This is a genomic window from Martinezella sp. CNPSo 3964 (assembly GCF_057784375.1).
This window is the reverse complement of the sequence record NZ_JBXSOW010000015.1, coordinates 1-56,476: the sequence shown is the minus strand read 5'-3', so window position 1 is coordinate 56,476 and position 56,476 is coordinate 1. Positions and strand designations below refer to the sequence as shown.

The following is a 56,476-nucleotide window of genomic DNA, read 5'->3' as shown; positions in this document are numbered from 1 at the left end:
CGATGCCTGGAAAATCTGTTTCAGCATCTTCCTGGTTTTCGTGGTCCGCGGCTTTGCCGGATATTTCCAGTCGGTCATCCTGTCGAAGATCGGCAACAACATTATCGCCCGCTACCAGCGTCGGCTCTATTCGCATCTGATGACGCTGTCGGTCGGCTTCTTCAGCGAAGCCCGTTCAGCCCAGCTCGCCGCCCGCATCAGCCAGAACGTCTCTGGTATCCGCGACGTCATGAACCTGACGATCACGTCCACAGCGCGCGACCTTCTGACCTTCGTCGCCCTGCTCTGCGTCATGGTCTTCCAGGATCCGGTGCTCAGCATCGCATTCGTCATCATCGCACCGCCGCTCTTCTTTGCGCTGCGCTATATTTCCAAGCGGCTGCGCGCGGCGACCCGCGATGCCATCGTCCTGAACAGCCATGTGCTGGGTGCGATGCAGGAAACCATCCAGGGCGTTTCCATCGTCAAGGCCTTCACGATGGAGGAGGAGCTCGAGCGCAAGATCAACAAGCTGATCACTGCTGCCGAGCACCGGCAGAACCGCATCGCCCGCCTTTCGGAGCGCAACGGCCCGCTGATCGAAACCGTCGCCGGTTTTGCGATCGCCAGCCTCTTTGCCTATGCCGCCTATCGCTCGATCTACGACAATGTCTCGCCGGGCGTGTTCTTCTCCTTCGCAACCTCTCTGCTGCTCGCCTACGATCCGGCTCGACGCCTCGCCAAGCTGCAGGTGCAGCTGGAACGCGCCGTCGTCAATGCGCGGATGATCTACGAGCTGCTCGACATGGAGCCGCGCCAGCGCGATCTGCCGGATGCCAAGCCGCTCAAGGTGACCGAGGCCCGTATCGAGTTCCGCGACGTGCATTTCGCCTATGGCGACGAGGCAGTTCTGTCTGGCGTCAGCTTCTCTGCCGAGGGTGGGCAGACGACGGCGCTCGTCGGCCCTTCCGGCGCCGGCAAGTCCACGGTCATCAATCTCATTCCGCGCTTCTACGACCCCAAGGCCGGGAGCATCTTCATCGACGGGCAGGATATCGCCCATGTGACGAAACAGTCGCTGCGGGAACAGCTCGCCTATGTTTCGCAGCAACCCTATCTCTTCGAAGGCACGATCCGCGACAATATCCGCTACGGACGGCCGGACGCGACCAACGCCGAGATCGAGGAAGCGGCGCGCCTTGCCTATGCACATGATTTCATCGAGGCGCAGCCGATGGGCTACGATACGCCGGTCGGCGAAAACGGCGTGACGCTTTCCGGCGGCCAGCGCCAGCGCCTGTCGATCGCCCGCGCGCTGGTGCGCAACGCGCCGATCCTGCTTCTGGACGAGGCGACCTCGGCGCTCGACACGGAATCCGAAGCAGCAGTGCAGAAGGCGCTGGAAGAGGCGATGAGCGGCCGCACGGTCGTCGTCATCGCCCACCGCCTGTCGACGGTTGTCCGGGCCGAGAAGATCGTGGTCATGCAGAACGGCCGGGTTGTCGAAGAGGGCAACCACGAGACGCTTGCGACGGCCGACAATGGCCTCTACGCTCGGCTCAACAACCTGCAGCTACCGGCCATATCAAGCAATTCCCGCAAATAGACGATAGAGACGACATGAGCGACGATGCGATGAAGCTGGTGGTGGTTGGCGCGGCAGGCCGCATGGGACAGGCTCTCATCCGCCTCATTCATGCAGCCGACGGCGTGACCCTGCACGCGGCCGTCGCTCGTCCCGGCTCCGCCTTCATCGGCAAGGATGCCGGCGAGATCGCCGGGCTTGGGCCGATCGGCGTTGCCATCACCGACGATCCGCTCGCCGCTTTCCTGCATGCCGAAGGCGTCATCGATTTCACGACGCCGGCAACCAGCGTCACCTTCGCCGACTTGGCCGCACAGGCACGCATCGTCCACATCATCGGCACCACCGGATGCTCGGACGAGGATGAAGCCAAATTCAAGGCGGCCGCACGCCATGCCCGTATCGTCAAATCAGGCAATATGGGCCTCGGCATCAATCTCCTGAGCGTGCTTGTCGAGCAGGCCGCACGCGCACTCCCCTCGAACGACTGGGACATCGAAGTGCTGGAGATGCATCATCGTCACAAGGTCGATGCGCCCTCCGGCACGGCACTCCTGCTCGGCCAGGCGGCGGCGAAGGGCAGAGGCATCGATCTCAACGACAGCTCCGTGCGCGTGCGCGATGGCCATACCGGCCCGCGCCCGGCGGGCACGATCGGCTTTGCGACCCTGCGCGGCGGCGGCGTGGTTGGCGATCACTCGGTGATCTTCGCCAGCGAAAGCGAGCGGCTGACGCTGTCGCACAATGCCGGCGACCGTTCGCTGTTTGCCCGCGGCGCACTGCAGGCAGCGCTCTGGGCGCGCGACAAGAAACCCGGCTTTTATTCCATGCTCGATGTTCTCGGGCTTTCCACACGTTGATGCGATCCCGGAGCGGATCGGCTGGGAACTGCCGCTCCGCTCCGGCCTTTTATTGTCCTCGCAATTCCTGACGGAAAACCGCTGCGCGCCTTTCCTGGAATTGCTTTATCAAGGAGAAATTTTATGAGCGGCACTCTCGTTCTCGTTCGCCACGGGCAGAGCGACTGGAATTTGAAGAATCTCTTTACCGGCTGGAAGGACCCCGATCTGACCGCGCTCGGCATCGAAGAGGCCAAGACGGGCGGCAAGGCACTGGCCGATTACGGCATCAAGTACGATATCGCCTTCACCTCGGCGCTGACGCGCGCTCAGCACACGCTGAAAATCATTCTCGACGAAATCGGCCAGCAGGGCCTTGAAACCATCAAGGATCAGGCGCTGAACGAGCGCGATTACGGCGACCTCTCCGGCCTCAACAAGGACGACGCCCGCGCCAAGTGGGGCGAAGAGCAGGTTCACATCTGGCGCCGCTCCTACGACGTTCCCCCGCCCGGCGGCGAAAGCCTGCGCGACACCGGCGCCCGCGTCTGGCCCTACTACCTGACGGAAATCCTGCCGCGCGTTCTCGCCGGTCAGAACGTGCTGGTCGCTGCCCACGGCAATTCGCTGCGCTCGCTCGTCATGGTTCTTGATCGCCTGAGCAAGGCGCAGATCCTCGAGCTCAACCTCGCGACCGGCGTGCCGATGGTCTACAAGCTCAAGGCCGATTCTACCGTCGCCTCGAAGGAAGTCCTCGGCGACATGTCCGGCGCGCATTGAGTGCGTCTAACTAATTATCTCTGAAATAGTCCCTCACCCTAACCCTCTCCCCGTTTTACGGGGAGAGGGAACGACCTTTTCTGTGGTAAATTCTCGATACCAACGAGGTTGAGAGGCAACAGATGGTGCCTCTTTTCCCTTCTCCCCGCACGCGGGGAGAAGGTGGGCGCCCTTCGATGAACTCAGGAGGCCGGATGAGGGGCCAGCCCCTAGCATCAATTCTCGACGGTGAAGCGCACCCTGTCGGCAGCGAAGCGGGAAATCGAATATTGTACCGGGACATTGTCGAGATCGGCGTTCAGCGCCTGGGCGACCAGAACGATGGCGCCGGGGGACAGCTGCAGATCGGTGAGATCGCCTTCGTCGGCATGCGTCGCGGTGATTTCGGTGACGACGCGGACATAATCCGGTACGCCAAGCTCCTTGAATGCCTTCGTAATTGACCCGGTCGTCCGATAGATCTCGGCGATATCGCCGAAACGATCGGCCGGGAACCAGCTGGTGGCGCGCGATACCGGGCGATGATCCGCCTGACCGAGCGTTTCGAGCCGCACGAGGGGAGCACCGGTTTTGATCTTGAGCTGCCGGGCCAATTCCGTGGTCGCCGCCTCTTCGCCCGCGGCAAGCAACACACTGCGGGTTTCGCGCACCTGATCGCCGATCCCTTGCGAAAATCGCGTGCGCCTCGAAATTGGGAAGCTCAGTCGCTCCTTGCGCTCGATCAGCGTGCCGCGCCCCTGCACGGCCCTGACGATCCCTTCCTGGGCGAGTGCCGCAAGAGCGCTTCGGATCGTGTGCCGGTTGACGCCGAACTGCAGCGCCAGCGTCGTTTCCGGCGGCACCATGCCCGTTTCGTCGAAATCCCCGTGATTGATGGAGGTGCGAATCCGGTCGGCGATCTGCCGCCAGAGCGCCACGCCCGTTTGCCTCTGTATCTTCTGTCCTGCCATCTTGCCCACTCGCCCTGTCACACGCCTGTCACGACTCACTAATAAATATAAAACTATCTTGTATGGTTGTCTATATCAATAGACATTTAGAGGAAGGCGCGATGAATTCAGCACAAAGGCAGGAAGCGGCCGCACAGGAGCGTCGGGAACGCAAGCGCGTCGCCGATCTTCTGGCGCAGGCAGAACGCGACGAGCTAGAGGCGGCCTGGGAAGCATTGCCGAGCAAGCCGACGGTACAGCCGGTGCGCGGCCCCGAGACCGGGCTTGTCATGGTGCGCGGTCGCATCGGCGGCGGCGGCTCCCCCTTCAACCTCGGCGAAGTCACGGTGACGCGCGCCACCATTCGACTGGCATCCAACACCATCGGCCACGCACACGCGCTTGGCACGGATCGGGAAAAGGTCCGGCTTTCGGCCATCTTCGATGCACTCTGGCAACAGCCGGCCACGAAAGACTTCGTCGAAAAGGCGCTTCTGCAGCCGGTCACCGAACGCATCGCAGACTATGATCGCAAGCGCGCCGAAGAGACGGCCGCCACCCGCGTCGATTTCTTCACCATGGTTCGCGGAGAAGATTGATGAGCCTTTCCAGCACCCCGACCTTTGGCAACGAGGCCTTGACCGGCGGCTTCACCGATCCGGTTTTCGATGCGCAGAGCGTCTTCAAGATGACGATGGATGCCATGGCGCGTCCGGGCACCCTGCAGACTGTCACGGCTGATATCGCGCCGCCGGCGCCGCTCGGCATTGCAGCCGGCGCCATCGGCCTTACCCTTTGCGATCATGACACGCCGGTCTGGCTTTCCACCAGCCTGGCAAGATCGAGCCTGCCGGAATGGCTGGCCTTCCACACCGGCGCGCCGATCATATCCGAGCGGCTGGAGGCGCATTTTGCCTTTATCGAAGCCGGCATGGCGCTTTCCTCTTTCAGCCAGTTCGGCATCGGCACCCAGGAATATCCCGATCGGTCGACGACGGTGGTTCTGGAAATCGAAAGCCTGGAAGGCGGCAAGGAACTGGCGCTTTCCGGCCCCGGCATCAAGGACATCAACATGATCGCCCCGATCGGGTTGCCCGATGCGCTGCTGCGTATCTGGAACGACAATCGCGCCCTCTTCCCGCGCGGCGTCGATCTCATCCTGACGGCGGGCCGGCAATTCCTCGGCCTGCCGCGCACCGCCAAGATCATCGTGACGGAGATGTGACATATGTATGTTGCCGTAAAGGGTGGCGAAGCCGCCATCGCCAATGCTCACAGGCTGCTGGCCGACCGTCGCCGCGGCGACCGCTCGCTTCCGGCTGTCGGCATCGACCAGATCGTGGCGCAGCTGGCGCTCGCCGTCGACCGTGTCATGGCCGAGGCCTCGCTTTATGACCGCACGCTGGCGGCGCTTGCCGTCCGTCAGGCGCGCGGCGACATGATCGAGGCCATCTTCCTGCTCAGAGCCTATCGCACGACACTGCCGCGCTTCGGCTATTCCCAGCCGCTCGACACTTCAGCGATGAAGATCGAACGCCGCATCTCGGCGACCTACAAGGACCTGCCGGGCGGCCAGCTTCTCGGCCCGACCTTCGACTACACGCACCGCCTGCTCGACCCGAGCCTCCTGACCGACGAGCCAGTGGACGAACCGATGCAGCGGCCGGCCGAGCAGGGCCGCGTCATGCGCGTCTCGGAAATCCTCGGCCAGGAAGGCCTGATCGAAGGCGACGGCACTATGCCTGTCGATCACGAGATCGGCGACCTTACGCGCGAGCCGATGGAATTCCCGATGACCCGCGACCTTCGCCTGCAGGCGCTTGCCCGCGGCGACGAAGGCTTCCTGCTGGCGCTCGGCTATTCGACCCAGCGCGGCTACGGCCGCAACCATCCCTTCACCGGCGAAATCCGCATTGGTGAAGTGGAAGTCGAATTCGATGTGCCGGAACTCGGCTTCGCCGTCTCGCTCGGCCGCATCCAGGTGACCGAATGCCAGATGGTCAATCAGTTCAAGGGTTCGGCCAAGGCACCACCGCAGTTCACCCGCGGCTATGGCCTGGTCTTCGGCCAGAGCGAGCGCAAGGCCATGGCCATGTCGCTGGTCGACCGCGCGCTTCGCGCCGAGGAGCTCGGTGAAGACATCGTTGCACCGGCTCAGGACGAGGAATTCGTCATCTCCCATTCCGACAACGTGCAGGCAACCGGCTTCGTCGAACATCTGAAGCTGCCGCATTATGTCGACTTCCAGGCCGAGCTCGACCTGGTGCGGCGCATGCGCCGCGATTTCGAGGCCGCTCGCGAACGCGGCATGGAACCCATGACGGAGGCAGCCGAATGACCGCACTCGCCACCTACAACTTCGCCTATCTCGACGAGCAGACCAAACGGATGATCCGTCGCGCCATTCTGAAGGCGATTTCCATTCCCGGCTATCAGGTGCCTTTCGCCTCTCGCGAAATGCCGATGCCATATGGCTGGGGCACCGGCGGCGTGCAGCTGACCGCATCGATCATCGGTCCCGATGATGTGCTGAAGGTCATCGACCAGGGCGCCGACGACACGACCAATGCCGTCTCCATCCGCGCCTTCTTCCAGAAGGTCGCCAACGTTGCCGTCACCACCCGCACGGAGGAGGCGACGATTATCCAGACGCGCCACCGCATTCCGGAGGCCAAGCTGGGCTCCAATCAGGTGCTGGTCTACCAAGTGCCGATCCCGGAACCTTTACGCTTCCTGGAGCCGCGCGAGACCGAAACGCGCAAAATGCATGCGCTCGAGGAATATGGCCTCATGCATGTGAAGCTCTACGAGGACATCGCCCGCAACGGTCGCATCGCCACGACCTATGATTATCCGGTCAAGGTTGCCGGCCGCTACATCATGGATCCGTCACCGACGCCGAAGTTCGACAATCCGAAAATGCATCTCTCCGACGCGCTGCAATTGTTCGGCGCCGGCCGCGAGAAGCGCATCTATGCCGTACCGCCCTACACGGAAGTCGTCAGTCTCGACTTCGAGGATCATCCCTTCGAAGTGCAGCGCTTCGACAAGCCCTGCGCGCTTTGCGGGGCCGAACAGGTCTATCTCGACGAGGTGATCCTCGACGACAAGGGCGGGCGCATGTTCGTCTGCTCCGATACCGATTTCTGCGAGGACCGTCGCGCCCACGGCCATGCCGGCCCCATGCTGGCGTCAAATGGGCTCGCATCCGATGGATTGCCTGGTGGCAAGGAGGCTGCCGAATGAGTGACTCACCTCTCCTGAAGGTCAAGGACATCTCGAAATTCTATGGCAGCCGCATCGGCTGCCGCGACGTATCCTTCGAGCTCTGGCCCGGCGAAGTCCTCGCCATCGTCGGCGAATCCGGTTCCGGCAAGACGACGCTGCTCAACTGCATCTCGACGCGGCTGCTGCCGACGACGGGCAGCGTCGAATATCACATGCGCGACGAGACCTATCGCGACCTTTTCCGCATGAACGAAGCGGAACGCCGATTCCTGATGCGCACCGACTGGGGCTTCGTGCATCAGAACCCGGCAGACGGCCTGCGTATGACTGTTTCGGCCGGTGCCAATGTCGGCGAGCGGCTGATGGCGATCGGCAACCGCCACTACGGCAATATCCGCAACACGGCCATCGACTGGCTGGAGCGGGTGGAAATCGACGCCGACCGTATCGACGACCAGCCGCGCGCCTTCTCGGGCGGCATGCGCCAGCGCCTGCAGATCGCCCGCAACCTGGTGACCGGCCCCCGCCTCGTCTTCATGGACGAACCGACCGGCGGTCTCGACGTATCCGTGCAGGCGCGCCTGCTCGATCTGGTGCGCGGCCTCGTCAACGATCTCGGCCTTTCGGCCATCATCGTCACGCACGACCTCGCCGTTGCCCGCCTTCTGTCGCATCGCATGATGGTGATGAAGGATGGACAGGTGATCGAGCACGGTCTCACCGACCGCGTGCTCGACGACCCGCGCGAACCCTATACGCAACTGCTGGTCTCTTCGATCCTGCAGGTCTGAGGAAGAAACATGGCAACCCCACTCGTCGTTTCCGAAGTCTTCAAGAGCTTCACCATGCATCTGCGCGACGGCATTCGCCTGCCTGTCGTCGCCGATGTCTCCTTCTCCGTCGCCTCGGGCGAATGCGTCGTGCTTGGCGGTCCGTCGGGCATCGGCAAGAGCTCGCTGCTGAAAATGATCTACGGCAACTACGCCGTCGACAGCGGCCAGATCCTCGTCATGCACAAGAGCAAGATCGTCGATCTTGCGACTGCCGATCCGCGTACCGTGCTCGACGTCCGTCGGCAGACCATGGGCTATGTCAGCCAGTTCCTGCGCACCGTGCCGCGCGTCGCCGCCATCGATGTCGTCGCCGAGCCGCTGCTGGCCCGTGGCGTGACGGTCAATGATGCCCGCGACCGGGCGGCGGAACTGCTCGCGCAGCTGAACCTGCCGGAAGAGCTCTGGCAACTGCCACCCGCCACCTTCTCCGGCGGTGAACAGCAGCGTGTCAACATCGCCCGCGGTTTCATCACCGACCACGCCATCCTGCTGCTCGACGAACCCACGGCATCGCTCGATGCCCGCAACCGGGCCGTCGTCGTCGACATGATCGAGCAGAAGAAGGAGGCAGGGGTCGCGCTTCTCGGCATCTTCCATGACGAAGAGGTGCGCGAGGCCGTCGGCAGCCGCATTCTCGACGTCTCGCAATTCTCGCCGCGAAAGGCTGCCGCATGAGCCGCAAGCTGGGCGAGACGCCCTTCATCAGCCCTTCGGCGAGCGTCAACAATTCGACGCTCGGCCGCTACACCGAAGTCTCAGATCGCTGCCGCATCGATGAGGTTGAGATCGGCGACTATTCCTACATCATGCAGGATGGCGCTGTGTGGTGCGCGACGATCGGCAAGTTCGTCAACATCGCCGCCGCGGTGCGCATCAACGCCACCAACCATCCGACATGGCGCGCGACGCTGCATCACTTCACCTATCGCGCCGCCGACTATTGGCCGGATGCCGATATGGAGACCGATTTCTTCACCTGGCGACGCGACAATCGCGTCGTGATCGGCCATGACGTCTGGATCGGTCACGGCGCGACCGTGCTGCCCGGCGTCACGGTCGGCAACGGCGCCGTCATCGGTGCGGGTGCGGTCGTCTCCAAGGATGTCGCGCCCTACACGATCGTCGGCGGCGTGCCGGCGAAGCTGATCCGCGAACGCTTCACGCCCGAGGTTGGTGCGCGCATGGACAAGCTCTCATGGTGGGATTGGGATCACGACCGCCTGCGCACGGCGCTCGCAGACTTCCGCGCCCTTTCGGCGGAGGAATTTCTGGACCGCTACGACGCCTAGCGCAATTCCAGGAAAAGTGTGCGGCGGTTTTCCGGCCGGAATTGCGCTGAAATGGAAAGCTGGGCCGTTTTCCGCCCAAACCAGGCTTGCAAGGCGTTGACCAGCGATCCAGCTTTCAGACGATCCTTGCAAGGACGGGATCGGGAGGAGTTTCCATGGCAAAGCAGTTTTCCAGCATCGACGACCGGCTGCGCGATTTCATCGCGCGGCAGCACATCTTCTTCACGGCATCGGCAACAGCGGATTCCCGTGTCAATGTTTCGCCACGCGAGACGCTGTGCCTGCGCATCATTTCCCCGAATGCCGCCATCTACCTCGATCGCACCGGCAGCGGCAATGAGACCTCCGCGCACATGAAAGCCGACGGGCGGCTGACCATCATGTTCTGTGCGGTCGAGGGACCGCCGATGATCCTGCGGCTCTACGGTCGCGGCCGGATCATCCATCGCTCAGCGCCCGAATATCGCGAGTTGTTGCATGACCATTACGCGGGCGAAGAGCCGCTCGGGGCGCGGCAGATCGTGCGGCTGGACTTCGATCTCGTGCAGACGTCCTGCGGCTTCGGCGTGCCGCTCTTCAGCTATGAAGGCGAGAGACCAAGCCTCGATCAGTGGGCCAAAGCCAAGGGTCCTGACGGCATTGAGGAATATTGGCACGAGAAGAACAGCGTCAGCATGGACGGCCTGCCGACCGGCATGTTTGACGGCTAAACTTAAGGAAAACCCTCAGCCGGCTAATCTTGCAAAATCGGCGAGAATTGTAACAGCAGTTACATAAAACTGACATTGGAGCTTCATGAAGCGGGACTAATCGGTTGCCTTGTGGTTGGCGCCAGCCCCCTCGAAACTCCCTTCGAGGCAGGGGCATGCGCCCATTCTTAGCACCGGTAACGCTGAAATTTTTGCAGCCCGGCAGCCGCGAAAGGGAAGCATTATGTTCGAACTCAGGAATGTCTCGCGCCGGTTTGGAAACAAGCTCGCTGTCGATTCCGTGACTTTGGACATACCGCAGGGACAGATGGTCGGCGTCATCGGCCGTTCCGGCGCCGGCAAGTCCACCTTGCTGCGCATGATCAATCGTCTGGCTGACCCGAGCTCCGGCTCGATCCATTTCTCCGGCACCGAAGTCTCCAAGCTCACCGGCCGCGCACTGCGCAGCTGGCAGCGCGACTGCGCCATGATCTTCCAGCAGTTCAATCTGGTTCCGCGCCTCGACGTGCTGACCAATGTCATGCTCGGCCGCCTCAATCATCGCTCGACGGTCATGAGCCTGCTGTCGGTCTTCACCCGCGAGGAGCGCATTCAGGCGATTGCCGCACTGGAGCGCCTCGGCATCGAGCAGACGGCCCTGCAGATGGCCGGCACGCTTTCCGGCGGCCAGCAGCAGCGCGTCGCCATCTGCCGTGCCCTGATGCAGCAGCCGAAGATGATGCTGGCCGACGAGCCGATCGCCTCGCTCGATCCGCTGAACGCCAAGATCGTCATGGACGCGCTGCGAGATATCAACGAGCGTGAAGGCATCACAGTCATCACCAACCTGCACACGCTGGATACGGCCCGCAACTATTGCGAACGCATCATCGGCATGGCCGCCGGCAAGGTCGTTTTCGACGGCAAGCCGACGGATCTGACGGCCGCCGCCGTCAAGGAAATCTACGGCACCGACAAGGACGGCGCCGGCATCGACGAGACCATGACGTCCACGTCGATCAATATTGCCGATCCGGCCGCGCAGACCGCGGCAACCGAATCTGCTGGCCCGCAACCGCTGGCACTGGCCGGTCTCTGAGAGAGACGGCCGGGATCGAAGGCCCGCGTCAAGGGCGCATTTCTTCTAGACCGAAGGCATCCGGGGACACCGGTTAATCAGGAGACGAACCCATGTTGAAGAAAGCACTTTTTGCTGCTACGGCGCTCGTCGCGCTCGCAGTCGGCGCTGCTGCCAACGCTGCAGACCTCAAGGAATTCCGCGTCGGCATTCTCGGCGGTGAAAACGAAGCCGACCGTCTGCGCAACTACGCCTGCCTCGCCGACCACCTGAAGAAGGAATTCGGCTTCGAGAAGGTTTCGCTGTTCCCGGCCGCCGACTATGACGGCGTTATCCAGGGTCTGCTCGGCGGCACGCTCGACTTCGCAGAACTCGGTGCTTCCGGCTACGCTGCCGTCGCCATCAAGGACCCGAAGGCCGTTACCCCGATCCTGACCACGCAGCAGACCGACGGTTCGACCGGCTACTACTCGATCGGCCTCGCTCTCAAGTCCTCCGGCATCAAGACGATCATGGACGCCAAGGGCAAGAAGCTCGGCTATGCCGATCCGGACTCCACCTCGGGCTACCTCGTTCCGCTGACGCAGATTCCGAAGACGACTGGCGTACCGAACGACAAGTTCTTCGCCTCGACCCAGTTCAACGGCGGCCATGAGAACAACCTGCTCGCCGCCTACGACGGCAAGGTCGACGTTGCTGTCGACGACTCCTCGGGCGTTGGCGATTTCAAGGACGGCTTCACCTCCGGTACCTTCCGCAAGGAAGTCGACAAGGGCGCCGTCGACCCGAACAAGCTCGTCGAAGTCTGGCGTTCGCCGCTGATCCCGAACGGCCCGCTCGTCGTTCGCAACGCTCTCGGCACCGAATGGCAGACCAAGCTGACGGACTTCTTCATGAAGCTCCCGACGGCTGACGCCAAGTGCTTCAACGCTGTCGAAGGCGGCGACTTCAAGGGCTACGTCAAGGTTACCCCGGATTTCTACAACGCCGTTATCGACGTTCGTAAGGCTGCCATCGGCGGCTGATACGCATCCCGATAATTGGGCGGCCGGCAACGGCCGCCCTTTTGCTATTCACAAAGGCTGGATTTCATGACGATCGCCGATACGCACCCGAACATGCAAAGCGCGCCGCCGAGCGCCAAGGAGATCGGCGACGCCTGGAGCAAGATGGTGGCCAAGCGCCGCCTCTATACCGGCATCGGCCTTGTGATCCTGCTCGTCGCTTTCGTCAGCTCGGTGCGCTTCGCCGACGAAAGCAATGCCGGCCATTTCTTCGAGCGCCTGCCGCATCTCTTCGACTTCCTGAGCTGGCTCATCCCCAAGGACTGGAACGACGTCTACCGTGCCCTCTTCGACCTGCCGAGCCCTAACGGCGCAAACGGCGCCGGCGGCGAAGAATTCAATTTCCCGCTCGGCCGCGTCTATGTCTGGGGCAATTTCTACATCCCCGAATATTTCGAGCTGATGATCATCACGATCAACGTGGCACTGGTATCGACCATCATCGGCTTCGTCTTTGCGGTGCCTTTGGCTTTCTTCGCCGCCCGCAACATGTCGCCGTCCCATCCCGTCCGGCTGGTCACGAAGCGCATCATGGAATTCCTGCGCGCCTTTCCGGAAATCGTTATTGCCGGCCTGTTTTCGGCGATCCTGTCGATCGGTCCGATCGCCGCCATCATCGCCGTCGGCCTGCACACGATCGGCGCGCTCGGCAAGCTCTTCTACGAAGTCGTCGAGAATATCGACATGAAGCCTGATGAGGGCATGCGTGCCGTCGGTGCCAGCTGGACCGAGCGCGTCCGCTTTGCCGCCATGCCGCAGGTGCTGCCGAATTTCGCTTCCTACGCACTGCTGCGCCTTGAGATCAACGTCCGTGCCTCCACCATCATCGGCGCCGTCGGCGGCGGCGGTATCGGCGAGGAGCTGAAGCTTTCGATCTCGCGCGGTTTCGGCGCCAAGACCATGGCGCTGGTGCTGCTGCTCTTCGTGACGATCATCGCCGTCGACCAGTTTTCCGCATGGCTCCGCCGCCGTCTCGTCGGCGAACATGCCTTCCTTTTGCAGCATTGAGGTTGACCATGTCCGTCATCGACGCCGGCCGTATGCAGGAAATCGAAGCGCGTTACCCGGAGGTTCTTCACCGATCCTTCCGCCAGCGCTTCGGCGCGCTGATGATGTTCATCGGCGTCATCCTCTACGGCATCTATGCCGTGTGGTTCTTCGACCTCCCGAAAGTCATTTCGGAAGCGCATTGGGAGCGCGTCGGCATCTATCTCAGCGAATGGATCAGCTACGACGTGCAGCCGGAATTCCGTATTTCCGGCGACAAGATCAGCATCAAATATCCGCGCTTTTCGCCGCTGGGCGACAATCCCAATCCGGATTGGGTCAAGACCAATCCCGATGGCAGCATGACCGTTTCCGTCAGCGGCACGAGCCGCACCGTGACGGTGACGAAGACGCAGGCGATCGTCACGGCGCATGGCGTCACGATCCCGATCGATATTACCGGCGACGCGCCGAAGCTTGTCGGCTCCGAGCCGGTTCCCAGCTGGATGACGGTCTATGACGACAATATCCTGGTCAATCTCGGCTTTGCCGGCGATGCCAGCATTTCAACCGACCGCGTCAAGATCCGCAAGCGCTTCCTCGGCTGGGCCAATTTCGTTTTCGACACGCATTCGCCCTTCTTCGACAAGCCGGCGAGCGAAGTCATCAGCCTGATTGTCTCCGGGCCGCGGCTGGACCCGGCCCAATCCAATCTCTCGCTGGCCTTTGACAATATCTGGAACAACGGCGCCTGGCAGCATGGCGATGTCTGGACCAAGCTGTTCCAGACGATCGTCATGGCCTTCCTCGGCACGCTGCTCGGCTCGCTCGCGGCCTTTCCGCTGGCCTTCCTGGCCGCCCGCAACATCACGCCGAACCGGCTGCTCAATCAAATACTGAAGCGCTTCTTCGACTTCCTGCGCTCGGTGGACATGCTGATCTGGGCGTTGTTCCTGACCCGCGCCTTCGGCCCCGGTCCGCTCGCCGGCAGCGGCGCGATCTTCCTCACCGAGACGGGTACGCTCGGCAAGCTCTATTCCGAAGGCCTCGAGAACATCGACAACAAGCCGCGCGAGGGCGTGAAGTCCACCGGCTCGCCGACCATTCTCGTGCATCGCTATGGCATCATGCCGCAGATCGTGCCCGTCATCGTCAGCCAGACGCTCTATCAGTGGGAATCCAACGTGCGCGGCGCCACCATCATCGGCGCGGTCGGTGCGGGCGGTATCGGCCTGAAGCTTTGGGAAGCGATGCGCACCAACGCCAACTGGGAAAACGTCGCCTACATGGTGCTGCTGATCCTGATCGTCGTCTTCCTGTTCGATGCCGCATCCAACGCCTTGCGCTCGCGCCTGATGGGTACGCGGGTCAAATAAAAAAGAACCAGAAAAAATCGTTCCGCATCATCATTCTGTCACGGGAATCCGGTAGCGCAGGCCGGCAAGACCGTAGCGGTCCAACCGGCTTTAGCCGGATTCAGGCCGTTGCTGCCTTGCTGCTCTTGCGGTTTGTCGCAAATCACCCAACAGTGTCCCGCGCAGCCGATTTTTCCAAGGAATGCAGCCTTGCGCTATGCTCTCTATTTCACGCCGCCCAAAGACGATCCGTTGACATCGCTTGCCGCCCGCTGGCTCGGCCGCGACGCATTTTCGGGCGAGATTTTTTCAGACAAGGCCATGGCACCATTGCCCGAGGGGCATGCCGAACTGACGGCCGATCCGCGCCGCTACGGCTTCCATGCCACGCTGAAGGCGCCTTTCGAGCTTGCAGCTTCCGTGACCGAGCGCGATCTCCTCGATGTCGCCACTGAATTTGCGGCGCAGACCAAGGCCTTCACCATTCCGGAACTGGTGCTTGGCCAGCTTGGCCATTTCTTCGCGCTCGTGCCCGGCACCCTCTACCCGCCGCTGCAGGATTTCGCCTCGCGCGTCGTGAAAACCTTCGAGCCGTTCCGCGCACCGCTTTCCGACCATGATATCGTACGACGCAAGCCGGAAGGCCTGACCGAACCGCAGCGCGCCAATCTGCTGCGCTGGGGCTATCCTTACGTCAATGACGAGTTCCGTTTCCACATGACGCTCACGGGACGCGTGCCGGCCGAACGTCAGCCCGAGTTGCAGGACATCCTGCGCGAGCGCTTCGCCGAGCATACCGGCAAGCCGCTCGACATTTCCGGCCTCGCCATCTTCGCCGAAGACGAGCGCGGCGCTCCCTTTACCGTCCGTTCCTGGCTGCCGCTTGCCGGCGCCTAATAAGAAAGACCTGACATGACCAAAGAAACCGTCCTTTCCAACGCCCGCATCGTCCTCGAAGACAAGGTCATCGAAGGTTCCGTGCTGATCCGTGACGGTCGTATCGCCGCCATTTCCGAGGGCAAGTCCGAGATCGGCGAGGATTTCGAGGGCGATTTTCTGATCCCCGGTCTGGTCGAGCTGCATACCGACCATCTGGAAGCGCATTACTCGCCGCGGCCAGGTGTTCGCTGGAACAAGACGGCCGCGATTCAGGCCCATGACGCCCAGATCGTCACCTCGGGCATCACGACAGTCTTCGACTGCCTGCGCATGGGCTCCGACGAGGACGGCGGTTTCGAAAAGGGCGAGATGCGCGACATGGCCGACGCCATCCAGGCCGCCCAGCGCGAAGACCGCCTGCGGGCCGATCACCTGATCCACCTGCGCTGCGAGGTCTCTTCCGACAACGTGCTCGATCACTTCCAGGATTTCGAGAAGGACCCCTACGTTCGCCTCGTCTCGCTGATGGACCACGCGCCGGGCCAGCGCCAGTTCCAGACCATGGACCAGTACATCTTCTACTATCAGAAGAAGCGTGGCCTGAGCGACGAGGCTTTTGCCAAGTTCGTCGCCAAGCGCCAGGAAGAATCGGCCAAGTATGCCACGCCGCACCGTGATGCGATCTCCAAGGTCTGCTCGGAGCGCGGCATCACGGTTGCCAGCCATGACGATGCAACGCTCGCTCATGTCGACGAAGCCATCAACTATGGCGTTCGCCTCGCCGAGTTCCCGACCAGCATCGATGCTGCCAAGGCCTCGCACGGTGCCGGCATGAGCGTGTTGATGGGCGCGCCGAACATCGTGCGTGGCAAGTCGCATTCAGGCAACATCGCCGCTCGCGATCTGGCCGAACTCGGCGTTCTTGATGTGCTTTCCTCCGATTACGTGCCGCTCAGCCTGCTGCATGCCCCCTTCATCCTTGCGGACGAAGTCGAGGGCATTTCGCTGCCGCAGGCGATCGCCATGGTGACGGCGACGCCGGCAAAGACGGTCAGTCTGAATGATCGCGGCCGCATCGCTGAGGGCTTGCGCGCCGATCTGGTGCGCGTCCGCCGCGATCATGGCGTTCCGGTCACGCGCTCCGTCTGGCGGGAAGGACGCCGGGTCGCATGAGCGCGGACGCCAATATCAAGCCGGCTAATCTCGGTCTGGCGGATACGACGGCGGGCACGCTTGCCGTCGTCGTCGGCCCGAGCGGTGCCGGCAAGGATACGCTGATGAACCTGGCCGCCCTGCACTTTGCCGGCCGTCCCGACGTGCACTTCGTGCGCCGCGTCATCACCCGCGACGGCGATGCCGGCAATGAGGATCACAGAAGCGTTTCCGAAGCGGATTTCGATGCGATGGAACAGGCTGGCGCCTTTGCCGTCTCCTGGGAGGCGCATGGCCTGAAGTACGGCATTCCGGCCGAGGTCTTCGATGAGCTTGCGCAGGGCCATCTGGTAATTGCCAACGGCTCACGCTCGGCGCTGCATCACTTTCAAAGCGCCTTCCCGCGGCTGAAGGTCATCAATATCACCGCCACGCGCGAAGTGCTGGCCGAGCGCCTGATGGCGCGCGGACGCGAGAGCCGCGAAGACGTGCTGAAGCGGCTGGAGAGAAGCTCGCTGACCGTTGAGGGCAGCTACGACGTCGCCGATATCGACAATAGTGGTACGCTCGAAGAGGCAGAACGCGCCATCATTTCCGTGCTGGAAACGCTGGTCCGCAAGTAAGCTTATGCCAATGGCGGTGATCGAAGATCATTCGACCCGCCACACATCCTCATAACCCTGATCGTCGATGATGAACCGCGTTCCCACCGGAAGACGGAGGTATTTGACGACGGCGGGCAATAACTCGCTCAGATGCGCCGTGTGCACGGGTTGATAAAAGTCCTTGGCGTCGGAATATTCGCCACAATAGAAAAACCAGCTGATATTGCCGTCCTCGGGCGCGGCCTGCCGCACCCCATGGATCGGCATGCAGCCGAGCGTCGACAGGGCGAGGGCCACCATGTCTTCCGGCTCGGTTTCCGACTTGCCCGGTTCGAGCTCGCTCCCGCTCAGTGCGCCTCATCCCAGTTATGAGCGGCGCGGGCGTCGACCTTCAGCGGCACGGCCATGTCGACCGCCGGCATGGCGGCGTTTTCCATGACCGAGACGATGATCGGCGTCGTGCGCTCGACATCGGCATCCTCGACTTCAAAGATCAGTTCGTCATGCACCTGCAGAAGCATGCGCACGCGATCGCCAAGGCCGGCTGAAGCCAGCGCCGGCTCCATCTTGATCATGGCGCGGCGGATGACGTCTGCGGCAGATCCCTGGATCGGCGCATTGATCGAGGCGCGCTCGTTGAAGGCGCGCACGGACGGGTTGGAGGAGCGGATTTCGGGGAAATGGATGCGGCGGCCAAAGATGGTCTCGACATAGCCCTTGTCGCGCGCCGTCTGCTTGGTGCCATCCATGTAGTCGCGGATGCCGGGGAAGCGCTCGAAATACTTTTTGATGTAATCGCCGGCTTCCGAACGCTCGATCGAGAGCTGATTGGCGAGACCGAAGGCGGAAATGCCGTAGATGATGCCGAAGTTGATCGCCTTGGCGCGGCGGCGCACCTCGCTCGGCATGCCCTCCACCGGCACGCCGAACATTTCGGATGCCGTCATCGCGTGAATGTCGATGCCGTCTTCGAAGGCCTGCTTGAGCTGCGGGATGTTGGCGACATGCGCCAGCACGCGTAGCTCGATCTGGCTATAATCGGCGGAGACAAGCTTGTGGCCCGGCGTCGAAATGAAGGCCTTGCGGATCTTGCGGCCCTCCGCCGTGCGCACCGGAATATTCTGCAGGTTCGGCTCTGAGGACGATAGGCGTCCGGTCGTGGTGGACGCCAGCGAATAGGAGGTGTGAACGCGCTTCGTCTCGGGATGGACGTAGCCCGGCAAAGCATCCGTATAGGTGGATTTCAGCTTGGTGAGCTGGCGCCAATCGACGATCTTGCGCGGCAGTTCGAAGCCGGCGGCCGCCAGATCCTCCAGCACCTGCGCGGACGTCGACCATTGCCCGGTCTTAGTCTTGCTGCCGCCCGCCAATCCCATCTTGCCGAAGAGAATGTCGCCGAGCTGCTTCGGAGAGCCGATATTGAAGCGTTCACCGGCCAGATTGTAGATCTCGTCCTCAAGGGCGGCGGCGCCCTGCGCCAGCTCGCCGGAAAGGCGAGAAAGGATCTGCCGGTCGATGGTGATGCCACGCTCTTCCATATGGGCAAGCACCGGCACGAGAGGCCGCTCCAACCGCTCGTAGACGACTGAGAGTTTTTCTGCCGCAAGTCGTGGTTTCAGCACCAGCCACAGGCGCAGCGTCACATCGGCATCCTCGGCGGCATAGGCCGTGGCGCGTTCGATATCGACGAGATCGAAGGTGACGTTGGACTTGCCGCTGCCGGCCACATCCTTGTAGGCGATCGGCTTGTGGCCGAGCCAGCGCTCGGAAAGGCTGTCCATGCCGTGCGTGGCGTTGGAGCCGCCATCGAGCACATAGGAAAGCAGCATCGTGTCGTCGAACGACTTCGTCTCAATGCCGTAGCGCTTCATCAGCAGGTAGTCGTATTTCAGGTTCTGCGCGATCTTGAGGATGGAGGCATCCTCCAGCAGATCCTTCAATCTCGACAGCGCATCGCGCAGTGGGATCTGATTGTCGGCCAGACCGCCTCCGAGCAGGTCGCCGACGCCGTTCTTGTGGTTGAGGGGCACATAGGCGGCGCGGATGGAGGCACCCGTCGGATCGTTGCGGTTGTCGGCGATCGCCAGCGAGAAACCGACAATCTCGGCTTGCATGACATCGAGCGACGTCGTTTCGGTGTCGAAGGCGACGATGCCGGTCTCACGCGCATCGGCGATCCAGCGGTCGAGCGTGGCGATATCGCGAATGGTCACATATTTCGAATGATCGATCGGTGCGGTGGCAAAGCTTGCAGCACGCGCATTGGCAAGCTCCGCCGGCTCCGTCAGCCCTTCGACAGCCAGACGCGGCTTGACCGCCGGCGCCGGCACGGAAGCACCTTCAGCCGAAACCTCGCTGCCAGCCACGAGTTCGACATTTTCGCCGACATCGAGATCCGGGCCATGCGCGGTCTCGGCCAGCTCGACCTTGACGACGGCGGGTTCGATCGCCGCCGGATCGCAATCGCAGGCATCGGCCACGCGGCGCGTCAGCGAGGTGAATTCCATCGCCTTGAGGAAGCCGATCAGCTTCGGACCGTTCTGCGGCTCGAGAACCAAGGCGTCCAGGTCGAGATCCAGCGGCACATCGGTCCTGAGCGTCACCAGCTGGCGGGAAATGCGCGCAAGCTCGGCATTGGCGATGATGTTTTCGCGGCGCTTCTGCTGCTTGATCTCGTCGGCGCGTGCAAGCAATGTATCGAGATCACCGAATTCTTCCAGAAGCTGCGCCGCCGTCTTCGGGCCGATGCCGGGAATGCCAGGCACGTTGTCGACCGAATCGCCGGTCATGGCCTGCAGGTCGATCATCTTCTCAGGCGGAACGCCCCATTTCTCGATGACGTCGGGAATGCCGATCTGCTTGTCCTTCATGCTGTCATACATGTGGACCATGGGCGTGACGAGCTGCATCAGGTCCTTGTCGGACGAGATGATCGTCACATCGGAGCCGGCTGCCTCCGCCTGGCGGGCATAGGTGGCGATGATGTCGTCAGCCTCGAAGCCGTCGGTCTCGATGCAGGGCAGGTTGAAGGCGCGCGTCGCCTCGCGGATGAGGCCGAATTGCGGGATCAGCTCTTCCGGGGGTGCTGCACGATTTGCCTTGTATTCCGGGAAAATCTCCTTGCGGAAGGTCTTCGAGGAATAGTCGAAAATGACGGCGAAATGCGTCGGCGTCACCCCGACCGAGGTGTCGCGCGCCGAAGTCAGAAGCTTCCACAACATGTTGCAGAAACCGGAGACGGCGCCCACAGGCAATCCGTCGGACTTGCGCGTCAGCGGCGGCAGGGCGTGAAAGGCCCGGAATATGAAACCGGAGCCGTCGACGAGGAAGAGATGATCACCTTTTTTCATGGAAGCATGGATAGCGTGGCGCACTTCCAACGTCCATATAAACTTCAGTTTTGCAGGCTGGAGCGCCTCCGCTTTTCTTCGACTCGCGGAAACGCTCCGTCTTTTGTTTTTACGCAATTCCGGACGGAAAACCGCGATACACTTTTGTTGGAAATGCTTTGATGAGAGGACCAAATCTCTCACCGAAACGTTACTAACTTTTAATCAATCTAATCTGCGCATTCCCTTGAAAAACCACATTCGGAACCACAAATTCTACTCACCGGCGATTGATACGCCGCGGGTCTGGCAACCGGCCTGTCCCCCGCCATGTCAGACTTGGACAAAGGCCTATCCCCTCTCCGGGCCTTTGTCCCCCCTTTCATGAGCCGCCATGGCGTCCCCTCCAGGCCATGGCGGCTTTTTCATGCGAAAAGTACAACCTATAAACGTGAAAAAATCGGCTGAAGTTGCTGATTTCAGAGGAGCTCTACCCAAATAATTGCTGATTGTCTTGACCTTGAATTATCGGCATATTTGCAATCATGGGATTTAATCGGATGGACTCCGCAGCCTACCTTGCCAGTCAAATGGCGAAGGGATTCGCTCGCTCGTTACAACAACGCGCGGCGAAGCTTGGCTTTTCCCCCGGTCAGTTTCCGATCCTACTGGAACTATGGTCCGAAGACGGGCTCACACAGAAGCAACTGCTCGAAAGGGTCGACATCGAACAGGCGACGATGGCCAATACACTGTCGCGCATGGAGCGAGACGGGCTGGTGGAGCGCCGCCCGCATCCGTCGGACAAGCGGGCGCAGCTGATTTTCCTCACAAGCAGGGCTGCGGCCATGCAAGCGGAAGCGATCGAGGCCGCCATGGCCGCCGACACGGATCTTCTCAAAGACTTTCGTCAGTTCGAACGCGAACTGCTGCTGGAATATATCCGGCGCGTGCTGGAGAATGCCAAGCAGCTCTAGCGCGATCCTGGGAAAGAGCACCGCAGCTTTCCGCCTTTGATTGCATCAAAAGAATACTACCCTTCAAAGCAGCGAGTGCCCTAGCCCCGCCCGACCACCTTATCCAGCGCAATATGGTATTGGCTGGGTCCGACATCCGGCTTGCCGAAGAATATGCCTTGAAGCTGCGCACAGCCTTCCTCGATGACGATGCGACGCTGGGTTTCCGTTTCCACACCTTCCGTTACGACCGGCATGTTCAGGCTGTGCCCGAGACCGATGATGGCGCGCACGATGGAACGCGCTGCCGGATCATGCTCGAGGGCGCCGGTGAAGCTGCGGTCGACCTTGATCTTGTCGAAGGGGAAGGCGCGCAGATTGCTGAGCGAGGAAAAGCCGGTTCCGAAATCATCCATGACCACACGGACGCCGAGGCGATGCAGCCGCTGCAACGTCGCGATGACGGCCGTGCGTTCACGCATCAGGGCTGCCTCGGTAATCTCCAGTTCGAGGCGCTGCGGCTCGAGGCCGGTCTTGCGCAAGATCCGCTCGATCTGGTCATAGAGGGTCGGGATCATGAATTGCAGCGGCGAAAGGTTTACCGCGACGCTTGCGGGTTCGCTCCAGCGTACCGCCTCCTGGCATGCCTGCTGCAGCACCCATTCCCCGATCGCCACGATCGAGCCGCTTTCCTCGGCAATCGGAATGAAGGTTTCGGGATCGATCACGCCCCGCTCCGGATGCGCCCAGCGCAAAAGGGCCTCATAGCCACTAACCCCATCGCTGCCGACATCATAGATCGGCTGATACTCCAGAAAGAGCTGTCTGCGGAGAATGGCCTGGCGCAGATCGTTTTCGAGCTGGCGGCGCATGCGCACGGCCTTGTCCATTTCGGCATCGAAGAAGCAGGCGTGGCCACGACCGGCATGCTTGGCGCGATAAAGCGCCATATCCGCATTGGCGTAGAGCTGCTCGGCGCTGGTGCCGTCGCGCGGGTAAATGGCGATGCCGATGCTGACGCCGACGGCGGTCGGATCTCGAGCCGTATCCATCTCCATGCCGAATTCCGCAAGAATACGCTCGGCAAGACGCGTGGCCCCCTCAGGTTGCCGCCGCTTGGGCTGGATGATGGCGAATTCGTCGCCACCGAGCCTTGCCACCGTGTCACCATCCTCGATCACGCGCTGCAGGATGCCGGCCACCTTGCAGAGGATACGATCCCCTTCCGCATGTCCGAAGACATCGTTGATAGCCTTGAAGCGGTCGAGGTCCAGACAGAAAATCGCGACTTCGCCACCCCGCCGATTGACCATCTGCAGCGCCTGGCGCATGCGCTGGTCGAACAGCGAGCGGTTGGGAAGATCCGTCAATATGTCATGGTGCGCCAGGTGCTCGATCATCTGCTGCGCCTGGCGACGCTCGGTCAGGTCGCGCACGACAAGCACGCTGCATTCGTAGCCGCGATAGGTGATGGAACGCCGCACGGTTTCGACAGGGATTGCCTTGCCGTCATGGCCCGATAGCGTCGTCTCCAGCGGAATGGCGACTTCGGCATGGATATCCATGTCGATGGTGAGGAAGACTTCGGGCGCAACACCGATCACCTGCTGTGCCGACCAGCCGGAAATGGCAAAGAAGCGCTCGTTCGCATCGATCACCCGACCGTCACGGACGATGAGCAGCCCTTCCAGCGAAGCATTGGCGAAACCGCGGAGGTCAGTCAAATGACGGTCAATGAAGATGGCGCCGAGAGCAATGAGGATCAGCCCCATCGCTGCAGCCATGACGATGCCGGCAAGGATGCTTCGATCCATGGAGAGAGCAGCATCCGATGCGCCCACTTCGGGCGTGAGCGTGACGCCGCTCATCGCGGTGAAATGCAGGGAGCAGATCGCAAGCAGCAGAAGAAGAGCGCCAGCCATAATACGTCTGAAGCCATGAAGGCTGCGAAACATCAGGAAAGCCAGCGAGGAGAAGATGGTGCCGATGGCGACGGAAGCGATGACGCGCGGTATATCGAAGGTAAGCTCTGCCGAGGCTTCGATGGCCTGCATGCCTGTGAAGTGCATGGCGGCTATTCCAAACGCTATCAGCATGCCGCCGACCGCAAAGGAAACGCGATTATCCCATTCGAAGGCGACGGCGATGGCGAGCCATGAGCCGACGATGGCAAGAACCACCGAAAGCACGGTCAGCGAAACATCATAGGAGATCGGAAGGCTGCTTTCATAGGCGAGCATGGCGATGAAATGCGTCGCCCATATGCCGACACCGCTGGCGAAAGCCGCAGCAACAATCCAATAGCGACGCTGATGCGACTGGCATTCCTGCGCACGCGAAAAAAGAAGCATGGTGGCAAGGCTGCCGATGAGGCAAATGACTGCCGCCACAACAATAAGCCTGAAGTCATGATCGTCACGAATACATGCAATCACTGAAAACATTACGCGTCTCCAGAATACGCTTCTGGATTGAGGTTATTTCTAATAATCTAAAAAACTTGTAAACTACATACGCAACTAATCACATAAGAGCGCACCTCGATCGAAAGACGCAAGCTACGGTAAATTTTCAGTTTTAACGCCTCGAAACCGACAGGCCTTTGGTCTATCGTCCCTCCAAATCTCATGCAAGGAGTCGGACATGACCGATCTATCGCCCGTTCTCGATCGCGCCGATCAGAACCTGCCTTCCAGCCTCGACAATCTCTTCGAACTGCTGCGCATCAAGTCCATCTCCACGGATCCGGACTACAAGGCGGAATGCCGCAAGGCGGCGGAGTGGCTGGTTGCCTATCTGAACTCGCTGGGCTTCAAGGCCTCCGTGCGCGACACGCCCGGCCATCCGATGGTGGTCGCCCATCACGATGCCGGCAGCGCAGATGCTCCGCATGTGCTGTTCTATGGTCACTACGACGTGCAGCCGGTCGATCCGATCGACCTTTGGGAAAGCGATCCTTTCGCCCCGGCGATCAAAGACGTGGGCAATGGCCGAAAGATTCTGGTCGGCCGCGGCACCTCCGACGACAAGGGCCAACTCATGACCTTCGTCGAGGCGGTACGCGCCTATAAGGAAACCAGAGGCACGCTGCCGGTGCGCATTACCATTCTGTTCGAGGGCGAAGAAGAATCCGGCTCGCCCTCCCTCAAACCCTTCCTCGAAGCCAATGCCGCCGAGTTGAAGGCAGATTTCGCCCTCGTCTGCGACACCGGCATGTGGGACGGCGATACACCGGCAATCTCGGCTGGCCTGCGTGGATTGGTGGGTGAGGAAATCGTCATCACCGCAGCTGACCGCGACCTGCATTCAGGTCTCTACGGCGGTGCCGCCGCCAATCCCATCCATATCCTCACGGATATCCTCGCCGGCCTGCATGACGAGACGGGACGCATAACCCTTGCCGGCTTCTACGAGGGTGTTGAGGAAACGCCCGCCAACATCAAGGCCTCCTGGGAGACGCTCGGGTTGACGGCCGAAAAATTCCTCGGCGACGTCGGCCTGTCGATCCCGTCGGGCGAAAAGGGCCGTTCGGTGATGGAGCTCACCTGGGCGCGCCCGACGGCCGAAGTGAACGGCATCACCGGCGGTTACACGGGCGCCGGCTTCAAGACGGTGATTGCGGCCAAGGCATCGGCCAAGGTTTCCTTCCGTCTCGTCGGCCAGCAGAACCCGGCAGCGATCCGCGAAAGCTTCCGCGCCTATGTCCGCTCGAAAATCCCAGCGGACTGCTCTGTGGAATTCCATGAGCACGGCGGCTCGCCCGCCATTCAGCTTTCCTATGATTCACCGTCACTCACCAAGGCGAAGACAGCGCTCTCCAACGAATGGCCGAAGCCTGCCATCGTCATCGGCATGGGCGGCTCGATCCCGATCGTCGGCGATTTCCAGCGGATGCTCGGCATGGAATCCCTACTCATCGGTTTCGGCCTCTCCGACGACCGCATCCATTCGCCGAACGAGAAATACGAGCTGCGCTCCTACCACAAGGGCATCCGCTCCTGGGTCCGCGTGCTCGACGCGCTTGCCGACTAAGCGATCTGCGGGTGCGCATGCGCACCCGCTGCCATTCCCGACGGATGGCACGGAATGCCGTCATCCGGGGTCAAGGGCCAAGGCCGCCATCGTGTCAATTCATAGCCGCCGATGAGATAAAACATGGGAATCTGGATCGATACCGATATGGGGTTCGATGACATCGCCGCCATCCTGGTGGTCACGCATTCGGATCTCGCCATCGACGGCGTTTCGCTGGTCAGCGGCAATGCACCATTGTCCCATGTCCAGGCCAATGCGGCGAGTGCGGCAGCGGTCTTCAATTGGACGTTCCCGATCCATACCGGCCGTGAGCTGCCCGTGCTTTGCAAGCTGGAAACGGCACAGAGCATTCTCGGCCAGACAGGCATTCCAACGACCGGCAGAAGCCTGCCGCCAGCCGATCCGCTTCACGTGAGCAATGCCTTTGATGCCCTCAGCAATTGGCTTTCCGACGGCAACGGACCGAAACGCATTCTGGCGCTCGGGCCGCTCACCAACATCGCGGCGCTGGCGCTCGCTCGGCCGGATCTCGCCGCCCGCATCGACGAGCTGACCTGGATGGGCGGCGGCGTCACCTCGGGCAATCATACAGCATCGGCAGAGTTCAACGCCTTCGCCGATCCAGAAGCGCTCGCCATCGTCCTTGCCCACGGCCTGCCGTTGCGCATGATCGATCTCGACATCTGTCGCAAGGTGCTCGCCTGGCCCGAAGATGTCGCCCATTTCCGGAAGATAGCCGGCGAAAAGGCGCAGCTGCTCGCAGACCTGCTCGAGGGCTACGTCAACATCGCCATCAGCCGCGGCAGGCAGGCCATGGCGATCTATGATCCGACAGCGGCCGCCATTTTTGTCGAGCCTGACATCGCCACTCTTCGGCATGCTCGGATCGACGCGGAATTGCAGGGGCAGCATACGCGCGGGCGCACCGTCGTCGAAATGCGGGCGTCGCATGGGCAATTCAATGCCCATTTCGCCGCCGAGATCGATGCGGAGAAGGCGCGGCGGATCATATTCGACGCGCTGCTTCGGGAAGCCGGTCGCTAGTCCCTTTGGTCCGGAACAGCGATCGTCGATCCCTGCTCCCCAGGTGTTCTAGGCCAGCCCCAGATGCTGCTTCACGAAACGCGTGACCTCCTCCGCTAACTCCCGATCCTCCGGCGCTCCCATAAAGCCGCCATGCGGCATGGCTTCGAAGACGTGAAGCTCGACGGGGACGTCTGCTCGGCGCAGGAGACGATGCATGCGCACCGCATTGGAGAGGAACAGGTCCCGCGTGCCGCTCTGCAGGAACGTCGGCGGAAAACCCTTCGAGAAATCGCCGAAGAGCGGCGAAAGATAGGGATGAGCGAGATCCGCACCCTCTGCATAAAGCAGATTGTTCGGCATGAGCGACCCCGGCAGAACGACATCGACAAGCCGATTGACGTGAAAGCTGTCTCCCGACTCCGTGAGATCCAGTTCCGGCGAGAGGAGAACCAGCGCGGCCGGCAGCGGCAAGCCTTCATCGCGAGCGCGTAATGTCATCGCAGCCGCCAGATTGCCGCCGGCCGAGCGTCCACCGACGATTACATTCTCCGGCCTATGCTGCGTCAGCACGTGGCGATAGACCGCCATGCAATCGTCAAGCGCTGCGGGATAGGGATGCTCCGGCGGCATGCGGTAGTCTATGGCGTAGCAGCGGATGCCATGTTGGTCGGCCTGGCTCTGCGCCCCGGCGCGACAGGCAGCTCCGCCACCGACGACCAGCGCGCCGCCATGAAGATCGATATAGACGGAGTCTTCCGGGAACGCGCCGTCTGGCGACGCGATGTGGACGCAGGCGCCCTCGATTTGCACCGTCTGCACGCTGGCGCGCACTTGCGTCGCCAGCCTCTCGGCCGCTGCCTGATAGTAGACATCGGCGAAGGCTTTCAGCTTCATCCAGCCATCGAAATCGCTGACGTCAGGCATGACATGCAGCGCATTCAAGGGGGTCCCGTCGTCACCGACGGCTCGCCGCAGCGCTGTCTGCGCCTCCGCACTTATCGACGTCGGAAACGGCACCGTCCGCTCCGGCAGTTTCACTCCGTTGTACTTATCGTTCATGATGTCTCTCGGCAGGTTCGTCTGCGAATGGCCGCCGACGTCTTGATGATGATCCCGGTCAGGCCTGCAATTCCTGTTCGACCAGCGTCGTCCAGAAGGCCACGCCCGAAGCGATTGCTTCGTCGTTGAAGTCGTAGGCGGTATTGTGGTGCAGGGCGCCATCGACAGCCGGGCCATTGCCAAGCCAGACATAGCAGCCCGGAGCGTTCTGGCCGAAGAAAGCAAAATCGTCGCCGGCGGTCGATGGCGGAAAGTGGGTTTGCACGTTCTCGCCAAAGACGGCCGTCGCAGCTTTCAGCGCCCGCGCTGCGGCATCGGCATCGTTGACGACGGGCGGGATGCGGCGCTCGAACTGGTAATCGACGGCAATGTTGAACATCGCAGCCGTACCATGCGCCAGGCGCCCGATTTCCTCTTCGAGCTGATCGCGAACCTCCGGCGTATAGGCGCGCGCCGTGCCGCCGATCTCGACCATATCGGGAATGACGTTCAGTGCCTTCGGATCGCCCGCCTGCAAAGAGCAGGCGCTGACGACAGCCGGCTGCAGCGGATCGACCACACGCCCGACGATGGTCTGCAGCGAAGACAGGAAGGTCGCGGCCGCCGTAATCGGGTCCTTGCCGAGATGCGGCTTGGCGCCGTGGGTTCCCGTGCCGCGAAAGGTGACGCGCCATGTATCCGACGAGGCCAGCTGCGGCCCCTCGACGACGGCCATCTCATCAACTGCAAGGCCCGGCATATTGTGCAGCCCGTAAACGGCATCGCAGGGGAAAAGATCGAAAAGACCCTCTTCAACCATACGCCTGGCACCGCCACGACCTTCCTCTGCCGGCTGGAAGATGAAGTGTACCGTGCCGGAAAAGCCGCGCCTGGCGGCAAGCTGGCGTGCGGCGCCGATCAGCATGGTCGTGTGACCATCATGTCCGCAGGCGTGCATCTTGCCGGGGATGGTGGATTTGTAGGGCCGATTGGCCTTCTCTGGCATGGCGAGCGCATCCATATCGGCACGAAGGCCGATGCGGCGCGTGCCGTTGCCGACCTGCAGCGTTCCCACCACACCGGTCTTGCCAAGGCCGCGATGCACCGTCAGCCCCGCTTCCTCCAGCAAGGTGGCGACGATGCCGCTGGTACGCTCCTCCTCGAAGCCGAGTTCAGGGTGGGCATGAAGGTTGTGGCGAAGCGACGTCAGGAAGGGGAGATCGGGCTCGATCTCATCGAGAAAGGACATGGGAGATTCCTTCGGCATAGAGCACGATGATGGCGTGCCCTATCTTCCCCAAAGCCGTGCCCGCTTCAACCCAAATGACGCTCAGGCACCGAGCTTGTTGAAGACATGTGCCTTTCCGATAACGGTCACCGAAACCATGCTGCCGATTTCGGGCAGGCCGACGCCGGAACTCTTGATGTTCAGCGTCTCCGAACCATTGGCATCGGAGAGCACGACCGTGACAGCGCAGACGGCGCCGCCAAACTCGATTTCCGTTACCTTGCCGATGCAGGCAGCACCTGCCCCGGCCTCATCGATGGCCCCGAGGCGCAATTGCTCGGGCCGCAGCATGATGTCGGTGCGCCCCTGCCGGCTCTCGATATCGACCGGAATCTGTCCCAGGACACATTTTGCCGATCCGTTGTGGAGATCGGCCGGCAGCACGATGGCATCGCCCAGGAAGAGCGCCGTCTCGCGATCCCTGGGCGTGAGATAGAGGGCTTGTGGCGTTCCCGCCTGAATGAGCGTGCCTTCACGCAACACGGCGACCTGATCGGCAAAGGACAGAGCCTCCGCCTGGTCATGCGTCACCAGAACCGCCGTGATGCCGGCAATCTGCAGCACGCGGGCGACGGCCTTGCGCATGTTTTCGCGCAGGCCGGTGTCGAGCGCGGAGAAAGGCTCGTCGAGCAGCATCAATCGCGGCTTGCGGCCAAGCGCGCGGGCAAGCGCAACGCGCTGCTGCTGGCCGCCGGAGAGCTGGTGCGGGCGGCGGTCGAGCATGCCGCGATCGAGTTCGACCATGTCGATGAGGGCGTTGATGCGCTGGTCGCGGTCGCGCGCGCCGCGCTCCATGCCGAAACCGATATTTTCGGACACGCTCAGATGCGGAAAAAGGGCGCCATCCTGCGAGACGATGCCGATGCCGCGACGATGTGCCGGCACGATGGCTTCACCATCCGCCAGGGTCTCACCCTGCAGCACGACCTGGCCTGCATCGGGCACCTCGAAGCCGGCGATGATGCGCAGCAGCGTCGTCTTACCCGAGCCGGACGGGCCGACGATGGCCGTGCGGCTGCCGGCGGCGACCGTAAGATCGATATTGTCGAGCGCATGCACGGGGCCATAGTGCTTGCTGATATTCTTGATCGCCAGAAAGGTCATTGTCCGGCCGTCCGCTTGGATTGCACGTAAAGGAGAAGGGTGAGCGGCAGCGACAGGACGACCATCATGAAGGCGTAGGGTGCTGCGGAAACATAGTCGATCTCGCTGGTCAGCGACCAGAATTTCGTCGCCAGCGTTTCCGTGCCGTTGGGGGAGAGCATCAGCGTTGCCGTCAGCTCGTTGGTGATGCCGAGTGCTACGAGCGCCACACTGGCGGCGAAGCCGGGAGCGGCAAGCCGCATGGTGATCTGCCGCACGGCCTGCGCCGGCGTGCGGCCGAGCGCCATGGCGGCGCGCTCGAGTTCGACGGGCGCCTGGGCGATGCTGGCGCGCAGGCCGACCATAGCGCGCGGCAGGAAGAGCAGGATATAGGCGAGCAGCAGGGTTGCGAAGGTCTGGTAGAGCGGCAGGACAAGCCGGACGGTGATCGACACCAGCGCCAGCGCGACGACGACGCCCGGCAGCGAACCGACATAATAGTGGCAGGCTTCGAGAATGCGCTGCAGCCGGCCCGGCGCACGCACCGACAGCCAGGCCATGGGAGCTGCGGCAATGGTGGTCAGAAGACCGCCGGCAACGGCCAGCGCAATAGTCTGCAGCAGGGTGGAGCCGACCGTATCGATCCGCCAGACGCCGACACCGCCAAGATAAAGCCAGCGCGCCAGGGTGACGAAGGGAACGCCGAGCGTCAGTATGGCGGTCACGACCGGCAGCGCGATGGCAGGAACCATGAACCAGCCAAGACGGCGGCGATCCGTCGGCCGCGCCGCACCGGAACCGACGCGGGCATAGCGTTCGTTGCCGCGCACCAGCACCTCGATGCCGAGCAGCAGCAGGCAGCAGAAGACGAGAACGCCGCCGAGCATGTTCGCAGCCGGGCTGTTATAAGCCGACTGGAACTGATCGACGATCGCGGTCGAGAAGGTATCGAAGCGGATCATCACGTAGAGACCGTATTCCGCCAGGAGATGCAGGCCGATCAGCAGCGAACCGCCGCAGATGGCGAGGCGAAGCTGCGGCAGGATCGCGCGGAAGAAGACGCGCCAGGGGCCGAGGCCGAGCGAGGCAGCGGCATCCTCGATTGCCGGATCGAGCCGGCGCAGGGCGGCGGCAACAGGCAGATAGAGGAAGGGATAATAGGCTAGCACTGAGACCAGCACGCCGCTCCAGAGCCCGCGCATGCTCGGCACGAGGCTGACCCAGGCATAGCTGTGCACGAAAGCGGGCACGGCAAGCGGCGCAACCGCCAGCCAGGACCAGATGCGCGCGCCGGGAATATCGGTGCGCTCCGTCAGCCAGGCGAGTGTCACGGCCAGCAGGATGGAGAGCGGGATGGTGCAGACTTCAAGCAGGACAGTATTGACGAGCAGTTCGCCGACGCGATTGCGGAAGATCAGGGCGATGACCTCGGCCCAGCCCGTATCGATCGTGATCCAGATGATGAAGCCGAGCGGCACCAGGCTCAAAAGCGCGACGACGGAAGCAAGGGCGACGACGGAAGCATGCCGGACACGGCTGCGGGGAGCGGCCGTCAACGGGGGCATTCGCATGGCGGCTGGCTCGCCGGCGTATGTGTTCTTCTGCAGCAAATCCGAGCTGCCTTTCACGCCCTGAAATAGGAAGGCAACCGCCGCTTGCGGCGATTGCCCGATCGATTGGCCTAAAGGCCATCCGTATGCCCCTAGCAGGGCATAGGACAAGGATGCAAGAGCCAAGCCCGTCCGAACGCGCTCTAAAAGCGCCGCGGCGCGGGCCCTGGGGTTAGATGAGGCCTGCTTCCGTCATCAGGTCGGTGACCTTCTTGCTGTTCAGCTTCGAAGGCTCGACCTTCGGCGCCTGCAGCTCGGAGATCGGCACCAGCTTCGCATTGGAAGCTTCGCCGTTGCCGACGGCATATTCATAGGAGTCGCCATCGCGCAGAACGGCCTGGCCGCCCTTGCCGGTGATCCACTTCAGGAAAGCCTGTGCTTCCTTCTGATGCTGGCTGGATGCCAGCACGCCGCCGCCGGAGATGCTGACGAAGGCGCCCGGATCCTGGTTCTTGAAGTAGTGCAGCGAGACGTTCTTGCTGTTTTCGCCGGTCTTGGCCTGATCGCCGAACCAGTAGTAGTGATAGATCAGTGCGCCCTGGATCTCGCCGGCGTTGACTGCCTTCATGGCAACGCTGTTGCCCTTGTAGAAACTGGCATTTTCCTTCATCGCCTTCAGCCAGGCGCGGGTTGCGTCCTCGCCCTTCAGCTCAAGGAAGGCGCTGACGATCGCCTGGAAGTCGGCACCGGCCGGCGAAGCGCCCCAGCGGCCCTTCCACTTGGGATCGGCGAGATCGAGCATCGACTTCGGCAGATCGGCTTCCTTCAGCTTGGTCTTGTCATAAGCGAAAACCGTGGAGCGGGCGGCAACGCCGACCCAGTTGCCATCGGCAGCCTTGAAGGTTTCCGGCACCTGGGCGAGCGTCGCGGCATCGACCGGGGCAAAGAGCTTGTTGGCATCGACCAGCGTCATGCCCGGAGAATTTTCCGTCAGGTAGACGTCGGCGGGGGAGGCAGCGCCTTCCTGGATGATCTGGTTGGCGAACTGCATGTCGCTACCATTGCGGATCGTGACCTTGATGCCGGTTTCCTTGGTGAAGCCATCCGCCCAGGCCTGCGTCAGCGCCTCGTGCTGGGCGTTGTAGACGACGATGCCTTCGGAGTCGGCGGCGTTCGCCATCATCGGAGCAACGGCAAGGCCCGCGGCAAGCGCCAGCGCGCTGGTAAGATGAGAAAAGGAAAAAGTCATAAAGTCCTCTCGCGTGAAAAGCACCGCCACCAGGCAGCAATGCGATAGCCTATATTTTTCCTGAGAATTTTTTTCAAGTTTGCACTCAGGTCGCTTTATCACAAAAGTTTGAAATCAGAGTCAAGATTTCGCCGCGATCTCCGCAGCGAGGTCGAGCCAGGCGCGGCCGGCATGCGACAGATAGCCGCCGCGCCGCCAAATCCAGGCCATGTGCCACTCCATGCCCGGTTCGACGACGAGCGCATGGGCGATGCCGGGGCGCTGGCGCTGTTCGGCGATCAGCCGCGGCAGGAAGCCGACCCCGAGTCCCGCAGCGACCAATTCGGCGATAAAATTGATCTGGCTGGAGCGAGCGGCGATATCAGGCGCGAAGCCGGCGGTGCGGCAGGCATCGAGAATGATGCCGTTCAGCGCAAATCCGGTTTCGAACAGAAGGAATGAATTACCCTTGAGCGCCGCGAGCGGCACCGCTTCCTGCCTGGCGAGCGGATGGGAAGATGGCAAAAGCACATGCATGGGCTCGCAGCGCACGCTTTGCCATTCGAAGGCGTCGGGCGTGGGTAGAAGCGAAGCCCCGAGATCGACCTCGTCGGCAAGCACCATTTCCTCGAGCCGTTTCGCCCCCTGTTCGATCAACCTGATCTCGATACCGGGATAGCGATTGCGGAAGACGGCGAATACTGGTGCAAACAGAGCATCATTGCCGATCGGCGGCAGGCCGAGGCGCAAAGTGCCGCGCGTGAGGCCGCGCAACTCGGACAATTCGGCCAGCAGATCGTCGCGGCCGGCGAGGATCGTGATCGCCCGGCGATAGACCACCTCGCCGGCATCCGTCAGCGTCGTGCGATGACCGATGCGGTTCAGCAGCGACAGGCCGAGCTCATCCTCCAACTGGCGCACGGCCTTGCTGACGGCGGATTGGGTCGTGAACACCACCTTGGCGGCTTCCGAAAAGCCGCCCTGGCGCACTACCTCGACAAAGGCTTTCAGCGTCCGAAGCTCCATCACTATTCCATACAGGACTGAATTTCATGAAATCAATTCATTTTATTCATCTCGCAGCAGGGCTTATCTTCAGGCCGTCCGATTTTCCCGAGTTTCCCCATGCGTATCGACCTACAGAATCATCCGAAACTGAGCCGGCTGGCCCAGATCCTGTTGCTGCTCGTCTTCTGGCAGGCGGGCGAGACCATCGTGCGCCTGACGCATCTGCCGATACCCGGCGCCATCGCCGGCATGTTGCTGGTGCTGGCGCTATTTGCGAGCGGCAAGGTCAAGCTGACGAGCATGAAGCGCGGCGCAGAATGGTTTCTTGCCGAAATGCTGCTGTTCTTCGTGCCGGCGGTGCTGGCTTTGCTCGATCATGGCGAATTCATCGGCATCGTCGGGCTGAAGGTGCTCGCGGTGATCTTTGTCGGCACCGTGATCGTCATGGGCGTGACCGCCATCGCCATCGATATCGGCTACCGCCTAATGATGCGCCAGGGAGCGTCCAGCCATGCCCACGATTGAAATCGTCGCATCAGGCCTGTTCTGGCCGCTGGCGACGGTCGGCCTCTACTACGTGTCGAAGGCGCTCTACCGTCGCTGGCCTTCGCTCTGGCTATCGCCGCTGGTGGCCGTGCCCGCAGTCCTGATCGTCATCGCCCTCATGCTGCATGCCAATTACCAGGACTACATGCATGACAGCCGCTGGCTGCTTGCCCTGCTCGGGCCGGCGACCGTCGCCTTTGCCGTGCCGATCTATGAGCAGCGCGATCTCATCAAGCGCTATTGGCCGGTCCTGATGTTCGGAGTTGCGGTCGGCAGCACCACGGCGATGGTGTCCGCGTGGGGGCTTGCGAGCCTCCTTGGCCTTGATGAGAGCCTGCGGCTCAGCCTGATGCCGCGCTCGATCAGCACGCCCTTTGCCATGGTTGTTTCGGGCGATATCGGCGGTGTACCCAACCTGACGGCCGTCTTCGTCGTCATCACCGGCCTGTTCGGCGCCGTTGTCGGGCAAATCCTGCTGCGGCTGCTGCCGCTGCGATCGGGCATGGCGCGCGGAGCGCTCTATGGCATGGGCGCGCATGGCATCGGCGTCGCGAAGGCTCACGAGATCGGTCGGGAAGAAGGATCGATCGCCGGATTGGTCATGGTGCTGGTGGGGATGACGAACGTGCTGGCGGCGCCGCTGATCGCCTGGCTCGTGCATTGAGTTTGAACGAAAAGGCCGCGGCACTTTCATGCCGCGGCCTTTTTCAATTCAAATATTCCGTCTCAGTTATCGCGCGTTTCCAGCGTCTTGCTGAAGAAGATCGCGACCAGCGTGCAGACGACGCCCGACAGCAGATAGAGGCTGGTATAGACGAGGCCGAACTGGCTGGAGAGGGCAAGCGCCACGAAGGGTGCAAAACCGGCACCGATCAGCCAGGACAGATCCGACACGAGGGCCGAGCCGCTATAACGATAGTTCTGGCTGAAGCGCGATGCACTGGCGCCAGCCGCCTGACCGAAGGAGAGGCCGAGCAGCGTGAAGCCGAGCACCACGTAGATGTGACGGCCGGTCGCGCCGCCATCGAGCAGCCAGGGCGCAACGAAGGCGAAGCAGGCGATCAGCACGGCGCCGATGGCCAGCTGATTGCGGCGGCCGATCCGGTCGGCGAGCATACCCGAACAGATGATGGCGAGAATACCGCAGATCGCGCCAAGGAACTCCATCAGCAGGAACGAGCCGGGGGTCTGCTCGCTGTAGAGCGTAACCCAGCCGAGCGGGAAGACCGTGACCAGATGGAAGGTCGCAAAGCTTGCGAGCGGCACGAAGGCGCCGATCAGCACGTCGCGGCCATGCACCCGCAGCAGTTCCGTCATCTTCACGGGTTCGAGCTCGTGGCGCTCCAAGAGCGTGCCGAATTCCTCGGTCGCCACCAGACGCAGGCGGGCGAAGAGCGCAACGACGTTGACCGCGAAGGCGCAGAAGAACGGATAGCGCCAGCCCCAGTCCAGGAAGTCCGCACTCGTGAGGCTCGTTACGAAATAAGCGAACAGCGCGCTTGCCAGCATGAAGCCGATCGGGGCACCGAGCTGGGGGATCATCGCGTACCAGCCGCGATGGTTCGTCGGTGCGTTGAGCGCCAGGAGCGAAGCCAAGCCGTCCCAGGCACCGCCGAGCGCCAGGCCCTGGCCGATGCGGAAGATGGCAAGCAGGATGATCGCATAGACACCGACCTCGGAATAGCCGGGCAGGAAGCTCATTGCCGCCGTCGAGCCGCCAAGCAGGAACAGCGCGATCGTCAGCTTGACGCCACGTCCATACCTGCGGTCGACCGCCATGAAGATGAACGAGCCGATCGGGCGGGCGATGAAGGCGAGCGCGAACACCAGGAAGGAAAGGAGCGTGCCATGCAACGGGTCGGCGAAGGGGAAGATCAGCTTCGGGAAGACCAGAACCGATGCGATGGCATAGACGAAGAAATCGAAGAATTCGGACGTGCGACCAATGATCACGCCGATGGCGATATTGCCGGGGGCTACGGAGCCGCCCGCATGCATGCTGCGGGCATCGCTCTCCAGAGTAGAAGATGTGGGGTTCAGTGATTCATGCGTAACGCTGACCATGCGCGGGAGCCTCCCTCTCCGAGCACGAATTCCTCCACGAATTCGTGCATAATGAAAATGTCGATCAAACGTGCGAACATATCAAGTATCGAGCATGAAATAATTCGCAAATTAGCGATCAAATCGGGCCATTTCCGCGTTTGACGCCACATTTCAGATCAGACGGGAACCGCCGCCGATAGCCATTTGTTCCGATCCAGGTATATTGGCGGCGATAAAAGCGAATGGCCTCATGGAAAACCTTCTGGATTTCTGAGGGTTTTCCCGATACGTGGGACAGCATTCCATACCGCAATGCACTCAAGCTTGCTGCGGTGCGACGAAACACCTCATATCGTTCATGACCGCCGTCCTTTAGTCGCGGTAGGGTCGAAACAAAAAGAGCTTTAAGACGTGCCAAGACTATCGAAGATTTTCAGCCGTTTATCCGTCATCCCATTGTTTTTGCTACTTTCAGGTTGCAATCTTGTGGTGATGGCTCCCTCCGGCGATATCGCCATGCAGCAGCGGGACCTCATCATCGTCTCGGTCGTGCTGATGCTGATCATCATCATCCCGGTGATCTTCCTGACGCTGTATTTCGCCTGGAAATATCGCCAGTCGAACAAAGAGGCGACCTACGAGCCGGAATGGCATCATTCGACACGTCTGGAGCTGGTCATCTGGTCCGCTCCGCTGGCCATCATCATCGCGCTCGGCGCCGTGACCTGGATCAGCACCCATCAGCTCGACCCCTACCGCCCTCTCGACCGCATTGCCGCCGACAAGCCGCTCAGTGCCGACGTGAAGCCGCTGACGGTCGAAGTGGTGGCACTCGACTGGAAATGGCTGTTCTTCTATCCGGAATACGGCATCGCGACCGTCAACGAGATGGCGGCGCCGGTCGATCGCCCGATCAATTTCAAGATCACGGCTTCGGCTGTCATGAACTCCTTCTTCATCCCGGCGCTGGCAGGTCAGATCTATGCCATGCCGGGCATGGAGACGAAGCTGCACGCCGTCATCAACCATCCCGGCGAATTCCAGGGCCTGTCCGCCAATTACAGTGGCGCCGGCTTCTCGAACATGCGTTTCAAGTTCCATGGCCTCAATCAGGCTGACTTCGACCAGTGGGTCCAGAAAGCCAAGAGCCAGGGCACGGCACTCGGCCGCCCGGAATATCTGGCGCTTGCCAAGCCGAGCGAGCGCAATCCGGTGCAGTATTTCAACGCCGTCGATGATGGTCTCTACAACGCCATCCTCAACATGTGCGCCGATCCGAGCAAGATGTGCATGAGCGAGATGATGCACATCGACGCCAAGGGCGGCGGCGGCAAGGAAACCCACGAAAACCGCGAGCGCCTGATCTACGACAACCGCGATGGTGCCTCGGCCGAGGTCACGCCCGTCAAGGCTGAAGGCGATGCTACCCATACCATGCAGCATGGGGACAACTCGATGCAGGGCATGGATATGGGCAACGGCTCTTCTTCCGATTCGTCGACCGGTTCGGCACAGCATCAGGGTCACTGATCCGGTGCGCTCAATAACAAGACATTCATAAGGGACAGAGGCAATCCATGTTTTCCAACCCGGACCTCTATAAATTCATCTTCGGTCGGCTGACGCTCGACTCGATCCCGTATCACGAGCCGATCCTCGTCGTGACCTTCCTCGGCGTCGCCGTCGGCGGTATCGCCCTTCTCGGCCTGCTGACCTATTTCCGCCTCTGGGGCTATCTCTGGAAGGAATGGTTCACCAGCATCGATCACAAGAAAATCGGTATCATGTACGTCGTGCTGGCGCTGATCATGCTGCTGCGCGGCTTCTCCGACGCGCTGCTGATGCGCCTGCAGCAGGCCATCGCCTTCAACGGTTCCGAAGGTTATCTGCCGCCGCATCACTACGACCAGATCTTCACCGCCCACGGCGTCATCATGATCTTCTTCGTGGCGATGCCCTTCGTCACCGGCCTGATGAACCTCGTCGTGCCGCTGCAGATCGGCGCGCGCGACGTGTCCTTCCCGTTCCTCAACAACTTCTCGTTCTGGATGACGACGGCCGGCGCGATCGTCATCATGATCTCGCTCTTCATCGGCGAGTTTGCCAAGACCGGCTGGCTGGCCTATCCGCCGCTTTCCGGCATCGCCTACAGTCCCGACGTCGGCGTCGATTATTACATCTGGGGCCTGCAGGTCGCGGGTATCGGAACGACGCTTTCGGGCATCAACCTGATCGCCACCATCGTCAAGATGCGCGCGCCGGGCATGACCTTCATGAAGATGCCCGTCTTCACCTGGACGTCGCTCTGCACCAACATCCTGATCGTTGCCAGCTTCCCGATCCTGACCGCAACGCTCGCTCTGCTGACGCTCGACCGCTATGCCGGCACGAACTTCTTCACGAACGACCTCGGCGGCAATCCGATGATGTATGTCAACCTCATCTGGATCTGGGGTCACCCGGAAGTCTACATCCTGATCCTGCCGGCTTTCGGCGTCTTCTCGGAAGTCGTCGCCACCTTCTGCGGCAAGCGCCTCTTCGGCTACGCCTCGATGGTTTACGCCACCTGCGTGATCATGATCCTCTCCTACCTCGTCTGGCTGCACCACTTCTTCACGATGGGCTCGGGCGCCAGCGTCAACTCCTTCTTCGGCATCACGACGATGATCATCTCGATCCCGACGGGTGCGAAGCTTTTCAACTGGCTGTTCACGATGTACCACGGACGCATCCGCTACGAGCCGCCGATGCTGTGGACCGTCGGCTTCATGGTGACCTTCACCATCGGTGGCATGACCGGCGTCATGCTGGCGGTTCCACCGGCCGACTTCGTGCTGCACAACTCGCTGTTCCTGATCGCCCACTTCCATAACGTGATCATCGGCGGCGTGCTCTTCGGCATGTTCGCGGGCGTCAACTACTGGTTCCCGAAGGCCTTCGGCTTCAAGCTCGATCCCTTCTGGGGCAAGATGAGCTTCTGGTTCTGGCAGATCGGCTTCTGGTTCGCCTTCATGCCGCTCTACATCCTCGGCCTGATGGGCGTTACCCGCCGCGTCAGCCAGTTCGACGATCCGTCGCTGCAGATCTGGTTCATCATCGCCGCCTTCGGCGCCGGCCTCATCGCCATCGGCATCGCCTGCTTCCTCATCCAGCTCGCCGTCAGCTTCATGAAGCGCGAAGAGCTTCGCGACCACACCGGCGACCCCTGGGGCGGCCGTACGCTGGAATGGTCGACCTCGTCGCCGCCGCCGGCCTACAACTTCGCCTTCACGCCGATCGTCTACGATCACGACGCGTGGTGGGACATGAAGAACCGCGGCTACGTCAGGCCGACGGAAGGCTTCATCCCGATCCATATGCCGAAGAACACCGGCACCGGCATCATCCTCGGCGTTCTCTCCATCGGCTTCGCATTCGGCATGATCTGGTACATGTGGTGGCTTGCCGCCATCACCTTCGTCGCGATGATCGTCATTACGATCGGCCATACCTTCAACTACAAGCGCGACTACCACATCCCCGCCGACGAGGTCGTCAAGACCGAGAACGAGCGTACGAAGCAGCTCGCAGGACAGGTGTAAGACTTATGACCACCCAAACCGCACACGCTCCCAAGGATGGCGAAACGCCCGCCTTCTACATGACGGAAGAGCATCATCCTGAAGGCAGCACCATGCTGGGCTTCTGGATCTACATCATGAGCGACTGCCTGATCTTCGCAGTCCTCTTCGCCACCTTCGCCGTACTCGGCCACAGCTATGCGGCCGGCCCGTCGCCGGCCGATCTGTTCGAGCTGCCGCTCGTCGCCCTCAACACGGCGATGCTGCTCTTCTCCTCCATCACCTATGGCTTCGCCATGCTGGCGATGGAGAAGGACAACAAGTCGGGCACGCTGATGTGGCTGACGATAACGGGCATCTTCGGTGCCCTCTTCATCTTCTTCGAACTCTATGAGTTCTATCACCTGATCCTCGATGGCGCCGGCCCGCAGCGCAGCGCCTTCCTGTCGGCCTTCTTCACGCTGGTCGGCACGCACGGCCTGCACGTCACCACCGGTATCGTCTGGCTGATCACGCTGATGGTGCAGGTTGGACGTTACGGACTGATCCCGGAAAACAAGCGCCGTCTTATGTGCCTTTCGATGTTCTGGCACTTCCTGGACGTCGTCTGGATCGGCGTGTTTTCCCTCGTCTACCTCATGGGAGTTCTCGGATGAGCTCGAACGCAAACCATTCGCATCATTCCGGCGACGCCCACGGCCACGACCACCACGGCGGCCACGAGGCGGCACATGGCACCTTCAAGAGCTACATGACGGGGTTCGTCCTCTCCGTCATCCTGACCGCCATTCCCTTCTGGCTGGTCATGGCCAAAGTGATCCCCGATCCCGCCGTCACCGGGGCGATCGTCATGATCCTCGGTGCGATCCAGATCGTCGTGCACATGATCTACTTCCTGCACATGAATACCCGCTCGGAAGGCGGCTGGAACATGATGGCGCTGATCTTCACGATCGTCATCGTCATCATCGCGCTGTCCGGCTCGCTCTGGGTCATGCATCATCTCAACGCGAACATGATGCCCATGTCGCCCGAGATGATGCGCAACATGCCATAAGATCGAGCGGCGGGCCTTCAGCAAAAGGCCCGCCCTCTTCCCGGCGCGAAAATTCCGCCGGATGCTGCGCAGCGCATCCCTGAAAATGCGAGATGCCGCAGCCGATTTTCAGACCACGCATGATCTTCCGCGAAGAGAATTGAACCTCCCGAAATCATGCGGCAGCGCGTCCCTGGAGACCAGCGCCATGACCGACATTTCCTCAACCGCATCTCAGGGCAAGTCGCGTTCGACACTTACCCTTGCCATCTGGGTATCGGTGCTTCTGCTCCTGACCGCGCTTCTCATCGGGCTCGGCACCTGGCAGGTGAAGCGGCTGCACTGGAAGCTGGATCTCATCGCCCGGGTCGATGCGCGCGTGCATGCCCCGGCGGTTCAGGCACCCGGCCCGGCGCAATGGGCTGAGATCAACGCCGAAAACTCCGAATACAAGCATGTTCAGGCGAGCGGGACTTTCCTCAATGACAAGGAAGCGCAGGTCTATGCCTCGACCGCGCTTGGCGCAGGCTACTGGGTGCTGACGCCACTGAAGCTTGCCGATGGTACGATCATCATCGTCAATCGCGGCTTCGTTCCCACAGAGAAGCGCAATCCGGTGACACGCGCCGAAGGCGAGATTGCTGGCGAGACCGCCGTGGCCGGCCTGCTCAGGATCAACGAGCCCAAAGGCACGCTGCTGCGTTCGAACGTGCCGGCGGACGAGCGCTGGTATTCGCGCGACGTGACTGAGATCGCCGAGGCCCGCGGGTTGCAGAACGTGGCGCCCTACTTCATCGATGCCGACGATGCGAAAAATCCGGGCGGACTGCCCGTGGGCGGGCTGACACAGATCACCTTCCACAACAGCCATCTCGTCTATGCCATTACCTGGTACGGACTGGCCGCCATGACGTTTGGCATGGCCGGATATCTTGTCTACTCCGAACGCAAGCGGGCACGGGCGGCCGGCTGATCGCCATCCCTTTGCTTTCGGGCAATTTCCGACGCCGAAGCCGCAGCTTTGTGGGAATCGCTCTAGATCGTCATCTTGGGAAAGCGAAGCTGCCAGCGCCGGCCGTCGCTCGTCATTTCGACAATCCCGAACGGCTCGACATCAACAGCCCAGAATGCTGCGGGCGGTGCCTGCAGGGCCTGCAGAACGGCAGCGCGAATGACGCTCGCATGGGTGACGACGACGATATGGCCGGCATCCTCGATATGATTTCCCATCCATTCAGCGACGCGCTTCATGACCGCCGACAGGGCTTCACCGCCATGCGGCGCGACCGAGGTATCCGTCATCCATAGCGCCAGAGAATTCGCATCCTTTTCATGCAATTCTGCAAGGGATTGCCCCCGCCAGTCACCATAATCGCATTCCCGCAAGCCGACATCCGGGATGGCATCGAGACCGAGGACCGTGGCTGTCTGGCGCGCGCGCAGAGCCGGACTGGTCCAGACCCGATCGATCGTCTCGAGGCCGAAGGACAATGATTGAGCCTGCTGCACTGCCTTCGCCTCCAAGGGTTCGTCATCCGGAAAGCAGCCGTTTCGATTGGCTCGCGTCGCCCCATGGCAAATCCAGCTCAAACGCGTTTTCATGAGACTGTCCCAACTCCATCCCCTGCCGCGCTCTTGTCGCGATTTCGCATCGCAGTGGCGCTTGATTGACAACCATCTTTACAAATAGATATAAACTTGCACTTGCGGGTGCGGAAGCCGGTGGAATTCCGGCGCGGTCGCGCCACTGTAATCGATGACGGAAGCTTCGCCCTCGAGAGCCAGACCCTTCCCGCAAGAACCCTTCCGCAAATGGAACGCGCTTTTCTTAAAGAGGGAAATACAATGTCCGACACCACTTTCGCCCCAACCGCAATTCCGCAGCCGATTCCGCTCGGCCAAATCCTGCCCTGGGCCATTTTTGCCGGCCTGCTGATGCTGCTCGCGATCTATTTCGTCGGCGCCGAAGAAGGCGCGACCTCGCTCATCTCGGGCATGTATGTGCATGAATTCGTGCATGATGCCCGTCACCTTCTCGGCTTCCCCTGCCACTAAGGGGTCAAGCACATGGTTGGACGTCTTTTGCTCCGCGGCATGATCGTCGGGGTCCTTGCCGGTATTCTCGTTTTTGCTTTCGCCCACATCTTCGGCGAACCGCTGGTCGATTGGGCCATCGGCTTTGAAGAAAAGGCCGCGCAAGCCGCCGGCGAGGCGCCGGAGCCGGAGATCGTCAGCCGCGCCACGCAGGCGGGCATCGGCCTCTTCACGGGCAGCGTGATCTTCTCGACCGCAATAGGCGGATTGTTCGCGCTGGTCTTTTCCTTTGTTTACGGTCGTGTCAGCCCTCTCGGCGCACGCGGCACGGCAGCCCTGCTCGCCATCGCCGCTTTCGTGACGATTTCTCTCGTGCCGGACATCAAATATCCGGCAAACCCGCCGGCCGTCGGCAATCCCGATACGATCGGCGCGAGAACCGAGCTGTTCTTCATTATGATCGTTGCCTCCGTCGTCGGCATGATCGTCGCCGTGGGCTTCGGCCGTCGGTTGGCAGCGCGATATGGTTCCTGGAACGGCGCGATCATTGCCGGAATCGGCTACATCGTCTTCATCGCGCTGATCCAATATCTGCTTCCCTCGATCAACGAAGTGCCCGAGCAATTCTCCGCCGTGGTGCTCTGGCGCTTCCGCATCACATCGCTTGGCATGCACGCCATCCTCTGGACGACGCTCGGCCTTGCCTTCGGAGCCTGGGCGGAACGCCAGCTGCCGCAGACACGCTACGGCAGTGCGACCCTGCGCCGGGCTTAGCATGATAAGTAGCCCGCATCCCGCGCATGGCAACATGCGCGGGAAACGCCAGCATCCAAGCAGCGTCCTTTTTGCACTCTTCTGGCTCATGCTGTCGAGCTGGCCGGCTTCGGTTGCTGCGCATGGTGGCGGCTCTTCCGGCAGCCAGGCCGGTATCCCGATCCCTAGCCTCACCCATGGCGAGATGGCTGTGATCGCTCCCTATTACGGGCGGATCGTCTCCCTTGCCGAGAGCACATCGGATACCGACGAAACCTTCCGTCGCCTCTTGAACTTCGCGCAGATCCAACGCGCCTATTGCCTCTGGGGCCTGATGCCGGACAGCGTCAGCGACGAGGAAAGCCCTTTCAATGAATGCTCCCACGCCTACCTCGCGGCGGCAAAAGCGGTGTTGCTGCAGATGCGGGTAATGAAGGTGGAAAAGGCATCGGTCGACGACCTCGTCTCCGATATCGACGCGACACTCGTGCGTAACAACCTCTCGCTCATCCTGTGCAAATTCAGCGGCGAGAATTTCAATACGGCCGATCTCATCCGGCCGAAACTTGCCGACATCGCGCTCCATGCGAAGAGCCTTGTTGCGATTTTATCGGCCAGCCTGCTCGTTCTTTCAGGCCTATGGCTCGGAGCGCGCGCATTGCGGCCCCAAACCCAGCCTTAGAGCAGTTCAGCTCTTCACGGAATCTCCGAACCGATTTAGCTCTATGTTTTCACGCAATTCCGGACGGAAAACCGCTGCGCACTTTTTCTGAAATTGCTCTAAACAAAACACCGCCGCAAGGTGCGGCGGTGTTTTGGGTCTTACCAGTAACGCGGGCGATCACGCCAGCGGTCATCGCGCCAGCCGTCGCGATGGTGGCGATGGCCGTGCCAGCCCCATGGCGGCGGCGGTGGCGGCCTGTAGTAACCCCAACGCCGGGGCGGCGGAGGACCCCAGCGATTCGGGCGGCATTCGCCCCAACGCGTCAGGTGCCAGCCACGACCGCAGGCATAGTCGACTTTCACGATCGGCACTGAGGCCGTTGTCCCAACGGCTGGGATAGGCATTGCCTCTGCCGAAGATACAACCAGGCTGCCGAACAAGGCAGCGATGGCAATCACGGACGATCTCATTTTGATGGCCCTCTATCCAAGTCCCTTACATCAGGGATTTAACCCTCCGAGGTATGAACGCCGGCTGAACCGAAAAAGGCCTTTTGACGGCGAAATCAAGATCAATCCAAACGCCTGTCCGTAGCCGAAAGAGCATATTGTCGCCGGTATTTGCAGCCGGCCGCAACCTACTCGCGCGTCACGAGAGCTTCATGAAGGAAGCTTACACCAGCGATATCAATTGCCATAAAGGAGTTTGGGATGGTCGACCTCGCTTCAAACACTTCGGAGGGTGGCAATGCCAACCATCCAATTCACGGCGCCGGTAGTTCGGCAAGATGGTTTCTGCCGATCTTCGGCGTCCTTGTCCTGGCTGGCCTCGGTTATGTCGGCTATGCGCTCGGTAGCGAGCTCGCCGATGCCGCTGCTGTTCCGTGGATCCTGCTCGGCCTTGCGCTGCTGATCGCGCTCGGCTTCGAATTCGTCAACGGCTTCCACGATACGGCCAACGCGGTCGCCACCGTCATCTACACCCGTTCGCTGCCGGCGGAATTCGCCGTCATCTGGTCCGGTTTCTTCAACTTCCTCGGCGTTCTGACCTCGTCGGGCGCCGTCGCCTTCGGCATCCTGGCGCTGCTGCCGGTCGAGCTGATCCTCCAAGTCGGTTCCGGCTCCGGTCTTGCGATGGTCTTTGCCCTGCTGACCGCTGCCATCATCTGGAACCTCGGCACCTGGTATCTCGGCCTGCCAGCCTCAAGCTCGCACACGCTCGTCGGCTCCATCATCGGCGTCGGTCTCGCCAACCAGTTCCTCGCCCCTGCCGGCTCCGCCACCAGCGGCGTCGACTGGTCGCAGGCAAGCAGCGTCGGCATGTCACTGCTGCTCTCGCCGATCATCGGCTTTGCCATGGCTGCGATCTTGCTGCTGGTCGCCAAGGTGCTGATCCGCAACAAGGAGCTCTATGAAGCACCGAAGGGCAATGCGCCGCCGCCGGCATGGATCCGCGGCCTGCTGATCTTCACCTGCACCGGCGTCAGCTTCGCCCACGGTTCGAACGATGGCCAGAAGGGCATGGGTCTGATCATGCTCATCCTTATCGGTCTCGTACCGACGGCTTTCGCGCTGAACCGCACGCCCGACGTCAACTATCTCGAAGCTTACAAGGCTGCCTCCACGCAGGTCGAGACCGTGCTCGGCAAGTATGTGAAGCCGGGCGTTGCCGCTCCGGCCGATCCGAAGGCTGCGGTCAGCGATGCCGTCAAGACCAAGACCTGGACGGACGCAACAACGCCTGCACTCCAGGCCTATATTCATGCCACCAGCGCCGAAATCGCCGCTTATCCGAGCGTCGAAAAGCTGCCGAACGGCCTCGTCGGCAACGTTCGTAACGACATCTACCTGATCGGTGAATCGCTGAAGCTGATCGACAAGCAGAAGCTGCTGCCGATGAGCGCCGACGACCTGAAGGCCGTGACCAACTATCACGCCGCCGTCGATCACGCGACCAAGTTCATCCCGCTCTGGGTGAAGGTTGCCGTCGCATTGGCACTCGGCCTCGGCACCATGGTCGGCTGGAAGCGCATCGTCGTCACGGTCGGCGAAAAGATCGGCAAGACGCACCTGACCTATGGCCAGGGTGCCGCTGCCGAAGTCGTCGCCATGCTGACAATCGGCGCTGCCGACCATCTCGGCCTGCCGGTCTCGACAACGCACGTCCTGTCCTCCGGCGTCGCCGGCACCATGGCGGCAAACGGTTCCGGCCTGCAATGGTCGACCGTGCGCAACATGCTGATGGCGTGGATACTGACGCTGCCGGCCTCGATCGCACTGGCCTTCGTGCTCTTCGTCGTGCTGCGTCAGGTCTTCTGATCATCGCCGATAACGACTTCGGACATCCTCGACAAGACAATGGCGCCCCTTATAGGGCGCCATTTCATTTGCAGCATCCCGCCGGCAGACGCGGCACCACCGCAAGCGTCGCAAAACGCATGGAAACCGCTCGCGGGTCCGCCAGAACTCCCCCGAAGCGCCGAAGCCATGCCGTCAGGAACGCCGGAAGCGTCCGTTTCCAAATGGCTTCAGGCGACGCTTTCCCTCTTGTTGCCATTCGCACCGAGGCCGGAAATCTTGGCGAGTTCCGAACGACGGTTGGCATAATTCTGCGCAACCATCGGATAGTTGGGAGCAAGTCCCCATTTCTGTCTGTACTCCTCGGGTGTCAGACCGTAATGCACGCGCAAATGGCGCTTCAATGTCTTGAAGCGTTTGCCGTCTTCGAGGCAGACGATGTAGTCGTTCGTCACCGATTTCTTCAAATCCACTGCCGGCACCAGATTGCTTCGATCGACGATCGAAGCCGACCCATCCAATGTTTGCAGCGCCTCGTGAATATCCTTGATAAGCCTAGGGAGGCTGTGAACAGGGATGGCATTATGGCTGACATAGGCAGAAACGATCTTCACGCAGCCGTCGAACAAGGAAGGCATCTTCTGGGGTACGGGGTCTTTTCTCTCGCTGAAAGAATCCATGATCTTTTCCCGGATCTCATTTGGTTCCTCGTGCGCCGCCCCGCTCGAATTGCATCATGCGCGATACCCGCAGCCGGGCAGCGCGCCGTTTCGATTTGCGCCCTGTTCCAGGAGCGCGATCCCGGTTTGGTAACCGGGGCAGAATGCGTCCGCATGAAATGCGTGCGCAATCACAGCCGGTAGCTTTTCGCTCCGTATCCCATATCCGCAGCAGTCTGCGGCAGTTCGCCGGCTGAGTCCGAAAAGTAGACCGCCAGCTTGTTGCAAAGAGTGACGAGCGGCATGCCGAGCATGAATGCCGTGTGAGTGGGATCTCCGCCGCAATGATGCAGCGTCTGGAGAATAAACTTGCGCTCGACATCCTCCATCGTCTGGCCGACAAGGCTGCCGATGGCGGTATCGACCGCTCCCTGCAGCAAACGGCCATCGCCAAGATGGAGAGTGATCTCCTCAATCAATCGATTTTCGCTCGCGGTCACGATAACGACGTCATCGGCATGACCGCCGAGCTCGCACAGCACATAGAGGCCGGTCTCGGCATCTATGGCGACGCGGCCAATCGCTTCGGCCGCCCGATCGCAAATAAGAACATGCGGGTCAGCCCCGCCGACGAATGTGGCCGACAACTCGCCGCTTCCGGAAAAGACAATGCGAAGTCGGCTCACAAAAGCGCGCAGCAACGTCTTCGTCTTCAGCTCGCTTGCCGCTCGGGCCGCCGAGATCTGATAGGCCGATGTGAAAGCCGGCTGCTTCATCATGGCATCACCTGCAAGCCCCTGATGGCAGGCTTCGGCGAAAGACCGGCAGATATACGCCATGCACAACGATTGGAGATTGCGACCATGTCCGGCGGGACAAGAGCAGGAATAGTCATTCCACCCCCCGCAAGACGGCTTTCCGCTTGTAGCGCCGGAGTTGCGCCAATGAAACCGGCTTCGACAACAGAAAGCCCTGCACATGCGTTGCGCCCGCTTCCCGCGCCACATCGAGCTGTGAGCTGGTTTCGATACCCTCGACGACGACAAATGGAGCAAAACAGGCGGCAAAACCGACGAGATGAGAGAGGCTGTCGCGGCCGTCGCGGCCGCGCCTGTTATCCCACACGAAGGCTGCGTCGATCTTGATGATATCCGCCGGCACCTGCAACAGCGATGCCGGCGTGGCAAAACCCGACCCGAAATCATCGATTGCGATACGACAGCCGAGATCGCGGATCATCTTCATACGCTCGATGGATGCGCCAACCACGGGATAACTTTCGGTGACCTCGATGATGAGGCGCGAAGCAAGCTCCGGACGGCGGTTAATTCGCCCGAACACATCAGCAAACCGATCGAAGTGCGACAGGCTGGTGGCGGAGAGATTGAAGCCGAGAACCAGCGCCTCGTCCGCGGCGAGATCGGATAACACCATATCCAGAATACGCAGATCGAGATCGAACCAGCGATCCTGCCGCTCAAGGAGCGAAACGAAGGTACCGGCCGTATGCACGGTGCCGTCCGAGTCCGTTACGCGCGCCAGGCTTTCCGCGTAGAACACCTTGCCGACATTTCCTGCATCATGAATCCATTGCGCCGCGAAACCCAGGCCACCTTCGGCGATCGCCTTCAAAATCAGGGCTCCATGCCCCTCCTCCTCGCGGCTTGCACTACCGTTCATCGGACTTCCCTTTCGGGGCGACACGGCGATCGAGAAACATCCAGGAGCAGGAAACAGGGCGCGCTTCGCTCCGAAACATCGGATTCCGGTGTGTATAATCCACCTCTTCCATCTTCCAGACACCCTCAAACCTCAATCATTGAGGCCCCCTTCATCGAGCTGGAAATATTGCGCCGAAGACCGTAGTCAACCCGGCACGGACATGCCTACGAGATAGTTATTTAATAATTGCTAATACACTAATTAACTCGCGCTGCAAAAGTCAATCTCCATGCAGCCTTCCCCCATATAACTAAACTAAAATATTAATGCTCTTCAACAATTATTCACCACTTGCCGCGTGGACCACCAGCCACGTTGCCGCGCCGCCTGCAGAGCCAAATCCAGAGGCGGCAGATCCTGGTGCCACAATCTTTCCCACTCCAGACTCATGATGCCGGCATAACCATCGGCATCGAGCGCTGAGCGCAGCGCCGCCATCGGGAATTCGCCGGTGCCGGGCAAAACATAACTATAGGGCAGTCTCGGCCCCGGCCTGGAAACGCTGTCCTTGATATGGAGATGTTGCGTGTTGTCTCGAACCTGCTTCCAGGTTTCGACGGGATCTTGCCCGCCCTTGCGCCAGGTGTGATGCGTATCCCAGATCAGCGCGCAATCGGGCGCTATTTCAAGGAAGCGTGGAATAGCGTCCGGCAATGCGAGGAAATCATGTGTCTCGATGACCATAGCGGCATGAAAGCCTTCACGCTCCGCGGTCTCACGCCACCATTGCAGCGTCGCCAGCGCCTCGGCCAGCTCGCCCTTGTCGGCGCTTTCGCCGCCGTCGAAAACCCTGAGCGAACGAACGCCGGCGGCCTCCGCCCACGGAAGATAGCGCAGGAACTCTTCCTTTGCCTGCGCTGTCGGACCGACAAGACGCAGCGACGTATTGAAGGCGCAGATGCTGACGGCAGAAGCCTCCAGCACTTTGGCCAGGACGGCCGGAGAGCCGAACCTTTCGGTAAAATGCGTAGCCAGATCGACGGTGCCGCCAAGGGCGCGGATTTCGATGGCGTCGATGCCATGGTTTTCGGCCAATCCGAGGGCTTCGCTCAATTCGAACTCCGCACATCCCAGCGTGGAAAATGCCGACATTATCCGCGACCTGTCACTATCAACTGCGATCACCAGAGCCTCCTCCGCCCGGTTGCCGCCCACTCAAGGTGCGGATGGACACACTCCACCCTTCCGCAGCCTGTGGCTCGACATAAGTAACCAAACGGATAATTAAGGAGCTGGCTTCAGCCGTCAAGCTCGGATCGCAGTCGACGTCACAGGATAGCTCACCAGCGCTCGACGGCGCAAAGTGGGATATTCAGAATAAAGAAGACGGATATCCTTCACCAGACAATCGGATGGGTTTCACCGGTCGCGACATTGACGAAGCCTTCCGGCGCCCTTTCGGAGGGAGCGACCAGAACCCAGCGCCAGGGCGCGCAGGTGAGTGTGGCGAAGGAAAGCCGCTCGGGAAAACCCGGCCACCAGCGCGGCGAGAAGGTTGGCTCATACATCCAGTCGATGTCAGCTCCGGCCTTATACAGCGCCTGCATCTCGGCATCCAGCTCTTTGGCCGAGCGCGCCGTCATCAGGCCGCCGACTTCATAGCGGACGCGGGCAACGACCTTGCCGCCCGAGACCAGCACCCAGCCACCCTGCTGCTCTTTCAGCGCATTGGCGACCATGGCCATCGCTTCATCGGAGGATCCGACGACCCAGATATTGTGCTTGTCATGCCCGAGCGTGGCGCCGAGAGCTGTATCCGGCGTGCGCGGCCCGGTGCCGAGCCAGAACATGCGGGCGACCTTGGCCTCGCCGGAAAAGCGATCGACGATCGCGAATTTCGTGACGTTGCGATCATGATCGCGCTCAACGGCGCCATCGCGGACAGGCAGATCCATGGTGATGAAATCATCGGCCCAATGGAAGGGGCGCAGCAGCGCCGCCTTGGCCGTGGCCGCATCCGAAGGAGCGGCAATGCGAAAATCTTCTGCCGTGACGGTCCGATCGATACGAACCGTCTGCGTCGCCCAATCAGGCCAGTCGATCTCGGGCCGGATGCCGACGAAGGCCTTGCCCTCGGATGCCGGCCGACCGTCAGCCCAGACCTTGGCGATCGACAATGTCTTCACATCGTCCAAAAGCACGATATCGGCAAAGCGGCCGGGCGCAATCGAGCCGACCCAGGGCGTCAGCCGCATATGCCGGGCGGGATTGATCGTCACGCACTGGATGGCGATTTCCGGCGACAGCCCATTCTCGATCGCAAGCCTGGCATTGTGATCCGTCGCGCCGATCTTCAACGTATCGCTGGCGCTGCGATCGTCGGTGACGAAGGCGATCTGCGACCAGTCGGACAGGCCCTTCTCGATCAGCCCCTGGATGACCTCAGGCAGGGAATGCGGCCGGAGTTCGATGAACAGGCCATGCGTCAGCTTTTCCCAGATCTCATCCAGGAACCAGCCTTCGTGATCGGAGGCAAGACCGGCGCCGGCAAAGGCATTGATGGACGGCAGATCGCGCAGGCCCGCGCCATGGCCTTCGACCACGCCGCGCTGTTCGAACGTGGCGCGGATCATGCCCCAGAGGCGATCATAAGCCGGATTCTCCGGATTGCTGACCGAGGGCCAGTCCATGACCTCGTCGAGGCCGGCCACCATCAGGCTTTCGCTCAGAAAGGACTTCTGTTCGTCATAGCCGAAATGACCGCCGCCCCATTCGTAAGCGGTCGGCGGCACGGCGGAGCCCGGCAGGGGGAAGATCTTCATCGGCGAGCCGCGGCGGCGTGCTTCCAGCCAGAATTCCAGATTGCGGGCGCCATTCACGTTGGAAAACTCGTGACTTGCCTCGCAGGTCCAGGTAACGCCATGCGGCATGACCAGAGCCGCTTCCCATTCCGGCGTAAGATGCGAGCTTTCGATATGCTTGTGCGCCTCGCCGAATCCGGGAACGGCAGCAAGATGCGGCTCGTGCACACGCTCGCCGACCTCGCCCTTATAGCTGCCGGCCGGGCCGACATAGGCGATACGCCGACCCTTGATGACGATTTCCTGGTCTTCCAGCCAGGTGCGGCTATGCACATCCAACAGCTTGCCGACACGCAGCAGGCGATCGGCAGGCCGGCGGCCGAGCGCGGTCAGCGTCAAATCCTGGCGGATCAGCACTTCATCCGCCGCATTGACAAGCAGATCGTCGGGAAGGGTTGTTTTTGGGGATGTCATGAGATGCATGCCTGCCAAGAAATTCGATCAGTCGAGGGTAGAGATGACGGACCGGCGTGTAAAGCCGGCTGGCTCGCTTGCGGAAGGCGAATGATCTCAAGCTTTTGCAATGGCCGAGTGCCGCACGCGACGACGCAGAATATTCATCCCACCAAAGGCAAAAACTGCCACCCTGCCCATTTGTTGGGCTTGTAAAGCCGATGCTCGAAAAATAGTATCCTGCAAGCTTGAAACATATGCCCGATTTCATTGACCAAAAGGATTTCGAGAATGAAAGGCCTCACCCTTGCCCGCGCCGCGGGATTTGCTCTCCTTGCCGCGGCAACCAGCATGCCGGCCTTCGCCCAGGCAAAGACGCTGACTGTTTCCTGGTGGGGCTATAATGGCGAGAAGATGCAAGCCAACATCATCGAGCCCTTCAAGAAGATCTGCGGCTGCGATGTCGTCTTCGAAACCGGCAACAATGCCGACCGCCTCAACAAGCTGAAGCTGCGCGGCGGCAAGGGCGTCGACGTCATCTATCTCACCGACAGCTATTCGCAGCTCGGTATCCAGCAGGGCCTCTTCCAGGAAGTCGACCGCAGCAAGATCCCGAACCTTGCCGACCTCTACGACATCGCCAAGGCACCCCAAGGCAATTACGGCCCCGCCTATACGATCGGTCGCGTAGGCATCGTCTACGATACGGCCAAGGTAAACCCGCCGATCACCTCCTGGAACGATCTCTGGCGCGACGACCTGAAGGGCGCGGTTTCTCTTCCCGGCATCACCACGACGGGCGGACCTCTGACCGTTCTTCAAGCCGGCAAGCACGCCGGCGTCGATCCCTACGCCGATGCCGACAAGGCGTTCGAGGCCATCGGAGCGCTGAAGCCGAATGTGGTCAAGAACTACAATACCGGCTCCGAGCTGGTGAACCTGATCTCGACAGGCGAGGCCAAGGTCGCGATGACACAGGATTTCGTTCTGTCATCCCTGCGCGCGGCCGTTCCGACGATGGCCTGGGCTGATCTGAAGGAAGGCGATATCGCCGTCCTCAACACGGTCAATATTCCGAAAGGCTCTGAAAACGTCGAGCTTGCGCACCAGTTCATCAACTTCGTCCTGTCCAAGGATGTGCAGCAGGCCGAAGCCGAACAAGGCGTCGATGCGCCCGTCTCGACCAAGGTGGTACTGCCGCCTGAAAAAGCCAAGCTCTGGACCTACGGCGCCGACATGATCGCAAAGCTCAGCCGCATCGACTATCAGAAGCTGATCGAGGCGCAGTCGGACTGGGTCGATCGCTGGAACGAGATCTTCGGCATGTAACAGGGCATGCCGCACACTCCTGCGGCATTCTCACGGAATTCGGTTGATGAAGCATTTGATGAAATGGGGTTTGGCGGCGCCGGCGATCCTGGCCGTAACGCTCTTCCTGCTCATTCCCGTGATCATTACGATCGCGGCGACTTTTGGCGAGCCCAAGGGGGTGTTTTCCCCCTATGTCGCCTTCTTCAGCAGCGGCTTTCGCCGCACGGTGCTCTTCCGGACGATCGAAGTGGCGCTGGTAACAACGGCGATTTCGCTGATCATCGGCTTCATCGCCGCCTATGTGATCGCGCAGATGCCGGGCCGCGCCAAAAGCGTGATGATCATTGCGGCGGTCTTTCCGCTGTTGACCGGCGTCGTCGTGCGCTCCTTCGCCTGGCTGATCATCCTCGGCAAGAACGGTATTCTCAACACCATCCTCATGTCGATCGGCATCATCAGCGAGCCGCTTTCGATGCTCTACACCGAAGGCTCGGTGATCGTCGCGATGGTCTATCTCTTCGTGCCCCTGATGATCCTGACCCTTGTCGGCGTGCTCGAGGGCATACCGCAGGATCTTATTCAGGCGGCGACATCGCTCGGCGCGACGCCGGCCGCAACGTTCCGCCAGGTCATCCTGCCGCTTGCCACACCCGGCCTCATCGTCGGCGCCGTGCTTGTTTTCACCGGCAGCTTCACCTCCTATGCCACGCCGCAGCTGCTTGGCGGCGAAAAGCAGATGATGATGGGCACTTTCCTCTATCAGCGTGCCATGGTTACCTTTGACTGGGTCGGGGCCTCGACGATCGCCGCCATCATGGTGGTCGTGACGATCGGCATTGTCGCCATCATGAGCCGTCTCGCACGGCGGCTGAACCCGATGGCGGTGTGACCATGACAAAATCCGTCCACCCTGCACTCATCGCCTTCACGGCTCTTGTCTTCCTGTTCCTGCTGGCGCCGCTTGTCATCATCATCGGCGCCTCCTTCAGCGACACGACCTATCTGACCTTCCCGCCGCAAGGCCTGACGCTGCACTGGTTCTCGAACATTTTTCAGATCGAAGCCTTCCGCACGACGGCGATCACCAGCCTGCAGCTCGCCTTTCTCGGAACCGCGCTCTCACTTCTGATCGGCGTCCCGGCCGCCTATGCCATCAGCCGATACAGGGTGGAGCTGCCGCGCTGGCTTTCGACACTCTTCGTGCTGCCGATCCTTGTCCCGGAAATCGTCTTCGGCTTTTCGTTGATGAAATCGATCACGATCGGCCTCGGGCTGCCGATCTTCCCGAGCCTCCTGATCGGCCACGCGCTGCTGGTGCTGCCCTATTCGGTGCGCGTCGTCAGCGCCAGCCTTGCGAGCTTCGACTTCTCGATCGAGGAAGCGGCGATCAGCCTCGGTTGCCCTCCCTTGAAAACGTTCCTGACCGTCGTGCTGCCGAATATCCGCGCCGGCGTTATTGCCGCCTTTATTCTCGCCTTCATCACCTCGATCAACGACGTCTCGGTCTCGGTCTTCCTGACGGGGCCTGGTATCTCCACCCTTCCCATTCAGATCCTTGCCCATATGGAGCAGTTCTTCGACCCGACCATCGCTTCGGTCTCCGTGCTGCTGATGCTCGTGACCGTTGCCGTGATGGCTATCGTCGAAGCCACCCTGGGCCTCACCTTCCTGACAAAGTAGCCGCCCGTGACCGTATCGCTCTCCATCAATTCCATCAGCGCTCATTACGGCAAAACGGCCGTCCTGCAGGATCTTTCGCTTTCCGTCGCAGCCGGCGAACTGGTTTCGCTGCTCGGCTCCAGCGGCTGCGGCAAGACGACGACGCTGCGGCTCGTCGCCGGCTTCCTGCAGCCGACGAGCGGCACCATCAAGCTCGGCGACCGCGACCTGACGACGCTGCCGGCCCACGCAAGGGATATCGGCCTGGTATTCCAAAACTACGCGCTGTTTCCGCATCTGACCGTGCTCGAAAACGTCGCCTTCGGACTGAAGCAGCGCCGCATGCCGACGCAGGATCGCCGGCAGAAGGCAGCTGCCATGCTGGAGCGCGTCGGCCTTTCCGGCCTCGGCGACCGTCTGCCCTCGGCACTTTCCGGCGGCCAGAAACAGCGCGTCGCGCTCGCCCGCGCGCTCGTCATCGAACCGCCGCTCCTGATGTTCGACGAGCCGCTTTCCAATCTCGATGCCAAGCTGCGGATCGACATGCGCGTCGAAATCCGCCAGCTGCAACGCGCCAACGGCACGACGTCGCTCTACGTGACGCACGATCAGGAAGAAGCCTTCTCGATCTCCGATCGCGTCGCCATCATGAATGCCGGCCGCATCATGCAGCTCGATACGCCCGAGATCCTCTACCGCAAGCCCGCCAACAGCTTCGTCGCCCGCTTTGTCGGCTTCGAGAACCTGCTGCCGCTGCGAGTGGTTGAGCGGGAGGGCGCGTCCGTCACAGCTGAGGCTACAGGGGGCGCCAAAGTCACGCTGTCGCAAGACGATTTCGGGGCTATCCCCGACAACTTCATTCTCGGCTGCCGCGCCGATGGGCTTTCGGTGCAGCAGAGTGGCAATGGTCTGTCTGCTGTGCTCGGAACAAGAACCTATCTCGGCCGTGCCTACCAATATCAATGCAAGACGCCGGCTGGCGATATTGTTGCCAATGGTACACTATCCGAGCCGCTGACAGCGGGGAGTGCCGCCGTGCTTGTACCTGTGCCCGAACAATGCTGCGTCCTCGCCTCCGAGGAATAAGGGGCGCATGACGCCATTATTTGTCATCGCTTATCCGATGGTTATTGCCTTTGGGCCATTTTCTTGATGCTCGTGGGGGATCTTCCGTTTTGGCACG

Annotated in this window: 54 protein-coding genes (1 of these 54 cut by a window edge); 36 read left to right on the top strand and 18 right to left on the bottom strand. The window is 61.3% G+C overall.

Features of this window, described 5'->3' with window-relative positions:
* The 3 genes from AC13Q5_RS31215 to AC13Q5_RS31205 form a co-directional block, all read left to right on the top strand.
* Window positions 1-1,585: the 3' portion of an ABC transporter ATP-binding protein gene (locus AC13Q5_RS31215; protein WP_425298726.1), read on the top strand. It extends 155 nt beyond the left edge of the window; only the last 1,585 of its 1,740 coding nucleotides appear in the window; its start codon lies off the left edge, out of view; its stop codon occupies window positions 1,583-1,585.
* 14 nt (window positions 1,586-1,599) lie between these two features.
* Window positions 1,600-2,424 (top strand): 4-hydroxy-tetrahydrodipicolinate reductase, encoded by an 825-nt coding sequence (gene dapB, locus AC13Q5_RS31210; protein ID WP_075856429.1) that lies wholly within the window; start codon window positions 1,600-1,602, stop codon window positions 2,422-2,424.
* A 123-nt stretch (window positions 2,425-2,547) separates the two neighbouring features.
* Window positions 2,548-3,183 carry a 2,3-bisphosphoglycerate-dependent phosphoglycerate mutase gene (locus AC13Q5_RS31205; protein WP_488504293.1) on the top strand — a complete coding sequence of 212 codons (636 nt, stop codon included), beginning with the start codon at window positions 2,548-2,550 and terminating at the stop codon, window positions 3,181-3,183.
* 215 nt (window positions 3,184-3,398) lie between these two features.
* On the opposite strand, the gene phnF is transcribed toward AC13Q5_RS31205, so the two are convergent.
* Window positions 3,399-4,133 (bottom strand): phosphonate metabolism transcriptional regulator PhnF, encoded by a 735-nt coding sequence (gene phnF / locus AC13Q5_RS31200; RefSeq protein WP_488504292.1) that lies wholly within the window; start codon window positions 4,131-4,133, stop codon window positions 3,399-3,401.
* Window positions 4,134-4,234: 101 nt separating this feature from the next.
* Here phnF and phnG point away from each other — a divergent pair, with 101 nt between their 5' ends.
* The 15 genes from phnG (at window position 4,235) to phnN (ending at window position 17,289) form a co-directional block, all read left to right on the top strand.
* Window positions 4,235-4,711, top strand: a complete 477-nt coding sequence (gene phnG / locus AC13Q5_RS31195; protein WP_488504291.1) for a phosphonate C-P lyase system protein PhnG — start codon at window positions 4,235-4,237, stop codon at window positions 4,709-4,711.
* A complete protein-coding gene (phnH, locus tag AC13Q5_RS31190; RefSeq protein ID WP_488504290.1) occupies window positions 4,711-5,337 on the top strand; it encodes a phosphonate C-P lyase system protein PhnH in 627 nt (208 codons plus the stop codon). Before phnG ends, phnH begins: the two co-directional genes overlap by 1 nt.
* A 3-nt stretch (window positions 5,338-5,340) precedes the next feature.
* A complete protein-coding gene (locus AC13Q5_RS31185; protein ID WP_457880986.1) occupies window positions 5,341-6,450 on the top strand; it encodes a carbon-phosphorus lyase complex subunit in 1,110 nt (369 codons plus the stop codon).
* Window positions 6,447-7,358: an alpha-D-ribose 1-methylphosphonate 5-phosphate C-P-lyase PhnJ gene (locus AC13Q5_RS31180; protein ID WP_457880987.1), complete on the top strand. Its 912-nt coding sequence runs from the start codon at window positions 6,447-6,449 to the stop codon at window positions 7,356-7,358. The genes AC13Q5_RS31185 and AC13Q5_RS31180 overlap by 4 nt, the downstream gene beginning before the upstream one ends.
* Window positions 7,355-8,131, top strand: a complete 777-nt coding sequence (gene phnK / locus AC13Q5_RS31175) for a phosphonate C-P lyase system protein PhnK (protein WP_037155357.1) — start codon at window positions 7,355-7,357, stop codon at window positions 8,129-8,131. The genes AC13Q5_RS31180 and phnK overlap by 4 nt, the downstream gene beginning before the upstream one ends.
* 9 nt (window positions 8,132-8,140) lie before the next feature.
* Window positions 8,141-8,848: a phosphonate C-P lyase system protein PhnL gene (gene phnL, locus AC13Q5_RS31170; RefSeq protein WP_075856436.1), complete on the top strand. Its 708-nt coding sequence runs from the start codon at window positions 8,141-8,143 to the stop codon at window positions 8,846-8,848.
* Window positions 8,845-9,462, top strand: a complete 618-nt coding sequence (locus tag AC13Q5_RS31165; RefSeq protein WP_457880988.1) for a DapH/DapD/GlmU-related protein — start codon at window positions 8,845-8,847, stop codon at window positions 9,460-9,462. Before phnL ends, AC13Q5_RS31165 begins: the two co-directional genes overlap by 4 nt.
* Window positions 9,463-9,617: 155 nt before the next feature.
* Window positions 9,618-10,172 carry a pyridoxamine 5'-phosphate oxidase family protein gene (locus tag AC13Q5_RS31160; RefSeq protein WP_457880989.1) on the top strand — a complete coding sequence of 185 codons (555 nt, stop codon included), beginning with the start codon at window positions 9,618-9,620 and terminating at the stop codon, window positions 10,170-10,172.
* A gap of 223 nt (window positions 10,173-10,395) precedes the next feature.
* The gene (gene phnC / locus AC13Q5_RS31155; protein WP_457880990.1) at window positions 10,396-11,250 is read left to right on the top strand and encodes a phosphonate ABC transporter ATP-binding protein; all 855 of its coding nucleotides are present in this window, start codon (window positions 10,396-10,398) and stop codon (window positions 11,248-11,250) included.
* Window positions 11,251-11,342: 92 nt separating this feature from the next.
* The gene (gene phnD, locus AC13Q5_RS31150; RefSeq protein WP_457880991.1) at window positions 11,343-12,254 is read left to right on the top strand and encodes a phosphonate ABC transporter substrate-binding protein; all 912 of its coding nucleotides are present in this window, start codon (window positions 11,343-11,345) and stop codon (window positions 12,252-12,254) included.
* A gap of 66 nt (window positions 12,255-12,320) precedes the next feature.
* A complete protein-coding gene (phnE, locus tag AC13Q5_RS31145) occupies window positions 12,321-13,301 on the top strand; it encodes a phosphonate ABC transporter, permease protein PhnE (RefSeq protein WP_075856441.1) in 981 nt (326 codons plus the stop codon).
* Window positions 13,302-13,309: 8 nt separating this feature from the next.
* Complete coding sequence (phnE, locus tag AC13Q5_RS31140; RefSeq protein WP_075856442.1) at window positions 13,310-14,656, top strand: phosphonate ABC transporter, permease protein PhnE; 1,347 nt, start codon at window positions 13,310-13,312, stop codon at window positions 14,654-14,656.
* A gap of 189 nt (window positions 14,657-14,845) precedes the next feature.
* Window positions 14,846-15,532 carry a DUF1045 domain-containing protein gene (locus AC13Q5_RS31135; protein WP_488504288.1) on the top strand — a complete coding sequence of 229 codons (687 nt, stop codon included), beginning with the start codon at window positions 14,846-14,848 and terminating at the stop codon, window positions 15,530-15,532.
* Between the two features lie 15 nt (window positions 15,533-15,547).
* On the top strand, window positions 15,548-16,687 hold the full coding sequence (locus AC13Q5_RS31130; protein WP_075856444.1) for an alpha-D-ribose 1-methylphosphonate 5-triphosphate diphosphatase: 1,140 nt from the start codon (window positions 15,548-15,550) through the stop codon (window positions 16,685-16,687).
* Window positions 16,684-17,289 carry a phosphonate metabolism protein/1,5-bisphosphokinase (PRPP-forming) PhnN gene (phnN, locus tag AC13Q5_RS31125; protein WP_488504287.1) on the top strand — a complete coding sequence of 202 codons (606 nt, stop codon included), beginning with the start codon at window positions 16,684-16,686 and terminating at the stop codon, window positions 17,287-17,289. The genes AC13Q5_RS31130 and phnN overlap by 4 nt, the downstream gene beginning before the upstream one ends.
* Before the next feature lie 27 nt (window positions 17,290-17,316).
* Here phnN and AC13Q5_RS31120 read toward each other — a convergent pair whose 3' ends face one another.
* Entirely contained in the window at window positions 17,317-17,622 is a 306-nt protein-coding gene (locus AC13Q5_RS31120; RefSeq protein ID WP_425298727.1) for an immunity protein Imm33 domain-containing protein, read from the bottom strand.
* Window positions 17,619-20,621 carry a DNA polymerase I gene (polA, locus tag AC13Q5_RS31115; RefSeq protein WP_488504286.1) on the bottom strand — a complete coding sequence of 1,001 codons (3,003 nt, stop codon included), beginning with the start codon at window positions 20,619-20,621 and terminating at the stop codon, window positions 17,619-17,621. The genes AC13Q5_RS31120 and polA overlap by 4 nt, the downstream gene beginning before the upstream one ends.
* A 539-nt stretch (window positions 20,622-21,160) precedes the next feature.
* On the opposite strand from polA, the gene AC13Q5_RS31110 reads away from it, so the two are divergent.
* Window positions 21,161-21,577 (top strand): MarR family winged helix-turn-helix transcriptional regulator, encoded by a 417-nt coding sequence (locus AC13Q5_RS31110; protein WP_075856448.1) that lies wholly within the window; start codon window positions 21,161-21,163, stop codon window positions 21,575-21,577.
* A gap of 80 nt (window positions 21,578-21,657) precedes the next feature.
* Here AC13Q5_RS31110 and AC13Q5_RS31105 read toward each other — a convergent pair whose 3' ends face one another.
* Window positions 21,658-24,000 carry a bifunctional diguanylate cyclase/phosphodiesterase gene (locus tag AC13Q5_RS31105; RefSeq protein ID WP_488504285.1) on the bottom strand — a complete coding sequence of 781 codons (2,343 nt, stop codon included), beginning with the start codon at window positions 23,998-24,000 and terminating at the stop codon, window positions 21,658-21,660.
* A 199-nt stretch (window positions 24,001-24,199) separates the two neighbouring features.
* On the opposite strand from AC13Q5_RS31105, the gene AC13Q5_RS31100 reads away from it, so the two are divergent.
* Window positions 24,200-25,588 carry a M20/M25/M40 family metallo-hydrolase gene (locus tag AC13Q5_RS31100; RefSeq protein WP_457880997.1) on the top strand — a complete coding sequence of 463 codons (1,389 nt, stop codon included), beginning with the start codon at window positions 24,200-24,202 and terminating at the stop codon, window positions 25,586-25,588.
* Window positions 25,589-25,711: 123 nt separating this feature from the next.
* On the top strand, window positions 25,712-26,635 hold the full coding sequence (locus tag AC13Q5_RS31095) for a nucleoside hydrolase (protein WP_488504283.1): 924 nt from the start codon (window positions 25,712-25,714) through the stop codon (window positions 26,633-26,635).
* A gap of 48 nt (window positions 26,636-26,683) precedes the next feature.
* Here the strand turns inward: AC13Q5_RS31095 and AC13Q5_RS31090 are convergent, their stop codons facing one another.
* The 6 genes from AC13Q5_RS31090 to AC13Q5_RS31065 all read right to left on the bottom strand — a co-directional run bounded on the left by AC13Q5_RS31090 (window position 26,684) and on the right by AC13Q5_RS31065 (window position 33,830).
* Window positions 26,684-27,676: an alpha/beta hydrolase gene (locus AC13Q5_RS31090; RefSeq protein WP_488504282.1), complete on the bottom strand. Its 993-nt coding sequence runs from the start codon at window positions 27,674-27,676 to the stop codon at window positions 26,684-26,686.
* Between the two features lie 58 nt (window positions 27,677-27,734).
* Window positions 27,735-28,904, bottom strand: coding sequence for a M20 aminoacylase family protein (locus tag AC13Q5_RS31085; RefSeq protein ID WP_457881000.1), 1,170 nt, complete (start codon window positions 28,902-28,904; stop codon window positions 27,735-27,737).
* Between the two features lie 81 nt (window positions 28,905-28,985).
* The gene (locus tag AC13Q5_RS31080) at window positions 28,986-30,047 is read right to left on the bottom strand and encodes an ABC transporter ATP-binding protein (protein WP_457881001.1); all 1,062 of its coding nucleotides are present in this window, start codon (window positions 30,045-30,047) and stop codon (window positions 28,986-28,988) included.
* Window positions 30,044-31,597: an ABC transporter permease gene (locus AC13Q5_RS31075; RefSeq protein WP_244557989.1), complete on the bottom strand. Its 1,554-nt coding sequence runs from the start codon at window positions 31,595-31,597 to the stop codon at window positions 30,044-30,046. Before AC13Q5_RS31075 ends, AC13Q5_RS31080 begins: the two co-directional genes overlap by 4 nt.
* 211 nt (window positions 31,598-31,808) lie before the next feature.
* The gene (locus AC13Q5_RS31070; RefSeq protein ID WP_075856483.1) at window positions 31,809-32,825 is read right to left on the bottom strand and encodes an iron ABC transporter substrate-binding protein; all 1,017 of its coding nucleotides are present in this window, start codon (window positions 32,823-32,825) and stop codon (window positions 31,809-31,811) included.
* Window positions 32,826-32,945: 120 nt separating this feature from the next.
* Window positions 32,946-33,830 carry a LysR family transcriptional regulator gene (locus AC13Q5_RS31065; RefSeq protein WP_457891540.1) on the bottom strand — a complete coding sequence of 295 codons (885 nt, stop codon included), beginning with the start codon at window positions 33,828-33,830 and terminating at the stop codon, window positions 32,946-32,948.
* A gap of 99 nt (window positions 33,831-33,929) precedes the next feature.
* On the opposite strand from AC13Q5_RS31065, the gene AC13Q5_RS31060 reads away from it, so the two are divergent.
* Window positions 33,930-34,337, top strand: a complete 408-nt coding sequence (locus AC13Q5_RS31060) for a CidA/LrgA family protein (RefSeq protein WP_488504280.1) — start codon at window positions 33,930-33,932, stop codon at window positions 34,335-34,337.
* On the top strand, window positions 34,324-35,022 hold the full coding sequence (locus tag AC13Q5_RS31055) for an LrgB family protein (protein WP_488504278.1): 699 nt from the start codon (window positions 34,324-34,326) through the stop codon (window positions 35,020-35,022). Before AC13Q5_RS31060 ends, AC13Q5_RS31055 begins: the two co-directional genes overlap by 14 nt.
* Window positions 35,023-35,084: 62 nt before the next feature.
* Here AC13Q5_RS31055 and AC13Q5_RS31050 read toward each other — a convergent pair whose 3' ends face one another.
* Window positions 35,085-36,422: an MFS transporter gene (locus AC13Q5_RS31050; protein WP_075856459.1), complete on the bottom strand. Its 1,338-nt coding sequence runs from the start codon at window positions 36,420-36,422 to the stop codon at window positions 35,085-35,087.
* A gap of 393 nt (window positions 36,423-36,815) precedes the next feature.
* On the opposite strand from AC13Q5_RS31050, the gene cyoA reads away from it, so the two are divergent.
* The 5 genes from cyoA to AC13Q5_RS31025 all read left to right on the top strand — a co-directional run bounded on the left by cyoA (window position 36,816) and on the right by AC13Q5_RS31025 (window position 41,973).
* Window positions 36,816-37,934, top strand: a complete 1,119-nt coding sequence (gene cyoA, locus AC13Q5_RS31045) for a ubiquinol oxidase subunit II (protein WP_488504277.1) — start codon at window positions 36,816-36,818, stop codon at window positions 37,932-37,934.
* Between the two features lie 47 nt (window positions 37,935-37,981).
* Entirely contained in the window at window positions 37,982-39,985 is a 2,004-nt protein-coding gene (gene cyoB, locus AC13Q5_RS31040; protein WP_174179022.1) for a cytochrome o ubiquinol oxidase subunit I, read from the top strand.
* A gap of 5 nt (window positions 39,986-39,990) precedes the next feature.
* A complete protein-coding gene (gene cyoC, locus AC13Q5_RS31035; RefSeq protein ID WP_075856462.1) occupies window positions 39,991-40,620 on the top strand; it encodes a cytochrome o ubiquinol oxidase subunit III in 630 nt (209 codons plus the stop codon).
* Window positions 40,617-41,021, top strand: coding sequence for a cytochrome o ubiquinol oxidase subunit IV (gene cyoD / locus AC13Q5_RS31030; RefSeq protein WP_075856463.1), 405 nt, complete (start codon window positions 40,617-40,619; stop codon window positions 41,019-41,021). Before cyoC ends, cyoD begins: the two co-directional genes overlap by 4 nt.
* A 187-nt stretch (window positions 41,022-41,208) precedes the next feature.
* Window positions 41,209-41,973: an SURF1 family protein gene (locus AC13Q5_RS31025; RefSeq protein WP_488504276.1), complete on the top strand. Its 765-nt coding sequence runs from the start codon at window positions 41,209-41,211 to the stop codon at window positions 41,971-41,973.
* Window positions 41,974-42,035: 62 nt separating this feature from the next.
* On the opposite strand, the gene AC13Q5_RS31020 is transcribed toward AC13Q5_RS31025, so the two are convergent.
* Complete coding sequence (locus AC13Q5_RS31020; RefSeq protein ID WP_488504275.1) at window positions 42,036-42,602, bottom strand: histidine phosphatase family protein; 567 nt, start codon at window positions 42,600-42,602, stop codon at window positions 42,036-42,038.
* A gap of 243 nt (window positions 42,603-42,845) precedes the next feature.
* Here AC13Q5_RS31020 and AC13Q5_RS31015 point away from each other — a divergent pair, with 243 nt between their 5' ends.
* From AC13Q5_RS31015 to AC13Q5_RS31005, 3 genes are read left to right on the top strand one after another with little or no spacing between them, the layout of a single operon-like run.
* Window positions 42,846-43,055, top strand: a complete 210-nt coding sequence (locus AC13Q5_RS31015) for a CbtB domain-containing protein (protein ID WP_092714474.1) — start codon at window positions 42,846-42,848, stop codon at window positions 43,053-43,055.
* Window positions 43,056-43,067: 12 nt separating this feature from the next.
* Window positions 43,068-43,808 carry a CbtA family protein gene (locus tag AC13Q5_RS31010; protein ID WP_488504274.1) on the top strand — a complete coding sequence of 247 codons (741 nt, stop codon included), beginning with the start codon at window positions 43,068-43,070 and terminating at the stop codon, window positions 43,806-43,808.
* A 34-nt stretch (window positions 43,809-43,842) separates the two neighbouring features.
* Window positions 43,843-44,469 (top strand): hypothetical protein, encoded by a 627-nt coding sequence (locus AC13Q5_RS31005; protein ID WP_075856467.1) that lies wholly within the window; start codon window positions 43,843-43,845, stop codon window positions 44,467-44,469.
* Window positions 44,470-44,609: 140 nt separating this feature from the next.
* Here AC13Q5_RS31005 and AC13Q5_RS31000 read toward each other — a convergent pair whose 3' ends face one another.
* Entirely contained in the window at window positions 44,610-44,921 is a 312-nt protein-coding gene (locus AC13Q5_RS31000; protein ID WP_488504273.1) for a GCG_CRPN prefix-to-repeats domain-containing protein, read from the bottom strand.
* 240 nt (window positions 44,922-45,161) lie between these two features.
* Here AC13Q5_RS31000 and AC13Q5_RS30995 point away from each other — a divergent pair, with 240 nt between their 5' ends.
* A complete protein-coding gene (locus AC13Q5_RS30995; protein ID WP_488504272.1) occupies window positions 45,162-46,769 on the top strand; it encodes an inorganic phosphate transporter in 1,608 nt (535 codons plus the stop codon).
* A 209-nt stretch (window positions 46,770-46,978) separates the two neighbouring features.
* On the opposite strand, the gene AC13Q5_RS30990 is transcribed toward AC13Q5_RS30995, so the two are convergent.
* From AC13Q5_RS30990 to AC13Q5_RS30970, 5 genes are all read right to left on the bottom strand, one after another.
* Complete coding sequence (locus AC13Q5_RS30990) at window positions 46,979-47,428, bottom strand: Ros/MucR family transcriptional regulator (protein ID WP_075856470.1); 450 nt, start codon at window positions 47,426-47,428, stop codon at window positions 46,979-46,981.
* A gap of 170 nt (window positions 47,429-47,598) precedes the next feature.
* On the bottom strand, window positions 47,599-48,186 hold the full coding sequence (locus AC13Q5_RS30985) for a helix-turn-helix domain-containing protein (protein WP_457878026.1): 588 nt from the start codon (window positions 48,184-48,186) through the stop codon (window positions 47,599-47,601).
* 112 nt (window positions 48,187-48,298) lie between these two features.
* The gene (locus tag AC13Q5_RS30980) at window positions 48,299-49,087 is read right to left on the bottom strand and encodes an EAL domain-containing protein (protein ID WP_075856471.1); all 789 of its coding nucleotides are present in this window, start codon (window positions 49,085-49,087) and stop codon (window positions 48,299-48,301) included.
* Window positions 49,088-49,402: 315 nt separating this feature from the next.
* Window positions 49,403-50,182 (bottom strand): sugar phosphate isomerase/epimerase family protein, encoded by a 780-nt coding sequence (locus AC13Q5_RS30975; RefSeq protein ID WP_488504271.1) that lies wholly within the window; start codon window positions 50,180-50,182, stop codon window positions 49,403-49,405.
* A 284-nt stretch (window positions 50,183-50,466) separates the two neighbouring features.
* Window positions 50,467-52,344 carry an adenine deaminase gene (locus AC13Q5_RS30970; protein ID WP_488504270.1) on the bottom strand — a complete coding sequence of 626 codons (1,878 nt, stop codon included), beginning with the start codon at window positions 52,342-52,344 and terminating at the stop codon, window positions 50,467-50,469.
* A 270-nt stretch (window positions 52,345-52,614) separates the two neighbouring features.
* Between AC13Q5_RS30970 and AC13Q5_RS30965 the strand changes: the two genes are divergently transcribed.
* Genes AC13Q5_RS30965 through AC13Q5_RS30950 form a run of 4 tightly spaced genes read left to right on the top strand, consistent with a single transcriptional unit; the run spans window position 52,615 to window position 56,379 of the window.
* Window positions 52,615-53,652, top strand: a complete 1,038-nt coding sequence (locus AC13Q5_RS30965; protein WP_075856473.1) for an ABC transporter substrate-binding protein — start codon at window positions 52,615-52,617, stop codon at window positions 53,650-53,652.
* Between the two features lie 46 nt (window positions 53,653-53,698).
* Complete coding sequence (locus AC13Q5_RS30960) at window positions 53,699-54,523, top strand: ABC transporter permease (RefSeq protein WP_488504269.1); 825 nt, start codon at window positions 53,699-53,701, stop codon at window positions 54,521-54,523.
* 2 nt (window positions 54,524-54,525) lie between these two features.
* Window positions 54,526-55,314: an ABC transporter permease gene (locus tag AC13Q5_RS30955; RefSeq protein ID WP_075856475.1), complete on the top strand. Its 789-nt coding sequence runs from the start codon at window positions 54,526-54,528 to the stop codon at window positions 55,312-55,314.
* A 6-nt stretch (window positions 55,315-55,320) separates the two neighbouring features.
* Window positions 55,321-56,379: an ABC transporter ATP-binding protein gene (locus AC13Q5_RS30950; protein WP_488504267.1), complete on the top strand. Its 1,059-nt coding sequence runs from the start codon at window positions 55,321-55,323 to the stop codon at window positions 56,377-56,379.
* Window positions 56,380-56,476: the final 97 nt, after the last annotated feature.

Coding starts and splice junctions, on each gene's coding strand:
- dapB (WP_075856429.1), top strand. CDS start 1,600: ATGAGCGACGATGCGATGAAGCTGGTGGTGGTTGGCGCGGCAGGCCGC.
- AC13Q5_RS31205 (WP_488504293.1), top strand. CDS start 2,548: ATGAGCGGCACTCTCGTTCTCGTTCGCCACGGGCAGAGCGACTGGAAT.
- phnF (WP_488504292.1), bottom strand. CDS start 4,133: ATGGCAGGACAGAAGATACAGAGGCAAACGGGCGTGGCGCTCTGGCGG.
- phnG (WP_488504291.1), top strand. CDS start 4,235: ATGAATTCAGCACAAAGGCAGGAAGCGGCCGCACAGGAGCGTCGGGAA.
- phnH (WP_488504290.1), top strand. CDS start 4,711: ATGAGCCTTTCCAGCACCCCGACCTTTGGCAACGAGGCCTTGACCGGC.
- AC13Q5_RS31185 (WP_457880986.1), top strand. CDS start 5,341: ATGTATGTTGCCGTAAAGGGTGGCGAAGCCGCCATCGCCAATGCTCAC.
- AC13Q5_RS31180 (WP_457880987.1), top strand. CDS start 6,447: ATGACCGCACTCGCCACCTACAACTTCGCCTATCTCGACGAGCAGACC.
- phnK (WP_037155357.1), top strand. CDS start 7,355: ATGAGTGACTCACCTCTCCTGAAGGTCAAGGACATCTCGAAATTCTAT.
- phnL (WP_075856436.1), top strand. CDS start 8,141: ATGGCAACCCCACTCGTCGTTTCCGAAGTCTTCAAGAGCTTCACCATG.
- AC13Q5_RS31165 (WP_457880988.1), top strand. CDS start 8,845: ATGAGCCGCAAGCTGGGCGAGACGCCCTTCATCAGCCCTTCGGCGAGC.
- AC13Q5_RS31160 (WP_457880989.1), top strand. CDS start 9,618: ATGGCAAAGCAGTTTTCCAGCATCGACGACCGGCTGCGCGATTTCATC.
- phnC (WP_457880990.1), top strand. CDS start 10,396: ATGTTCGAACTCAGGAATGTCTCGCGCCGGTTTGGAAACAAGCTCGCT.
- phnD (WP_457880991.1), top strand. CDS start 11,343: ATGTTGAAGAAAGCACTTTTTGCTGCTACGGCGCTCGTCGCGCTCGCA.
- phnE (WP_075856441.1), top strand. CDS start 12,321: ATGACGATCGCCGATACGCACCCGAACATGCAAAGCGCGCCGCCGAGC.
- phnE (WP_075856442.1), top strand. CDS start 13,310: ATGTCCGTCATCGACGCCGGCCGTATGCAGGAAATCGAAGCGCGTTAC.
- AC13Q5_RS31130 (WP_075856444.1), top strand. CDS start 15,548: ATGACCAAAGAAACCGTCCTTTCCAACGCCCGCATCGTCCTCGAAGAC.
- phnN (WP_488504287.1), top strand. CDS start 16,684: ATGAGCGCGGACGCCAATATCAAGCCGGCTAATCTCGGTCTGGCGGAT.
- polA (WP_488504286.1), bottom strand. CDS start 20,621: ATGAAAAAAGGTGATCATCTCTTCCTCGTCGACGGCTCCGGTTTCATA.
- AC13Q5_RS31110 (WP_075856448.1), top strand. CDS start 21,161: ATGGACTCCGCAGCCTACCTTGCCAGTCAAATGGCGAAGGGATTCGCT.
- AC13Q5_RS31105 (WP_488504285.1), bottom strand. CDS start 24,000: ATGTTTTCAGTGATTGCATGTATTCGTGACGATCATGACTTCAGGCTT.
- AC13Q5_RS31100 (WP_457880997.1), top strand. CDS start 24,200: ATGACCGATCTATCGCCCGTTCTCGATCGCGCCGATCAGAACCTGCCT.
- AC13Q5_RS31095 (WP_488504283.1), top strand. CDS start 25,712: ATGGGAATCTGGATCGATACCGATATGGGGTTCGATGACATCGCCGCC.
- AC13Q5_RS31090 (WP_488504282.1), bottom strand. CDS start 27,676: ATGAACGATAAGTACAACGGAGTGAAACTGCCGGAGCGGACGGTGCCG.
- AC13Q5_RS31085 (WP_457881000.1), bottom strand. CDS start 28,904: ATGTCCTTTCTCGATGAGATCGAGCCCGATCTCCCCTTCCTGACGTCG.
- AC13Q5_RS31080 (WP_457881001.1), bottom strand. CDS start 30,047: ATGACCTTTCTGGCGATCAAGAATATCAGCAAGCACTATGGCCCCGTG.
- AC13Q5_RS31075 (WP_244557989.1), bottom strand. CDS start 31,597: ATGCGAATGCCCCCGTTGACGGCCGCTCCCCGCAGCCGTGTCCGGCAT.
- AC13Q5_RS31070 (WP_075856483.1), bottom strand. CDS start 32,825: ATGACTTTTTCCTTTTCTCATCTTACCAGCGCGCTGGCGCTTGCCGCG.
- AC13Q5_RS31065 (WP_457891540.1), bottom strand. CDS start 33,830: ATGGAGCTTCGGACGCTGAAAGCCTTTGTCGAGGTAGTGCGCCAGGGC.
- AC13Q5_RS31060 (WP_488504280.1), top strand. CDS start 33,930: ATGCGTATCGACCTACAGAATCATCCGAAACTGAGCCGGCTGGCCCAG.
- AC13Q5_RS31055 (WP_488504278.1), top strand. CDS start 34,324: ATGCCCACGATTGAAATCGTCGCATCAGGCCTGTTCTGGCCGCTGGCG.
- AC13Q5_RS31050 (WP_075856459.1), bottom strand. CDS start 36,422: ATGGTCAGCGTTACGCATGAATCACTGAACCCCACATCTTCTACTCTG.
- cyoB (WP_174179022.1), top strand. CDS start 37,982: ATGTTTTCCAACCCGGACCTCTATAAATTCATCTTCGGTCGGCTGACG.
- cyoC (WP_075856462.1), top strand. CDS start 39,991: ATGACCACCCAAACCGCACACGCTCCCAAGGATGGCGAAACGCCCGCC.
- cyoD (WP_075856463.1), top strand. CDS start 40,617: ATGAGCTCGAACGCAAACCATTCGCATCATTCCGGCGACGCCCACGGC.
- AC13Q5_RS31025 (WP_488504276.1), top strand. CDS start 41,209: ATGACCGACATTTCCTCAACCGCATCTCAGGGCAAGTCGCGTTCGACA.
- AC13Q5_RS31020 (WP_488504275.1), bottom strand. CDS start 42,602: ATGAAAACGCGTTTGAGCTGGATTTGCCATGGGGCGACGCGAGCCAAT.
- AC13Q5_RS31015 (WP_092714474.1), top strand. CDS start 42,846: ATGTCCGACACCACTTTCGCCCCAACCGCAATTCCGCAGCCGATTCCG.
- AC13Q5_RS31010 (WP_488504274.1), top strand. CDS start 43,068: ATGGTTGGACGTCTTTTGCTCCGCGGCATGATCGTCGGGGTCCTTGCC.
- AC13Q5_RS31005 (WP_075856467.1), top strand. CDS start 43,843: ATGCGCGGGAAACGCCAGCATCCAAGCAGCGTCCTTTTTGCACTCTTC.
- AC13Q5_RS31000 (WP_488504273.1), bottom strand. CDS start 44,921: ATGAGATCGTCCGTGATTGCCATCGCTGCCTTGTTCGGCAGCCTGGTT.
- AC13Q5_RS30995 (WP_488504272.1), top strand. CDS start 45,162: ATGGTCGACCTCGCTTCAAACACTTCGGAGGGTGGCAATGCCAACCAT.
- AC13Q5_RS30990 (WP_075856470.1), bottom strand. CDS start 47,428: ATGGATTCTTTCAGCGAGAGAAAAGACCCCGTACCCCAGAAGATGCCT.
- AC13Q5_RS30985 (WP_457878026.1), bottom strand. CDS start 48,186: ATGATGAAGCAGCCGGCTTTCACATCGGCCTATCAGATCTCGGCGGCC.
- AC13Q5_RS30980 (WP_075856471.1), bottom strand. CDS start 49,087: ATGAACGGTAGTGCAAGCCGCGAGGAGGAGGGGCATGGAGCCCTGATT.
- AC13Q5_RS30970 (WP_488504270.1), bottom strand. CDS start 52,344: ATGACATCCCCAAAAACAACCCTTCCCGACGATCTGCTTGTCAATGCG.
- AC13Q5_RS30965 (WP_075856473.1), top strand. CDS start 52,615: ATGAAAGGCCTCACCCTTGCCCGCGCCGCGGGATTTGCTCTCCTTGCC.
- AC13Q5_RS30960 (WP_488504269.1), top strand. CDS start 53,699: ATGAAGCATTTGATGAAATGGGGTTTGGCGGCGCCGGCGATCCTGGCC.
- AC13Q5_RS30955 (WP_075856475.1), top strand. CDS start 54,526: ATGACAAAATCCGTCCACCCTGCACTCATCGCCTTCACGGCTCTTGTC.